The sequence below is a fragment of the Streptomyces sp. NPDC046876 genome, assembly GCF_040645035.1.
In the GTDB taxonomy this organism is placed as follows: domain Bacteria; phylum Actinomycetota; class Actinomycetes; order Streptomycetales; family Streptomycetaceae; genus Streptomyces.
Genome location: NZ_JBEYXK010000029.1, coordinates 1 through 55,255, shown reverse-complemented (window position 1 = coordinate 55,255; position 55,255 = coordinate 1). Strand labels below are relative to the sequence as shown.

Here is a 55,255-nt window from a genome sequence, read left to right as displayed (position 1 = left end):
CTGCCGTGCTCGGCCACGGCCCGCAGTACGCGCAGCCGCTGCACATCGATCATCAGTATCCCTTGACACCCGTTCAACAAGCGGCCCGTTCCATTGGGACGATACAGCGGCAGCGGCGGCCCGACCCGTCAGCCCTTCCCCGTAGGGGTGCCGCCAACGAACGGCGAACCAGCCGACATAGAGCCGCTTCATCGCGTGACGGCGAGGACGAGAGACGCTGCCGCCAGAGCCAGGCAGCCGCCGGGAAAAGCGATGTTGTAGTACACGCGAGCACGGATGTGTGCGGCGACGGCACCGATGAGGACACTCGACTGCTGCGCTACTTCATTGCTGTGGCGGAGGAGGGAACCCTCAGCCGCGCAGCGGAACGACTGTTCGTTTCCCAGCCGGCGCTCACGAAACAGATCAAGCAACTGGAGACCCAGCTCGGAGTGCGACTGTTCACGCGGTCCCGCACCGGCATGACCCTCACGGAACCGGGCTCGACCCTGGCAGAGCGGGTGCCCGCGCTGCTGGCCGACTGGGCCCGGGCGCTGCGGGAGACCAAGGGCACCGCCGGCCGGGCAGCCCGCTTGCTGCGGGTCGGCTTCATCGCCAGTGCCGCCAACGAGGCGACGCCGCGCATCATCGCGGAGTTCTCCCGGCGTCGGCCGGGCTGGCGGGTGGACATGCGGCAGGCCACCTGGTCGAATCCGAGCGCCGGGCTCGTCGGCGGAGACGTCGACGTCGCCCTGGTGCGGCTGCCCTTCCCCGGCCAGGACTCCCTGCGGACGGCGGTACTCTTCACCGAGCCCCGCTGGGTCGCCCTCCCCGAGGGGCACGCTCTCGCAGCACGCGACGTGATCCCGTTCCGCGACCTGTGGGATGAGCCGTTCGTGGCCGCTCCGCCCGAAACGGGCCGGTGGCGAGACCAATGGCTGGCCACCGATGAACGCGGCGGCCACCCGGTCCGCATCGGCGCCGTCACGGACCAGCCGGACGACTGGCTCAGCGCCATGGCCAACGGCTACGGTATCGCCCTCGCCCCGGCATCCGCCGCTCGCTTCTACGCGCGGCCCGGCATCGCCTACCGCCCCGTCAGCGGCGTGAGCCCCAGTGAGGTGGGTGTCGCCTGGGCCGTCACCGACGACGGCAACCCCGTCGTGCAGGACTTCGTCCACTGCTGCCTGGACACACCGTTGCCGGAAGTGACCACCACCACCTGATCACCCGGGCGGTACGGCATCCCCGGCTCGGCGCTCCAACGGTGTTGCTACTGCCGAGTTGCTCACACTGAAGGTGACGCTGCCGGCCCGGTAGCGGTCGTCGGTCCACTCGATCGGCCGCCCGGTGGCGGTGGCCGATACATGCCGCTGGCGCAGCAGCGGGCTGCCGCGCCGGATCTCCAGCAGCCGGGCGTCCTCGCTCCCGGCCGGCAGGGCGTCGATGAGGTGCTCGCCGTAGTGGGCGACGATCCCGGAGCCGTGCGCGAGGCTGTCCATGACCGAGCGGCAGTCCTCCGGCAGGGCCTCGACCGCCGCCGCGACCCAGTCCGCGTACGCCGTCCGCTCCACCATCGTGGGCTCTCCGTCGAGCAGTCGCAGCCGCAGCACCGCGAGGACCTCGGTGCCGGCGGGCAGGGCGAGCCGCTCCGCCTCCTCCGGGGTGGCCGGCCTGCGGGTGCGGGCCAGGAAGCGGCTGGTCACCTCGTGTCCGATGCCCTCGGCCCACTGGGCGAAACTGTTCAACTCGCCGAAGCTGTGCCGCCGCTCGTGGCGCAGGACGATCCTGCGGGCCCCCTGCCGCGAGCCGATCAGGCCCTCGGCGGCGAGGGTGGCGACCGCCTGGCGGACCGTGCCGCGCGAGGCGGACCAGCGGGCGGCGAGGTCGCTCTCGGAGGGCAGTTGGGCCCCCACCTCGTACGCGCCGGACAGGATCGCCGAGCGCAGCGCCTCGGCGATCTCGAGATAGCGGGCCGTGCCCATGCCGTGTCCCCCTTGCCGTCGGTGTGCACCGCCAGCCTAGGCGGGACCCGGTCCAGAAGATCATCTCCGGTCCGTTTGTCACGGCTTCTTTCGGTCATTCTCCGGTCTTCGTCGAGCCGTGCCCCGCGGTCAAGCCGCCGTTCACCGTCCGTACAGTGAGACCGGGCGAACTGGAGCCACTTGTTCAGACAAGTAGACCGCTGAATCCGCCGAACGTCTCCGGGAGAGACCGTGCTCCGTTCCTCCGCCGCCGCCCGCCGCGGCGCCACCGCCCTGCTCGGCGCCGCCGTCCTCACCACGCTGGGCGCGTGCGGCGCCGCCCCCGACCAGTCGGCCGGGGCCCCGGCCGGCGGCAAGGCCGCGGCCCGGCCGGGCGCCGCCGTCTCCGTCGCCGACTTCGGCGGCATGGACGCCCTCGTCGCGGCCGCGCAGAAGGAGGGCAAGCTCAACGTCATCGCGCTGCCGCCGGACTGGGCGAACTACGGCGAGGTCATCAAGGCGTTCGAGGCCAAGTACAAGATCAAGGTCAACAGCGAGAACCCGGACGCCACCAGCTCCGACGAGATCGCCGCCGTGAAGTCCCGCAAGGGCCAGGACCGCGCCCCCGACGTCCTCGACCTCGGCATCGCCTTCGCGCGCAGCGGCGCCGGCGAGAACCTGTTCGCCCCGTACAAGGTCACCGCCTGGGACAAGATCCCCGCCGCCCAGAAGGACGCCGACGGCCGCTGGTACAACGACTACGGCGGCTACATCTCGATCGGCTGCGACGCGACGAAGATCACCACCTGCCCGCAGACCTTCGCCGACCTGCTCAAGCCGGAGTACAAGGGCAAGGTCGCCCTCAACGGCAACCCCACCAAGTCCGGCTCGGCCTTCGGCGGCGTCTACGCGGCAGCCCTCGCCAACAAGGGCTCCTTCGCCGACATCCAGCCCGGCATCGACTTCTTCGGGCAGTTGCGCAAGAGCGGCAACTTCATCCCCGTCGAGTCCACCCCGGCCACCGTCGAGAAGGGCGAGACGCCCATCTCCATCGACTGGGACTACCTCAACGCCGGCTACGCCGAGCAGTTCAAGGACAAGGGCGTCGACTGGAAGGTCGCCGTCCCCGCCGACGGCGTCTACGCCCAGTACTACTCGCAGGCCGTCAACAAGGAGGCCCCGCACCCGGCGGCCGCCCGCCTGTGGATGGAGTTCCTCTACAGCACCGAGGGCCAGAACCTGTGGCTGAAGGGCCACGCCCGGCCGGTGCTGCTGCCCGCCATGACGCAGGACGGCACCGCCGACAAGGACGCCGCCGCCAAGCTGCCGCAGACCCCGGGCACGCCGGCCTTCCCCGCCTCCCCGGAGCTGGACAAGGCCAAGGCCACCCTCGCCGAGAAGTGGGACAAGGCCCTCTCCTGATGTCCACCCCCGCCCTCACCCCCCACGCGGAGGACACCGCCGGCGGCAGGCCCGACCCTGCCGCCGGCGGCGGACCCGGCACCTCCGCCGCGGCGTCCTCCGCCGCCGCCCCCTCGGCCGCCCCCGCCTCCGCCGCCCCCGCCGCGGCCCCCGCCTCCGCCCGCCGGCGCCGCCGGCGCGGCCCGCGCACCTGGCTCGCAGCCCTCCCGCTCCTCGCCTTCACCGGGATCTGCTTCGGCCTCCCGCTCGGCGCCATCGCCTTCGGCGCGGTCACCCGCACCGACCCCGCCGACGGCGCCACCCGCCCCACCGGCGAACACCTCGCGCGCTCCCTCCAGGGCCCGTACCTCACCTCGCTCCTCGGCAGCGTCCAGCTCTCGGCCCTCACCGCGCTGATCGCCACCGTGCTCGGCGTGCTGATCGCCCAGGCCGTCGTCACCTCCCGCTCGACGGCCCTGCGCAACGCCACGCTGACCGCCTCGGGCGTGCTCGCCAACTTCGGCGGCGTGCCCCTCGCGTTCGCGTTCATCGCCACCGTCGGCATCTCCGGCGTGGTCACCCAGCTCGCCGACCTCACCGCCCTCGGCTGGAACCTGTACTCCTTCACCGGCCTCGCCGTGGTCTACCTGTACTTCCTGATCCCGCTGATGGTGCTCGTCACCGTTCCCGCACTGGACGGGCTGCGCCCGCAGTGGCGCGAGGCCGCCCGCAACAACGGGGCCACGGCCTGGCAGTACTGGCGCCTCGTCGGCCTGCCCGTCCTCGCGCCCACCCTCCTCGGCGGCTTCGTGCTGCTCTTCGGGACCGCCTTCGCCGCGCACGCCACGGCCGCCGCACTCGTCGGCGGCTCCGTCCCCCTCGTCACGCTCAAGATCGCCGACGCGCTGTCCGGCAACGTGCTGACCGGCCAGGAGAACGTGGCGCTCGCCCTCGGCCTCGACATGATCCTGATCGCCGGCCTCGTCATGGCGGTCCACCTGCCCCTCCAGCGACGGAGCGCCCGATGGCTGCGATGACACCCCGCCCGTGGCGCGTCGCCGTGCTCGTACCCGCGGCCGCCTACTTCCTCCTCCCGCTCCTCGCGTCCTTCGTCTTCACCGTGCACGTGCCCGGCCAGGGCATCGACTTCGGGGCGTACACCCAGCTGCTCTCCGCCGACGGGTTCGCCCCGAGCCTGCTGCTCTCCCTCGGACTCGCCGCCGCCACCATCGCCCTGTCCCTGCTGCTCACCGTGCCCGCGCTGATCGCCGTACGGCTCGGGGCGCCCCGCCTGCGGCCCGTCGTCGAGGTGGTGTGCACGCTGCCGCTGGTCGTCCCGCCCATCGCCCTGGTGACCGGGATCACCACCGTGCTGCGCTGGGGCCCCGAGCACCTGTCGCGGACCCCGCTCTACCAGACCTTCCTGGCCGTCCAGAACCCCGACTTCCCCGTCGTGCTGGTCCTCGCCTACACGGTGCTGGCGCTGCCCTTCGTCCACCGCTCCCTCGACGCCGGCCTGCGCGCCGTCGACGTGCCCACGCTGGTCGAGGCCGCCCGCAGCTGCGGCGCGAGCTGGGCGTACGTGGTGCTGCGGGTCCTGCTGCCCAATCTGCGGGCCTCCCTCGCCGGCGCCGCCTTCCTCACGCTGGCCCTGGTCCTCGGCGAGTTCACCATCGCTTCGCTGCTGGGCTTCCAGCCGTTCGCCGTGTGGATCGTCTCCATCTCCGGCGCACACGCCCGGATGTCGGTCGCCGTCTCGATCCTCAGCCTCCTCGTCACCTGGCTGCTGCTGCTCGTCCTCTCGCGGGCCGCGACCTTCCCCTCCGCGGTGTCCGCCGCCCCCCGTACGCCCGCCACCTCCCGCAAGGAGTCCTGACCCCCATGCCCACCACCCTTCCCGCGGCCCGGAAGCCCGGCGGCCCCGCGGACCCCGAGGACCTCGCGGACGGCACGAACGGCACGGACGGCGCGGCCACCGCCACGGGCGCGCGGGTCGTCTTCCGCGGCCTGCACCGGGCGTTCGGCTCCACCACCGCCCTCGACGGCCTCGACCTGACCGTCGAACCCGGCGAACTCCTCGCCCTGCTCGGCCCCTCCGGCTGCGGCAAGACCACCGCCCTGCGCATCCTCGCCGGCTTCGAGCAGCCCGACGCCGGCGAGGTCCTGATCGACGGCGAGGACATCACCCGTGTCCCCGCCAACCGCCGCGACATCGGGATGGTCTTCCAGTCGTACAGCCTCTTCCCCCACCTCAACGCCCGCGACAACGTGGCCTTCGGCCTGCGCGTACGGGGCGTCGGCGCCGCGCAGCGCCGCGAACGCGCCGCCGAGCTCCTGGACCTGGTCGGCCTGCCCGACCACGGCGACCGCTTCCCGCACCAGATGTCGGGCGGCCAGCAGCAGCGCGTCGCCCTCGCCCGTGCGCTGGCCCTGCGCCCGCGGGTCCTGCTGCTCGACGAGCCGCTGTCGGCGCTCGACGCCAAGGTACGGGCGAACCTGCGCGAGGAGATCCGCCGGCTCCAGCTCTCCCTGGGCATCACCACCGTGTTCGTCACCCACGACCAGGAGGAGGCGCTGTCGATGGCCGACCGCGTCGCCGTCATCGGCGCCGGCCGGCTCGAGCAGTGCGCGGCCCCGGCCGAGCTGTACGAGCGCCCCGCCACGCCGTTCGTCGCCGAGTTCGTCGGCACCATGAACCGGCTGCCCGGCCGGCTCACCGACGCGGGCCTGGTGGAGGTGGCCGCCGCGGGTGCCCGGCTGCCCGTCGACGGGCCCGTCCCGCAGGGGACGCGGGAGGTGGAGGTGCTGGTGCGCCCCGAGAACGTCACCGCAGCCGCCGACCCGGAGGGCGCGGCCACCGTCCTCACCGCCTCCTTCCTCGGCGCCGTGACCCGGCTCCGGCTCGAGCTGCCCGGGGCGGCCGCCCCCGTCAAGGCCGACGTGCCCTCGCGGGACGCCGCCGACCTGGTGCCGGGGGCGCGGGCCGCCGTCGGCCTGGTCGAGCGGCCCGTGCTCGCCGTGGCCCGGAGCGCCGGATGAGCGCCCTGGCCGCCGTCCTGTTCGACATGGACGGCACCCTCGTCGACACCGAGGTCCTGTGGTGGCAGGCCACCGCCGAGGTCGCCGACGGGCTCGGCCACGCCCTGGGCGGTGCGGACGCCCCCGAGGTCGTCGGCCGGGCCGTGGCCGACACCGCCGCCCACCTGGTGCGGGTCTCGGGCGGGGGAGACCCGCACCGGGTGGCCGAGGAGCTCACCGAGCGGTTCTTCCGGCGGGTGGCCGCCGGCGCCCCGCTGCGGCCCGGCGCCGACCGGCTGCTGGCCGAACTGGCCGCTCAGGACGTCCCCTTCGCCCTGGTCAGCGCCTCGCCCCGGCTGGTCGTGGACACCGTGGCCGGCGGGGCGCTGGCCCACGTCCCGTTCGCGTTCACCCTCTCCGCCGACGACACCCCGCGCACCAAGCCCCACCCGGATCCCTACCGGGCGGCCGCCGAGCGGCTCGGCGCCGCACCGGGGGCCTGCGTGGCCGTCGAGGACTCCCCGGACGGCGCGGCCTCGGCCGAGGCCGCCGGCTGCGCGGTCCTGGTGGTGCCGTCCCTGCTGGAGGTCGCCGCGTCCCCGGCGCGGTCCTTCGCTGCCTCCCTGGAACACGTCGACCTCGCCGGGCTGCGGGGCTGCCTGCGCTGAACCGCCGCCGCCGGGTTCACGGGCCCTGGAACCGGACCTCCGGCCGGGATGTCCCCGGCCGGCAGGCCGAAGTGCCGCTGGAGCACGGGGCGTCGCAGAAGCTGAAGAGGTCGGCCCCCGCCACGGTCAGCCACCGCGTCCAGCCGCCCGGCGCCGGCCAGGTCCGGTCCCGGGTGCGGTCGGTCCCGCCGGGCCGGCGCACCTCGTCGTCGGTGCCGAGCATCAGGAACGGCCGCCCGCCGAGCCCGTCGGCGGGCAGGGCGTCAAGAACGGGCCGTCCCTGTCGACCCCCGCGGAGATCCGGCGGTCCGCGAGCATCGCGGAGGCCGTGGCGGCCCCGCCGATCGAGTGGCCGGCCATGCCGATCCGCGAGCGGTCGACGGCCGCCGCGTTGCACGCCGTGCAGGTGAGGATCCGGCCGTCCGGGAGGGCGGTGCCCGAGGTCTCGTAGGCGTGGTCGACGGAGGCGACGAGGTACCGCGCGAGGCCGGGTCCTCGGCGAGGTGCGTGAGCGTGAACCGCGGCACCCCGAACCCCGGCGACAGCACCACCGGCGGGTGCCGTCCCGGCGCGGGCCGCACGTCCACCCCGCTGTGGGCATCCGGGCCACCTCGCGCACCGAGGCCGGATCCCCGACCCCGACCCCGACGCCGCGCAGCAGCCGCGCCTCCTCCTCCGCGGCGTACGGGGCCGGCCGGCCCGGCGCGTGCGGCGCCGCCGGATGGTGGACGGTCACCATCAGCTCGCGCCCGTCGGCCTCGGGCAGCGTGCGCGCCGGTGGGCGCGAGTCGCATCCCTCAGACGGCCAGGCCGAGGAGCCGCAGGACTCCGTCCACGTACGCGGCCGATACCGAGCCCGGCCGGGCCGCCGCCTCGCGCCGCAGCGAGTCCGCGCCGCGGCGGACGAAGGCCGCGCACCGGCCGTACAGCCCGGCCTCGTACGCGGACCCGTCGTCGTCCGAGCCCAGCAGGGCGACCAGGGCCCACAGCAGGGCCTCCCGGGTCGCCAGCCGGGGCGGTCCCGCCGTCCACACGGCCATCAGCACCCCGCACACCGCCGGGGCGGGCTCCTTGAGCACCCCTGCCTGGAACGCGTGCCCGTTCAGCGCGCGGTAGGCCGCCGGATGGCCCTCGGCCGCGTTCCACAGCGTGTCCACCAGGTGCCCTGCGCTGCGGCCGCATCCGCACACCATGGAATCCCAGTCGTGCCGGGCGATTTCGGCCACGACGGCGTCGGGCACCAGCGGGCTGCTGCGGGGCTTGTCCGTCCCTCTCATGGCAGCAGTATGAGGACCCCCTCGGACAACGAACCAGGGGGCCCGCCCTCCGGCCGAGGGGGCGATTTCAGCCTCGCCGGCGTTTGAGGCGCGGGGTTTGGGGCGGAGCCCCGAGAAACCCGGCTCCGCCGGGCACCGGGCTCCGCCCGGACCCGCGCCTCAATCGCCGGCGGGGCTGGATGTGCCGGACGCGGCTTCGAAGGGGGGGAGGTGGTGACGGATTGGGCGAGCTCCCGGCTCAGGTGCTGGCGGAGTCGGCTGGGCTTCCGGGGCGCTGCCCCAGACCCCGCGCCTCGGTCGCCGACGGGGCTGATTTTGCCGACCTCTCGTCACAGACGTCGGCGGAGTCGGGGTCTGGCAGGGGCGGACCGGCGCGCCGAGGTGACCTCACCCGCCGCGCCGCGTTAGACCCCGTAGCGCACCACCACCGAGCGAGGGAGAGAACGTATGCACGCCGCATCCGCCTGCGCACCACCGACCCGCCGCGCGGTCCTCCGTACGGCCTTCACCGCGGCGGTGCTCGCCGGCACCGCCGCGGCCCTGGCACCCGTGCTCCGCGCCCGCCGCCCCCGCCAGACCGTCACCCCGGCCCCCCTCGCCGAGGAGACCTACCGCGGCCGGCACATCTCCGTCAGCGCGGCCGGCGTACGCATCGACGGCCGCCCGCTGCACGTGATGCAGCGCGCCGACGGCAGCTACCTGAGCGGCATCAACCACTTCCAGTCCTTCGCCACCCCGCTGGAACTCGCCCGCGCCGCCGTCGACGAACTCGGCACCACCCAGCTGGCACTCGCCGCCCCGCACCACGGCTGACGCACGGAACGGGAGGAGCCCCGCGTTGTACACCCGGCAGAACCAGCGGAACCTGACCAGCGCCCAGAAGAGGCGGTTCACGGCAGCGGTGCTGGAGCTCAAGCGCACCGGCGCGTACGACGACCTGGTGCGCACGCACGACAAGTACTTCGTGCCCGACAAGGACACCAAGCTCCGCGTCGGGCACATGTCGCCGTCGTTCTTCCCCTGGCACCGCCGCTACCTGCTGGAGTTCGAACGGCTGCTCCAGGACGTCGCCCCGGGCGTGAGCGTCCCGTACTGGGACTGGACCACGGACAACAGCCCGGCCTCCTCCCTGTGGGCGGAGGACTTCCTCGGCGGCACCGGCCGCGAGGGCGACCGCCAGGTGATGACCGGGCCCTTCGCCCACCGCGAGGGCAACTGGGAGATCACGGTGGGCTTCTCGGAGGCCCGCTTCCTCACCCGCAACCTCGGCCGGCCGCAGAGCCCGGTCGCGCTGCCCACCGCGGCCGAGCTCCAGTGGGCCCTGGACGACCCGGTGTACGACACCGATCCCTGGAACTCCACGGCGCGCGACGGCGGGTTCCGCAACAAGCTGGAGGGCTGGGCCGCGCCGAAGAGCGAGCGCTGGCGCAACCACAACAAGGTCCACCAGTGGATCGGCGGCCACATGACGGGCGGGGCCGCGCCCAACGACCCCGCGTTCTGGCTGCACCACGCGTTCGTGGACCTGCTGTGGGACCGCTGGCAGCGACAGCACCCCGGCTCCGGCTATCTGCCCGCCGCCCCGCTGCCCCTGGGCGACCTCCAGCACAACCGGGTGATCTCCCTGGACGAGCCGATGCCGCCGTGGGGCATCACCCCGCGCGAGATGCTCGGCCACCAGGGCCTGTACCGCTACGAATGAGCGCCAGTCGACAGTCGACAGTCGTGTGAAAGGCCCCCGCCGACGGCGGGGGCCTTTCGTCTTCAGCCCGTCATCGGGGCGTCAGCAGGCTCTTCAGGCGAGCCGGATCAGTCGCCGTAGCCCTCGGTGTGGTGCTTGTCGCCGCCCGACTGGTTGATGCAGACGTTGCCGAACGCGGGGTTCAGCAGCGCGACGATGTTCACGGTGTTGCCGCACACGTTGATCGGGATGTGCACCGGAACCTGGACGACGTTGCCCGACACGACACCGGGCGAGCCGACGGCCGCACCAGTAGCTCCGGCATCGGCGACGGCCAGACCCGCACCGGCGGCCAGAGCGCTACCGGCGGCAGCGGTGACGGCGACTGCCTTCGCGATACGCAACATCAAGATCTCCTCGTGAGATGGGGGGCGCCGCAAGATCTGCGGCGTTTGACATGGCGTACAACGCCGGGGGAGCCCAGGGGTCACGGCCGCTGGGCCGTCGTGGTGAAGTCGAACCGCACGGAGGCGAAACGCGGCGTGATCTGGCCGCCCCCGCCCGGCGGGAGGACCGCGATCGGGCTGCCCTTGCAGCCCGGCTGCGGGTACAGGGTCGCCGTGCCGGTGGTCTGGTTGGCCACGCCCCGGGCGCCGCCGCCCCTGGCCTCCACGCAGCCCCGCGGCGAGCTCAGCACCTGGACCTTGTCGCGCTGGTTGACGTACTGGAAGTCGGCCCCGGAACCGGCCGCCGAGGCGGGTTGCGCCGTGCCGGCGGCGGCCGCGAGCAGGAGCAGGGGGACGGACAGCAGGGGTACGGACAGCAGGGGGCCCGGACCGGCCGGCAGGAGGGAGCGGGCCCGGCGGGGGAGGTCGTACGTGGGAGGTCGCATGCCGGTCCAACCCGGACCCGCCCGGACCGGGTCACGCCTTGTCACCCCTCGCAGGGCTGTGCGACCGTGCCCCCAGAGACGACGCGGCACACGCGGCACACACGGCCCACGGGCCCGCAGCCGCACCGGCAACCGGCGGGAGCACGACACCATGAGCGCAGCGGGCGGCAGCGGCCGGACCCGGGTCAGGACCGGACACGGGGTGGTCGAGGGCCGCACCGGCCCGGGCGGGACCGCCGTCTTCCGGGGCATCCCGTACGCCGCCGCGCCCGTCGGCGCGCTGCGCTTCGCCGCGCCGCAGCCCCCGGCCGCCTGGGACGGCGTGCGCGACGCGGGCGCCTACGGGCCCACCGCGCCCAAGGTGCCCTACCCGCCGGTCTTCGCCGCGCTGCTGCCCGACCCGGAGGTCCCCGGCGAGGACTGCCTCAACCTCAACGTGTGGACCCCGGCCCCCGCCCCCGGCGCCCGGCTGCCCGTCATGGTGTGGCTGCACGGCGGCGCCCTCACCCGCGGCTCCTCGGCCGTCCCCGTCTACGACGGCTCCGCCTTCGCCCGCGACGGCGTCGTGCTCGTCTCGGCCAACTACCGCCTCGGGGTCCTCGGCTACGGGCTCTTCCCCGACGCCCCCGCCAACCGCGGCCTCCTCGACCAGATCGCCGCCCTGGCCTGGGTCCGGGAGAACATCGAGGCCTTCGGCGGGGACCCCGACCGCGTCACGGTCTTCGGTGAGTCCGCCGGCGCCATCAGCACCGGCGCCCTGCTGGCCGCCCCCCGCGCCACCGGCCTGTTCGCGCAGGCCGCCCTGCAGAGCGGCGCCCCCGAGGTGCTGCCCCGCGAGCGGGTGCGCGCCGTGGTCCGGCGGATGGCCTCCCTGCTGAAGGTGCCCGCGACCGCCGGGGCCTTCGCGCAGGTTCCCCTGCCGGACCTGCTCGCCGCACAGGGCGCCGTGCTGCGCCGCTCGAGCCCGCTGGCCGGCGGGCCCGCCTTCGGCCTCGTCGCCGACCCGGACACGCTGCCCGCCGACCCGCTGGAGGCGGCGGCCGCCCGCGACGACGTGCCGCTGCTGCTGGGCTGGACCAGCGAGGAGTACCGGCTCTGGCTCGCCCCCAGCGGCGCGCTGCGGCTGCTGGACCGGTTCGGCCCGCTCACCGTGGCGCTCGCCCGCGCCCGCAGCGGCAAGGACCGGGCCGCGCTACGGGCGCTGCGCGCCGCACTGCCCGGCGCGGGCCCGGCGGAGCTCGCGGGCCAGCTGCTGACCGACCGGCTGCTGCGCGACCCGCTGCGCCGGCTCGCCGGGGCCCGCCGCTCGGCCCCCAGCTTCGTGTACGAGTTCGCGTGGCCTTCCGGAGTGCCGGGCCTGGGCTCCTGCCACGCCCTGGAGCTGGGCTTCGTGTTCGACACCCTCTCCGTACCGGAGTCGGCGTGGCTGGCCGGCCCGGACGCCCCGCAGGAGCTCGCCGACCGGATGCACGCGGCGTGGGTGCGCTTCGCCGTGGCCGGGGACCCGGGCTGGCCCGCCTGGAACGGCGACGGCCCGCCGATGGTGTTCGGCGGGCCGCTGCCGGCTGGTGCTGGTGCTGGTGCTGGTGCTGGCGCTGGTGCTCAGGAGGCGGAGGCGGAGGTCACTCCACCGGTCCTTCCATGACCTTGCTGATGAACTGGATCGGACCCTCGCCCATGTTGGGCACGTAGGTCTTGGCGTTGTGCTGGCCGCCGGGGATGACCCTCATGCTGGTGTGGACCGGGCCCTTGCCGTAGGTGGCGATCCACTTCTGCACGTCGGGCAGGGTCTTCTTGTTGCTCTCGTTGTCGCCGACCTGGAAGGCGAGGTAGACGTCCGGGCCCTTCTTGTCGATGAGGGCCTTCGCCAGCACCTCCGGGTTGTTCTCGGCCTTCTCCTTGTCGAAGCCCTTCCACAGCGAGGAGTCGGGCACGACGTCCGGGCCGGAGCAGATGGCGGCCTTGAACTTGTCCGGGTGCTTCAGGACGGCCTTCAGGCTCGCGAAGCCGCCGGTGGAGGAGCCCATGTAGGCCCAGCCGTCACGGGACTTGATGGTGCGGAAGTTCGCCTTCATCAGGTCCGGGACGTCCTCGGTCAGCCAGGTCCCCATCTTGGGCTGGTTGGGGATGTCGGAGCCGTCCCAGTAGATGCCCTTCTCGTCACCGGACGGGTTGAGCACCGGCATCGCCAGGAGGAAGGGCTTGCTCTTGCCCTCCGCGTACCACTTGCTGATGCTGGTCTGCAGGCCCAGGTCGGTGCCCATCCAGTAGTTGCTGGGGTAGCCGGCGCCGCCCGGCAGGGCGATCATGACCGGGAACCCGCTCTTGGCGAACTTGGGGTCGTTGTACTCCTTGGGCGCCCAGACCCAGACCTTGCCCTTGAAGCCGGACTTCTTGCCGTCCAGCGTGGTGACAGCCACGTGCGTGCCGTCGCTCAGGGTCATCGTGTTCTTGAACTCGGCCGCGGGGCCCGTGGGCATCAGGGCCTTGGAGTTCGGGTTCTGCTTGGGGGCCTCGGCCGCCTTGCCGCCGGCGGGCTTGCCGAAGGAGACGTCCTTGCCCTTGTCGGTGAAGGGGGGTATCTCGAAGTGCCACATCACGCCGGCGGCTATGCCGAGGAGCGCCAGCACGGAGACGATGGCTATCAGCCAGCGCTTGCCGCGGCGGGGGCGGCGCGGTTCGTCCTCGGGCTCGAATCCTTCGTACCGGGGCTGTGGTGGCCCGTACGGGGGCTCGTACTGCTGCTGGGAGTCGTGCGGCTGCGCGTACGAGGTGCCGTAGGGCTGCTGCTGGTACTGCCCTTCGGGCCGGTACGCCTGGCGTTGCTGTCCGTCGGGTGAGTACGACATGTGCGGTTGCTCTCCGGCTGGTGCTGCCCCGTCGGGGGGTGGTCTCTTTTCCGTTTGAAGGATGAGCCTACGCGGTCCGCGGTTCCCTCTTTTCCACCTCTTGGCCAGCTCTGGGGGTGGCCGTTGCCGAACACCCGGAGGCCGACCGGAGTTCCCGAGGTGTTGGCCCGCCGTCCCTGGCCCATGCACATGGCCCGGCGTATGGTGCCTGCGCGCCGCCGCCCAGAACCTGTTTCCCCCTGCCCGGAGGTACCCCCGTGTTTGGCATGACCTCTTCATGGTCCCGCCGCAAGACCGCCCTCGCCACCGCCTTCGGCCTCACCGCCGCCGGCACCGCCCTGTGGGCCGGCCTCGGCAATGCCCAGCCCGCCCACGCGGCCGGACTCCCCGCCCCCGACCACGTCGTCGTCGTGGTCTTCGAGAACCACGCCTACAGCCAGGTCATCGGCAGCTCCAGCGCCCCCTACATCAACTCCCTGAAGGCGGGGGGTGCCAACCTCACCCAGTCCTTCGGCATCACCCACCCCAGCCAGCCGAACTACCTCCAGCTCTTCTCCGGCTCCAACCAGGGCCGCACCGACGACAGCTGTTACACCCCCGGCTTCAGCTCCGCCCCCAACCTCGCCTCCGAGCTCATCGCCGCCGGCAAGACCTGGGGCAGCTACAACGAGGGCCTGCCGAGCCAGGGCTCCACCACGTGCAGCAGCGGCAAGTACGCCCGCAAGCACAACCCCTGGTTCGCGTTCTCCAACGTGCCGACGAGCTCGGCCAAGACCATGGCCCAGTTCCCGACGGACTTCACGACCCTGCCCAAGGTGTCCTTCGTCGTCCCGGACCTGTGCAACGACATGCACGACTGCTCCGTCGGCACCGGCGACACCTGGCTCAAGAACAACCTCAAGGCCTACGCGGACTGGGCCAAGACCCACAACAGCCTCCTCGTCGTCACCTTCGACGAGGACAACCGCCTCTCCGGCAACAAGATCCCGACCGTCCTGTACGGCCAGCCCGTCACCCCCGGCAGCACGTCGGCCACCACCTACAACCACTACGACATGCTGCGGACCCTGGAGGACCTGGCCGGTCTGACCACCCACGCCGGGAACGCCGCCACCGCCAAGGACATCACGGGGATCTGGACGTCCTGACCATGTACGTTGCGGACAGTCGCGGTACCCCCGCGCCCGCCGTGACCCCCGAGCCGCCGGCCGTCGCCCCGGGCACCAGCCCGGGGCGGCGCGCCGCGCTCGCCCCCACGGTGCTCGCCCTCGGCACGGTCAGCCTCATCACCGACGTCTCCTCCGAGATGGTCACGGCCGTGCTCCCGCTCTACCTCGTCGCAGGCCTCGGCCTGTCCCCGCTCGGCTTCGGCCTGCTCGACGGGCTCTACAACGGCATCAGCGCCCTCGTCCGGCTCACCGGCGGCCACCTCGGCGACCGCTTCGGCCGCCACAAGGCCCTCGCCGGCCTGGGCTACGGCCTTTCCGCCGCCTGCAAACCGCTGCTGCTGCTCGCGCACACCCTGCCCGCCATCGGCGCCGTGCTCGCACTCGACCGCACCGGCAAGGGCCTGCGCACCGCCCCCCGCGACGCGCTGATCTCGCTGGCCTCCACCCCGCAGGACCGCGGCCGGGCCTTCGGCGTCCACCGGGCCATGGACACCGCCGGCGCCCTGATCGGCCCGCTCCTGGCCTTCCTGATCCTGCGGGGCGCCGCCGACGGGTACGACGCCGTCTTCACCGTCAGCGCCTGCGTCGCCGCCCTCGGCGTGCTCGTCCTGGTGCTGTTCGTCCCGGGCCGGCGCACCGCGCCCTCCGCCGCCGCCGAACCCGTCTCGCTGCGGGCCGCCCTCGGCCTGCTGGGCCTGCGCGACCTGCGCCGCACCGCCCTGTGCGCCCTGCTGCTCGGGCTGTGCACGGTGAGCGACGCCTTCGTCTTCCTGCTGCTGCAGCGCGCCACCGGGATCGCCGACCGCTGGTTCGCCCTGCTCCCGCTCGGCACGGCCGCCGCCTTCTTCCTGCTCGCCCTGCCGCTCGGCCGGCTCGCCGACCGGATCGGCCGCTGGCGGGTCTTCCTCGGCGGCCACCTCGCGCTGCTCGCCGCGTACGGACTCCTCCTGGCCGGCGGCCGGCACCTGGCTCTGCCGTACGCGGTGCTCCTGTTGCACGGCGGTTTCTACGCCGCCACCGACGGCGTCCTGATGGCCGCGGCCGCCGGAGCCGTGCCCGAGGAGCACCGGGGCGGCGGGCTCGCCCTCGTCCAGACCGGGCAGGCCCTCGCGCGCTTCGCCGCCTCCCTCGGCTTCGGCGCCGCCTGGACCGTATGGGGCGCCCGCCCCGCACTCGCCACCGCCGCAGTCCTGCTGGCCGTGGTCGTCGCCCTCTGCCTGCGGCTGCGCCCGGCGGACGGCGAAGACGCCGAAGACGCCGCGTCCGGCGCCGGCACCTGAGACGCCGGACGCCGAGCCGCGCGGCGTCCGGGCGTCCGAGCGTCCGAGCGTCCGGGCGGCCCGACGTCCGAAGCTCCCCCCATCCCCGAAAGGCCCCCATGACCCTCCAACGCCGCATCCTGATCCTCGTCTGCGCCGTCGTCCTGCTCGCCGCCGTGGGAGTGCTCGCCGTCGTACGGGCCTCCTCCCGGGCCGACGAGAAGAACCAGCCGCAGGCCGGCGGCCCGCAGATCAGCCGCGGCACGGTCTCCCTCGCCCCGGGTGACGGCGGGCGGCGCATCGTCTTCCGCAACATGGCCTGGGGCCCGCATCGCGACGAGCTCGCCACCGTCCCCGCGGACGCACCGGGCGGGCCCCGGACCGCCTCCGGAGTGAGCTGCCTGCGCTTCCACTCCGCGGCCGGCACCGGGATCTGCCTCCAGGCCGACAAGGGCGGGGTCCAGGAGGGCTACCGCGCCGTCGTCCTCGACGCCGGCCTGAAGGAGACCGCCGCCTACCCGCTGGCCGGCATCCCCACCCGGGCCCGGGTCTCGCCCGGCGGGCACCTCGCCGCCTGGACGGTCTTCGTCGGCGGGGACAGCTATGCGGGGACGAACTTCTCCACCCGCACCTCGCTGCTCGACCTGCGCACCGGCCGGCTCGAGGGCTCGCTGGAGGACTTCACGATCCGCAAGGACGGCAAGACCTACCGCAATGCCGACGTGAACTTCTGGGGTGTGACCTTCGCCTCGGACGAGCGGACCTTCTACGCGACGCTCGCCACCGGCGGCCGCACCCACCTGGTCCGGGGCGACCTCGCCGAACGCACGGTGACCACCCTGCGCGAGAACCTCGAATGCCCCTCGCTGTCGCCCGACGGGACCCGGCTGGTGTTCAAGAAGCGGGTGCAGGGCCTGCCGGACGACGCCCCCTGGCGGCTGTACGCCCTGGACCTGGCCTCCCTGCAGGAGACCCCGCTCGCCGAGGAGCGCAGCGTGGACGACCAGGTGGTGTGGACGGACGACCGGAACGTCGTCTACTCCCTGCCCGGGGACTTCGGGGCGGACCTGTACACCGTCCCGGCCGACGGCAGCGGCGCGCCGGCGCGGCTGATGACATCGGCCCTCGCCCCGGCCTTCCTCGGCTGACGCCGCGGGGCCGGCCCGAGGGCCGTGGGCCCGAGTGAGCCCGTTCCGTCGGACCTGCGCAGGACCGTTCCGTCGGACCTGCGCAGGACCGTTACGCCGGGATGAGCGTCTTGCGTCGGCGCTTGCGCGGCGCCCGCGCCGAGAGCCGCAGCTCGATGATCGACCGCACCGCCGGCCACTCCTCGTCCAGGATCGAGTAGAAGGCGGTGCTGCGCACGGCCCCGTCCAGCCCCCGCGAATGGGCCCGGCGGACCCCCTCGGGAGTGAACCCGAGCCGCTCCATCGCGGCCCGCGAGCGCACGTTGCGGGCGTCCGCGCGCAGCGAGATCCGCCGCACGCCCCAGGTCTCGAAGGCATGGCGCAGCATGAGCAGCTTCGCCTCGGTGTTGATGCCGGTGCCCTGGGCGCCCGGGGACAGCCAGGTATTGCCGATCTCGGCGGCATCGGGGATCGCCGTCGCCGGATCGCCGAAGGGGACGCCCGGCACGGCGGGCCACACCAGAGGCCCCTGCCAGTAGTCCAGCTCCAGGAACCGGGTCGAACCGACAACCAGTCCGTCCGCGGCTCTGACCACCGCGAACGGGAGCGATCGACCCGCCGCCTGGTCGGCGAGGGCACGTTCGATGTACTCGTGGGACGCCTGCACCCCATGGGGTACGGGGGTGAAGGCGTAAGTCGTACGATCCTCGGCCCCGGCCGTGGCCAAGGCCTCGACGTGGTGCGGGGCGAGGGGCTCGAGCCGCACGGAGCGGCCGGCGAGAAGTACGGGTACGGGCACGGAGCCTTCGGTCCTTCTGGGCGGTGGGGTGGTTGCACAGTGTGCGCTTCCGAGGTCACCCCCCGCGCAAAACGCGGGTGAAAGGCAACGGGCTGTCAGGTGAAGCGCGAGTGCCTCAATGTAGCCCCTTAATGTCCTCTCTTGAACCCCCTGAATGGCAACGCCGCGGCCATGTTTTCCGACGAGGCCCCGGACGGCGGTCCCGACGGCTTCCGTTTACCTCGCGATCACCTCTGACCTGCGACAATGCGGCCCGACCCGCGTGGGCCCGGACACGCCCCCGCCGGCCGGCCGCGCAGCCGATCCGGTGGTCGGACCCGGGAGCCTTAAGCATCGAACACGCGGGCGCCGGCGGGGCGGCGCCGAAGGGCCGGTTCCGCGGGGAGGCTGCGGCGCCGTCCGGGCCGGTCCGCGACCCGAAGTGGCCCATGCCCGCGAGGGGCGATTGGACCCCTGGAATGGGCCATTCCAGTGATCTGATGAGCGGGTGACGACACGCATCCTGCCCCCGCCCGGAGCGCCCCGCCGCCTGGCCGCGGCCCAGCTGACGAACTCCGTCGGAGACGGCGCCTACTACGTGTGCTCGGCCCTGTACTTCACCGGCGTGGTCGGGCTCTCGCCCGCCCGGATCGGCCTCGGCCTGACCCTCGCCTGGGCCGTCGGGTCGGTCGCCGGCGTGCCGCTCGGAGCCCTGGCCGACCGGCGCGGCCCCCGCGGCACCTCCGTACTGCTGGCGCTGGCCACCGCCGCCTCCGTCGCCTCCTTCCTGGTGATCCGCTCCTACGGGGCCTTCCTGCTCGCCGTCACCGCCTACGCCACCGCCCAGTGCGGGCTGGCCGCCGCCCGGCAGGCCCTGCTCGCCGGGCTCGTGGCCCCCGGGCAGCGCACCGGGGTCCTGGCCCACCTGCAGTCGGTGCTGAACGCGGGCCTCGCGCTCGGCGCGGCGCTCGGCGGGATCGCCCTGGGCGCCGGCACCGAGGGGGCCTACCGGGCCGCCCTCGCCCTGGACGCGGTGGGCTTCCTGGTCTGCGCGGCCGTCCTGCTGTCGCTGCCCGCGGTCGCCCCCGTACCGCGGCGGGCGGCGGGGGAGGCCCGGCTGGCGGTGCTGCGGGACAGGCCGTACGCGCTCGTCACCCTGCTGAACGCGGTCCTGCTGCTGCGGATGCCGCTGCTGAGCCTGGCGATCCCGCTGTGGATCGTGGAGCGGACCAGCGCCCCCGGCTGGCTGGCCTCGGCGCTGTTCGTGCTCAACACCGGCGCCGTGATGCTGTTCCAGGTGCGCATGGCCGGGCCGGTGACCGACCTGGACCGGGCGCGGCGGGCCCTGCGGATCTCCGGGCTGGTCATGGCCGCCTCGTGCGTCGTGTTCGCCCTCTCGGCGCTGCCCGGTGCGGGCTGGGCGGCCGCGGCCCTGCTCGTGGCGGGCGCGCTGCTCCAGGTGGATGCGGAGATGCGGCAGTCCGCCGGGTCCTGGCAGATCGGCTTCGCGCTGGCGCCCGCCGCGCACATGGGCCAGTACCAGGGCTTCTTCGGCACCGGGGTGCCCCTGGCCCGGACCCTGGGGCCGACGGTCCTGACCTCGCTGCTCCTGCTGTGGGGGATCCCCGGCTGGCTGCTGCTCGGCGCGGTGCTGCTGGCCGCCTCGTACGCGATGGGCCCGGCGGTCCGGTGGGCGCAGCCGGGCCGCGGGGGCGCCCGGCCCACGGGGGCCGGCGTACGGGCCGCCGAGCAGGCGGGGCCGGTCGGAGGGGCGGCCTCCGCCTGAGATCATCCTCGGCATGGACATGGACGACGTACTGGGCCGGCTGGCGCAGGTGGGGCCGTTCTTCACCGTGCCGTACGGCAAGGAGCCGCCGGGGGAGGGCTTCCGCCCGCTGGCCGAGCTGTACGGGGAGCTGCTCGGGCCGTACGTCTGCGAGATCGGCCGGCGGATCGGCAGCGGCCCAGGCCGGGTCGCGGCGTCGACCGCGCAGTTCGGGATCGCCTCGCGGCTGTGGTCGCTCGGGCTGGGCTGCGCCGCCCTGTCCGGCCGGGTGCCGGACCTGTCGGCCGAGCGGGTGTGGTGGCGGTTGCCGGAGGCGGGCTCGCTGGAGCTGTGGCTGCCCGACCCCGGTGAAGGGACCCTGCCGGCCTCGGAGCTCGGCGGATGCGTCCTCGGGAACCTCGACGGCCTCGGGGCGGCCCTGCGGGAGCGCTACGGGCTCTCGCCGAAGGTGCTGCGCGGCAACGCGGCCTCCGGGCTGGTCGGGGCGCTGCGCGTGCTGCTCGACCGGGTGCCGGGCGGCGCGGCGGTGGAGCTCGCGGCCGGTCTGCTGGGCGAGGGCGGGGCGCTGGGCGGGACGGGCCGGTTCATCCACGAGGAGGGGCTCGGGGTGGCCTTCGTCCGGCGCAGCTGCTGCCTGTACTACAAGGTGCCGGGCGGCGGGCTGTGCGGGGACTGCGTGCTGCGCACGCGGTAGGACGCGGCGCAGGCCGCCCGGGTGCGGAAGGGTCCGCTCCCGGGCGGCCTGCGCCTCATGCGTGTCCGTGCGCCGGTTCAGCCGGCGTGCGGCTGCGGGTCAGAAGGTGAGGTTCCAGGCGTCGATCTTGCCGGTGTCGCTGCTGGCGTTGTCGTTGACCCGGAGCTTCCAGGTGCCGCCCGCGACCTCGGAGGAGGCGTTGACGGTGTAGGTCTGGAGGATGTTGTCGGCGCTGCCGCCGGCCCGGTTGTGCAGGGTGTAGACGGAGCCGTCGGGGGCGACGAGGTCGACCTTCAGGTCACCGATGTAGGTGTGCTTGATGTCGACGCCGACCTTCAGCGTGGCGGGCGCGTTGCCGGTGACCCCGCTGACGGTGATGGGGCTCTCCACCGTCGTGTTGTCGCTGATGGCGAAGTCGCCGAGGTTCTCGAAGTACTTGCCGGCGGGCGGGTTGGCGGTGCCGACGGCCTTCAGGGCGTCGACCTGGCCCTCGCCGAAGAACGCGTTGTTGGCCGTGGTGCCCGTGCAGCGGCTGTCCGAGGGGCAGGCGATGTCGTTGGCCTGGGTGGCCAGCTTGTCGCGGATCTGCGCCGGGGTGATGCCGGGGTTGGCGCTGGCGATCAGCGCGGCGACGCCCACCACGTGCGGGGTGGCCATCGACGTGCCGCTCTTGGAGCCGTACTTGCCGCCCGGGAGGGTGGAGTAGATGTCGCTGCCGGGTGCGGCGACGTCGATCACGCCCTGGCCGAAGTTGGAGAAGGAGGCCTTGGTGGTGCCGGTGCCGTTGGCCGCGACCGTGACCACGCCGGGGAGCTCGGTCGGGATGTCGAGGCAGGCGTTGGTGATGGTGCGGGTGACCGGCGTCGAGTCGTTCGGGCTCGCGCTGTCGGTCGTCTTGTGGGCGAGGTCGTAGTTCTCGTTGCCCGCCGCGGCGACCTGGAGCGAGCCCTTGCTCTCCGCGTACTCCTGGGCGCGCTTGACGCCCTCGATGATGGCGGCCTGGTCGGCGTTGTCCGGGCAGTTGAACTGCCACGGGTCCGTGTAGTAGCTGTTGTTGGTGACCTTGAAGCCGTGGTCGCCGGCCCACACGAAGCCGCAGATGGTGTTCTCGGCGAAGAAGAACGCGTTGCCCGGCTCGGCGACGCGGACCGCGGAGATCTTCACGCCCGGCGCGACGCCGACGACGCCCTTGCCGTTCTTGGCGGCCGCGATGGTGCCCGCGACGTGGGTGCCGTGGGTGTCCACGTCGCGCCAGGCGCCGGAGCGGGTGTCGGGCTTGCCGTAGGCGCAGGAGACCGAGTCGGCCGCGTTGAAGTTCGGCGCCAGGTCCTGGTGCTGGTCGTCCACGCCGGTGTCGAGGATGCCGACCTTCACCGAGGGGGAGCCGGTCGTGACGGCCCAGGCCTGGTCGGCCTTGATCTGGCTCATGTCGGCGCGGACCGGCTCGCCGGCGGGGGTCGTCGCCTGCGCCGGGTTGGCGGGCAGCGCCGGGTTGTAGGCATCGGCGGGCACGTCCGAGGTGCGGGTGGCGCCGACCTGCTGGACCCCGCTGACGCCGCGCATCGTGTCGGCGAAGCCCGCGGAGGCCGAGTGGGCGACGATCACGCCGATGGCGTCGAAGTTGGAGAAGACGGTGCCGCCGTTGGCGGCGACGGCCGCGCGCACGGCCGAGCTGTCACCGGGAGCGGTGATGACGAGGTAGGCACGGGTGCCGGCAACCCAGGTCGCACTCTGGGAAGCCGACGCCGCGGCCGGGGCCTTGGCCGGGGCCTTGGCGGTGGCCGAGGGGGCGGACGGCACGACCGGCAGGGTGCCGGCGATGGCCGAGGGGGCCCCGAAGGCCAGGGCGGCGCCGAGGGCGGCGCCCAGAACGAGGGTACGGCGAGGTCGGCTGGATATGTGGGGTATCAATGCGTCCTCCGATGACCCGGTGCTGCGGATGGCAGTTACCGGGCCGTACGAAACGAGTGGTGGACGCAAGATGTCAGACGCGTGCCCCGGTGCGGAAGTAAGTTTTACCGCAGGCAAGTTGTCGGTCGAATGGCCGAAAACATTCGGTCGGGTCCGCGGGCAGGGGAAGGCCGGCCGGGCGGGGCACCGTGGGGGCGAGCCCTGCCCGGCCGGCCGTGGGCGGCGTACCGGCAGTAAGCCTCAGGCCGGTACGCCGTCCTTGTCGCCGGCCGACTGGCCGGGAACGGGGAGGCCCACCGTCCCGTGACCGTCGTCGACCAGCGAGGTCTCGTCGAACTCCAGCCGGCCCGCGAGGACCTCGGCGGCCCGCTCGCGGTCGAACTCCTTCGTCCAGGTGCCGATCAGCACCGTCGCCACCGCATTGCCCGCGAAGTTCGTCAGCGCCCTCGCCTCGCTCATGAACCGGTCGATGCCCACGATCAGGCCGACGCCGTCGACGAGTTCGGGCCGGTGCGACTGGAGCCCGCCGGCCAGCGTGGCGAGTCCCGCGCCGGTTACCCCGGCGGCGCCCTTGGAGGCCACGATCATGAACAGCAGCAGCGAGATCTGCTCGCCCAGGGCGAGCGGCTTGCCCATCGCCTCCGCGACGAACAGCGAGGACATCGTCAGGTAGATGGCCGTCCCGTCCAGGTTGAACGAGTAGCCCGTCGGCACCGTGATGCCGACCACCGGCTTGGAGACGCCCAGGTGCTCCATCTTCGCGATCAGCCGAGGCAGGGCCGACTCGGAGGAGGAGGTGGACAGGATCAGCAGGAACTCCCGTCCCAGATAGCGCAGCAGCGCGAAGACGCTCACCCCGGTGCACACCCGCAGCAGCGTGCCGAGGACGAGGAACACGAACAGCAGGCAGGTGGTGTAGAAGCCGATCATGATGACGGCGAGGGACTTCAGCGCATCGATCCCGGTCGCGCCGACCACCGCCGCGATCGCGCCGAACGCGCCCACCGGCGCCGCCCACATGATCATCGCCAGCACCCGGAACACCAGCTTCTGCACGTGCCCGATACCGCGCAGCAGCGGCTCGCCCGCAGTCCCCATCGCCTGCAGCGCGAACCCGCACAGCAGCGCCACCAGCAGCGTCTGGAGCACCTGCCCGCCGGTGAAGGCCGACACCAGCGTGGTCGGGATGATCCCGAGCAGGAACTCGGGCGTGCTCTGCGCCCCGCCCGCCTTGGCCTGCGCCTCACCCGCGTGCTTGACGGCCTCGGTCAGGTGCAGCCCGCTGCCCGGCTCCAGCAGGTTCCCGACGACCAGGCCGATGGCCAGCGCCACCGTGGACATCACCATGAAGTAGCCCAGGGCGAGGCCGCCGACCGCGCCCACCTTGGCGGCCTTGCGCACCGACCCGATGCCCAGCACGATCGTGCAGAAGATCACCGGCGAGATCATCATCTTGATGAGGTTCACGAAGCCGGTGCCCAAGGGCTTGAGCTCCACGGCCGTGCCGGGCGCGGCGAAGCCGACGGCGATGCCGAGCAGCACCGCGGCGATCACCGCGATGTAGAGATAGTGGGTCCGGTCGCGTCCAGCGGGTCCGGCGGGTCTGGCGGGTCTGGCGGCCACGTTCGCCTCCTGGTGGTGAAGTCGTTCCGGGAGACCATCGCTCAGCCCTGTGACCCCGGTCACCCTTGCGTTCATTGAGTTCACGGACCGGTGCACACTGACCGTCATGTTCCGCTTCCCCCGGCCTCCCCGCAGCCTCGCGGGCCAGCTCTTCGCCATGCAGGTGCTGCTGGTCGCCGTGGTCGTCGCCGGCTGCGCGGTCTTCGCGTACGCCACCGCCCGCGGCCAGGCCGAGGAGGCGGCCCGCCGCCAGGCCGGGGCCGTGGCCCGCGCCGTCGCCGATTCACCGTCCGTCCTCGACGCCGTACGGGGCGCGGGGCGCGGCGGCGACCCCTCCGCCGTGCTCCAGCCGTACGCCGAGCGGGTACGCATCGACTCGGGCGTGGACTTCGTGACGATCATGGCCCCGGACGGGAGGCGCTGGACCCACCCCGACCCGCGCCGCATCGGCGAGCCCTTCATGGGCAACACCGCCCGCGCCCTGCGCGGAGACACCTTCAGCGAGACCTACACCGGGACGCTGGGACCCTCCATCCGCGTGGTCACCCCGATCGGGGACGGCGGCCGCGTCGTCGGCATGGTCGCCTCCGGGATCACCGTCCGGGCCATCAGCGCCCGCCTCGCCCGGCAGCTCACCGCCCTCGCCTGGGTGGCGGCCGGGGCGCTCGCCCTCGGCGCGGTGGGCACGTACGTCGTCAACGCCCGGCTGCGCCGGCACACGCACGGCATGAACGCCGCCGAGCTCAGCCGCGTGTACGACTACCACCAGGCCACCCTGCACGCCGTCCGCGAGGGGCTGCTGATGCTCGACGGCCGCCGCCGGATCACCCTGATCAACGACGCCGGGCGCGAACTGCTCGGCCTGGACGGGGACGTCCGCGGCACCGCGGCCGCCGACCTCGGGCTGCCGCCGCCCCTGACCGGGGCCCTGCTCGCCGACCGGCCCCGCGTGGACGAGGTGCACCTGACGGCCGACCGGGTGCTGGTCCTCAACAGCTCGCCCGTGGCCGGCGGCGGCCGCCGCGGCACGGTGGTCACCCTGCGCGACCACACCGAACTCCAGTCGCTGACCGGGGAGCTGGACCACGAGCGGGCCTTCACGCAGGCGCTGCGCGCCCAGGCCCACGAGGCCGCGAACCGGCTGCACACGGTGGTCTCGCTCATCGAACTCGGGCGCGCCGAGGAGGCGGTGGAATTCGCCACCGCCGAACTGGAGCTGGCCCAGGCCCTCACCGACGAGGTGGTCACGGCGGTCGGGGAGCCGGTGCTGGTGGCGCTGCTGCTCGGCAAGGCCGCCCAGGCGCACGAACGGGGCGTGGAGCTGGTCGTCACCCCGGACAGCCGTGCGGTCGGCGCGCCCGCCGCCGACGACGCCGTGGAGGGCGGGGCGGGCGTGCTCCCGGCGCGCGACCTCGTCACCGTGCTCGGCAACCTCGTCGACAACGCCGTGGACGCGCTCACGGGCGTGCCGGGAGCGCGGATCGAGGTCACCGTACGCCCGGAGGCGGACGGGCTGCTGCTGCGCGTCGCCGACAACGGCCCCGGGCTGCCCGAGGGGGCCGGGACGGATGTGTTCCGGCGCGGCTGGTCGGGGAAGGGTGAGGGGCGGGGCCTCGGTCTGGCCCTGGTGCGCCAGGTGGCGCACCGGCACGGGGGCAGTGCGGAAGCCGCCGCAGTGCCCGGCGGGGGAGCGGAGTTCACCGTACGACTGCCCAGGGGAAGGGAGCTGCCGGTATGACCGCGGCCGGAGCGGGCCGGGCGCCCGCGGTGCGGGTGCTCGTCGTGGAGGACGACCCGGTCGCCGCCGCCGCGCATGCGCTGTACGTGGGCCGGGTGCCCGGTTTCACCGCCGTCGGAGCCGTCCACTCGCTGGCCGAGGCCACCCGGGTCCTGGAACGGACCCGCGTGGACCTGCTGCTGCTCGATCTGGGACTGCCCGACGGCCACGGGCTGCGCTTCGCGCGCGGGCTGCGGGCCGCCGGGCATCCGGTCGACGTGATCGTGGTGACCTCGGCGCGCGATCTGGCCGTGGTCCGCGAGAGCGTCTCGCTCGGGGTGGTCCAGTACGTACTGAAGCCCTTCGCCTTCCCGACGCTGCGCGAACGGCTGCTGCGCTACGCAGAGTTCCGCTCGGCGGCCGGGGAGGCGGCGGGGCAGGACGACGTGGACCGGGCGCTCGCCGCCCTGCGCACCCCGCTGCCCGCGCAGCTCCCGAAGGGGCTGAGCGCGCCGACCCTGGACCGGGTCGCCGCGCTGCTGCGGTCGGCGCCCGAGGGGCTGACCGCAGCCGGCGCGGCCGCGGCGGCCGGGATCTCGCGGATCACGGCCCGCCGCTACCTGGAGCACCTGGTGGACACCGGCCGCGCGGACCGGACCCCCCGGTACGGCCAGGTCGGCCGTCCCGAGCTGCACTACCGCTGGCTGGCGGCGGCCGCGGCGGGCTCGGTGTCGAAGGTGTAGAACTTGCGGTGGTCCAGCATGTCGGCCGGGGTGACGTTGTTCCACGGGCGCATGGTGTCGTTCAGGTCCACCACGTTGGCGGTGCCGCCGCCGGGCAGGTAGGCCGACTTCGGGTTGCGTGCCTGCCACTCGGCCCACAGCTTGTCGACGAAGGCGTGGTGCATCCAGAACACCGGGTCGTTGGGCGAAACGCCGGTGGCCATCTGGCCGCCGACCCATACGTGCACCCGGTTGTGCAGGTTGGCGCCGCGCCAGCCCTCGAGGTGGTTGCGGAAGCCGTTGGAGGAGCTGTTCCAGGGCGCCATGTCGTAGACGGGCATGGCGAGGACGGCGTCGACCTCGGCCTTGGTGGGCAGCTCGGCGACGCCCTCGCCGAGCGCGCGCCGCAGGTAGGTGCGGCCGTCCACGCGGACGTTGACGGGGAACTTCCCGGCCGCGTACGCGAAGGGCCCGTCCATGACCTGGCCGTCGCGGGCCCGGCCGGTGCCGCCGAGGAAGTCCGCGGCCCACAGGGAGGAGCGGGAGGTGCGGTCGGCGGTCCAGTCCCAGTACGGGAGCGAGACCTTCGGGTCCACCTTCTGCAGGGCGGCCTCGAACTCCAGCAGAAAGCGGCGGTGCCAGGGCAGGAAGGAGGGCGAGCGGTGGCCGACGCGGTCCCCGGAGTCGGTGTCGCTCATGATGAAGCCGTTGTGGGTCGAGACGAACCGGTCGTAGGCCCCGGTGCGCTTGAGCTCGAGCACCGCATTGGTGAAGGCGCGCTTCTCCTCGGTGGTCAGCGACGCCTGGTTCTTGCGGACGGTCATGCCGTGCCTCCCATGGGCGCGAACGGAGCGAGGACGGCGCCCTGCAGCTCGCGCACGGCGGCGCGGGCGAGGGAAAGCGGGTCGGCGAAGGTCTCGTAGTGGTTGATCAGGCTGATCCAGGTGCCGTCGGCGTTGCGCATCACGTGGAGCTCCCGGCCGTCTATTCGGACGGTCGGCAGGTCGCCGTGCCCGCCTCCGTGGCCGCTTCCGTGGTGGCCTCCGTGCTGGCCGCCGCCGGTGGCGGGGGTGATCTGGATGCGGCGGCCCTGGTACACCTCGTCGACCGTGCCGGAGGGTGTGCCGGCACGGGAGTCGGTGGCGGCTGCGTGCGCGGTGGCGCCGGCGATGCCGAGGGCGGTGAGAGCGCCGGCGGTGGTGCCCAGGGCCTGCCGGCGGGTGATCTTGTTCATGGCCGAAGAGTTATCAGCAGGTCACAGAGCGTTGACCTCTATCCGGACATCAGCGGATAAGTTGCCCATAGAACAAGTTGGCGGAATCTTTCCCTCCCTGGGTGGGCCAGGGGGTCGAAACAGCAAAATATGCGGTGATCTGCTTATTGGGCAGTAATTTCTTCTGCAACATCGGAGCGGCTATGGAGGAGCTCACACGGCAGAGTCGGCCGGAACTCAAAGCCTGATTCATGATGATCCGTCACCTATAGTCCGGATATGGCTCTTCATGAGACGAAGGACAAGCGCGCCGACGATGCCGAAACGGACGTGTTCGCATCCACCCTGAGCGGCCACATCCTCCCCAAGGACCGGATCCCCGAGGAGCATTCGCCCTCCGACGTGGTCTACGAGCTGATCCGCAACGAGCTCCTCCTCGACGGCAACGCGGCCCAGAACCTGGCCACCTTCTGCACGACCTGGTCCGACGACGGCGTGCACCGTCTGATGAACGTGTGCCTCGACAAGAACATGATCGACAAGGACGAGTACCCGCAGACCGCGGAGATCGAGTCCCGCTGCGTCAACATCCTGGCCGACCTGTGGAACGCCCCTCCCGGCGCCGCCGCCACCGGCTGCTCCACCACCGGCTCCAGCGAGGCCGCCATGCTCGGCGGCCTCGCCCTCAAGTGGCGCTGGCGCACCCGCCGCCAGGCCCAGGGCCTGCCCGCGGACCGGCCCAACCTGGTCTGCGGGCCGGTGCAGGTGTGCTGGGAGAAGTTCGCGCGCTACTTCGACGTCGAGCTGCGCCAGGTCCCGCTGGAGGAGGGCGCCACCGGTCTGCTCCCCCACCAGATCGACGCGTACGTCGACGAGAACACCATCGGCGTCGTCGCCATCCTCGGCGTCACCTACACCTGCGACTACGAGCCCGTCGCCGACATCTCCGCCGAGCTCGACCGGATCCAGGCGGCGCGCGGCCTGGACATCCCGATCCACGTGGACGCGGCCAGCGGCGGCTTCGTCGCGCCGTTCCTCCACCCCGACGTGGTCTGGGACTTCCGGCTGCCCCGGGTGGCCTCCGTCAACACCTCCGGGCACAAGTACGGGCTCGCGCCCCTCGGCGTCGGCTGGATCGTCTGGCGCACCGCCGACCTGCTCCCCGCCGAGCTCGTGTTCGACGTCGACTACCTGGGCGGCGACATGCCGACCTTCGCCCTCAACTTCTCCCGCCCCGGCGGCGAGGTCATCGCCCAGTACTACCTCTTCCTGCGCCTGGGGCGGGCCGGCTACCGGCGCGTCCAGCAGGCCTGCGCCGACACCGCCCGCTACCTGGCCGACGAGGTCGCCGCGATGGGCCCCTTCACCCTCCTCTACGACGGGCAGGGGGCCCTGCCCGCCGTCTCCTACCGGCTGACCGACCCGCAAGGGGCCGGATTCACCCTGTACGACCTCTCCGACCGGCTGCGCATGCGGGGGTGGCAGGTGCCCTCGTACCCGCTGCCCCCCGCCCAGGACGGCACCGTCGTCCAGCGCGTCCTGATCCGCCACGGGGTGACCCGCGACCAGATCGCCCTGCTGGCGGAGGACCTGCGCCGGTCGGTGGACCACTTCAAGACGGCGCCCCCGCCGCCCCTGGCGCAGGCCCCCCGCTCGGGCTTCCACCACTAGGACGGGTCCGGCGGCCAGTGCGGTGCTCGTTCAGCCGGGGGTCGGCCAGCGCATGCCGAGGGCGTCCAGGGCGGCGACGCGCTCGGCGGTGAGGGTCGAGGCGCGCGAGCGCTGGTTGGCGATCCAGGCGCCCAGGCGCAGCTCGCGGCCGCCGACGCGCTCCACGTGCGTGCGCGGGACCCGCAAGTGGCGCTCGCGGGCGTGGAACTGCCGGGCCGCGGCCAGGTGCTCCGCCCACTTCTCGGCCTGCGAGCGCCGCGGCGGCGGCCGTTCGGACTCGGCGGCCGGGGCCACGCCGAGGACGTGCTCCAGCAGCCAGCGCTGCGACCAGGCCAGCCGCTCCCACCCCAGCCGCTGGGCACGGACCCACCGGCCGAGGTCCTCGCCCTGGACGACCACCTCGCCCGGGCCGAGCGGGAGCCGGCCGCCCGCGTCCAGATGGACCCGGGTCAGGTGGAAGGCGCGCTGCCAGGAGATCTCCCAGGCCGGGCACCACGAGGCGTCGATGGCCTCCAGCGCCTCCCGGCGCTCCTCCGGCAGCGCCCCGGGCCCCTCCCGGCGGGCCGCGGCCCGCTGGTTCTTCACCCAGATCCCGACCGGCGCCCCGCGCCAGGTGGCGTCCGCCGGCGGCAGCAGGTGACCGTGTTCCTCGGCCCAGCCGCGGGCCGCGGCCAGCCCCTCCTCGAACGCCACGTCGAAGTGGCTCCACACCATGCCGAGTGCGTCGAGCTCCGCCACGCGCTCGTGCCCCAGCAGCCCGCGGCGGTGGTTGCGCCGGGCGTCCGCGATCCACTGGCCCAGCGGGAACCGGGCCAGCCCGGGCGGCCAGCCACCGGCCTCGGCGCGGGCGCCCGAGGGCACCTTGAACGCGAACGGCACCCTCAGGTCCCCGGCCGAGGCCGCGTAGAGGCGGGCGGCCTCCACCCCGCGCCGCCAGTGCTCGTGCTCCGGGTGCAGTACGCGCAGCCGGATGAACGCCGCCAGCAGTGCCGGATCGCGCGGAGTGGAGAAGCTCAGCAGCGACTGCGCACCGCTGCGCAGGCCGGCCCCCGCCACCGACTCCGCCCCCCGGGGCCGGCTCGGCGCCTGCTGCTCGGCCAGCGCTTCCACGAGCCGGGTGTCGTGCGCCCGCAGTGCCTCCAGCAGCCGGGCGAGGTCCCCGTACGAGCGCGACGTCAGCATCGACTCCGGGGTCTCGCCGGGCCCCAGCAGCACCGGCACCACCAGCGAGGCCACCTTGCCCTCCCCGGGGCGGATGCGCAGGGCCCGCCCGACGGCCTGGACCAGGTCGGGCATGGACCCGCGCACGTCCGCCCAGAAGACGGAATCGCACTCCTTGGTGTCCACGCCCTCGCCGAGCACCCGGACGCTGCCGAGGAAGGCCTTGTCGGCCACCCCGTGCGCGGCGAACTCCTCCAGCACGCGCCGCCGGTGCGCCGCCGGGTGCTGGCCGCACAGCCAGTCCGCCCAGACCGTACGGGGATGCTCCGGCTCCGCGGCCGCGTCGGCACCGCCCCCGGCCCGCCCGTCCCGGGGCCCGGCCGCGGCGCGCAGCCGCTGCGCGACCGCCGGCAGCCCCGCCGCGAACGCCTCGGCCTCGCGGGTCAGATGGTGGAAGACCAGGGTCCGCCGGAACCCCTGGCCGGCGGCGGCCGTCAGCAGCGCCGCCTGGAGCGCCGCCAGGCGGACGCCGCGCACCGCGTCGGACCGCCCGTCGGCGCCCACCAGCACGGCCGCCTGGAAGGACGGGTCGCTGACGTCGACGCACACCACCCGGTACGGGGCGCAGATCCCCCGGTCGATGGCCTCGGCGAGCGAGAGGGTGTGGCAGCGCGCCCCGAACGGGCCGTCCGGGTCGTCCTCCATGGACGCGACCAGCGCGCCCCGGCCGCGCTCCCGCCCTTCACCCGCTCCCGCTTCCCCCTCCTCCGGCTCCTCGCTGTCCTGCCACACCCGGGGCGTGGCCGTCATGTACAGCCGCCGGACGGACGGGATGCGGATGTTGTCGTGCACCACGGCCCACGGCTTGCCGATGCGCCCGGAGGTGCGGTGCGCCTCGTCGACCACGATCAGGTCCCAGCCCGGCAGCCCTTCGAGGTGCGCGCGCTCGACGATGCCCAGTCCCAGGGAGGCGTACGTGGCGAACACGGTCAGCCGCTCCGCCGGCCCGGCGCCCCAGCGGGCCAGCCGGGCCGGGTCGGTGGTCGTCGGCAGCCCCGCCTCCTCCTCGCGCAGCGAGCACACCGCGAAGGAGCGCCCCGCCCGGCCCCCGTCCTCCCTCCAGGCCGCGACGGTCTGCACGAGCAGGTCCAGGGAGGGCACCAGCACCAGCACGCGCCGCGCCCGGAGCTCCTCGGCCGAGCGCACTGCGACGAGCGACTTGCCCGAACCCGTCGCCATGATCACCTGGGTGCGCAGCCCGGCTTCCGGGACCCGGTCTCCCGCGGGCAGCTCCAGCGCCCGCACCACGGCGTCGACGGCCTCGCGCTGGTGCGGTCGCAGCTCCCTGCGTGCGGTGCGCGCCACCTCACCCTCCCCTGGTCAGCTCGTTTCGCTCCAGCTCCTATCCTGCACCGCTTTTGAAGCAAACGGGGGAGGAGGGGAGGGAGGCGAGGCGGGCGGCGGGGAGGGAGGGAGGGAGGGAGGGAGCGCCGGACGCGGGGGGCGGCCCCGCCCCCGGCTGCGCCGGTCACATGCGCGCGCCGAAGTTCTGCGTCCACCAGGGGCCGCCCGGGCCCTCGTGGATGCCGACGCCTATGTCCTTGAAGGAGCAGTTGAGGATGTTGGCACGGTGGCCCGAGCTGTTCATCCAGGAGTCCATCACCGACTCCGGCGTCTGCTGGCCGCGGGCGATGTTCTCGCCGTACGTGGACCAGCGGTACCCGGCGGCCGTGGTCCGTTTGCCCGGGTCGGCGCCGTCGGGGTTGGTGTGCGAGAAGAAGTTCCGGGCCGCCATGTCGTCGGAGTGGCCCTGGGCCGCGGCGCGCAGCTGCGAGTCCTCCTTGAGCGGACCGCAGCCGGCCTTCGCCCGCTCGGCGTTGACCAGGGCGATCACCTGGCCCGCGTCTCCCTGCGGGGCGGGCGCCGGAGCCGGGGGCGCGGGGCGCGGTGCCGTCTTCGACGCGGTCGGCGTCGGGCTCGGGCTCGGGCTCTCGGCGGACGGGCTCGGCGAGGCGGAGGCGGAGGGGGACGGGGAGGCGGACGCGGACGGGGAGGCCGAGCCCGACGGCGAGGCGGCCGCGGACTCCGGCGCCGACAGGGCGGTCAGCGGGGCCGCCGGGGCGGCGCTGTCGCCCTTGTCGCCCGAACCGGGGAACCCGCCGAGGTAGGCGAGGCCGCCGCCCGCGACGCACGCGGCGATCACCGCACCGCCGACGGCCCGGCGCCGGCCCTGCCGACGCTTGCGCAGTGCGCTGCGGCCGCCGCCCGACGTGCCGTCAGGCAGACCGCCCTGCGCGGAGACGGTGGGGCTGAGCTGGGTCACCGCATCGCTGAAGCCGGGGTCGCCGTGGCCCGAACCGCCGTGGCCCGTACCACCGTGGCCCGTACCGGCGTGCCCGGCACCGCCGTGGTCCCCGGTCCCGAAGCCCGCGCCGCCCTGCGCCGCGTACGCCGCACCCGCCGGGACCGCCCCGGCCGCGGCTGCCGACCGTACGCCCTCCAGCAGGGCCAGCGAGACCGGAACCAGGGCCAGGCCGGCGAGCAGCCCCTCCGCCGGGAGCAGTCCGCTCCACAGCCCCGCGCACCGCATGCACTCGCGCGCGTGCCGGGCTATTCGCTTGCGCCACAGCGTCGACGGGTGGCCGTCCCAGCCGGCCGTCAGCGCCCGCAGCTCATCGCACGGCGGCTGCGCCTCCAGCGCCCGTTCCACCACGCGCGCCGACTCCAGCTGCGCCTTCATCCGCTGCACCCGGACCGCCGTGTGCTGCGGGGACAGCTCCAGCGCGGACGCGACCTCGGCGCGCGTCAGCTCGCCCGCGCACTCCAGCCACCACAGCGACAGCAGCGCCCGGTCGTCGGGCTCCAGCCAGCGGGTCGCCCGGGCCGTCTCCCGCCGCTGACCCTCCAGCTGGAGCCGTACGACCGTCAGGTCGACGAAGTCGGCGCCCGGGTCGGCCAGCTCCCAGGCGGCCTCCAGACCGCTCTCGCCGGGGGCGGTGCGCCGTGCCTGCCAGTACGCCCGGACCCGGTTCATCGCGATGGCCACGAGCCAGGAGCGGAAGCTGTCGTCGGTGCGCAGGGTGCCCAGCCCGTCGAGCGCCCGCAACATCGTGTCCTGCACCACGTCGTCCACGTCGACGGAGCCGTTCAGCGCACGTCCGACGATGTTGTAGACGAGCGGCAGGTAAGTGCTGACCAGCTCGTCCTGCGCGCGGGGATCGCCCGCGCGAGCGGCCGCGACCAGCTCTGCCGTGTGCTGTGAAGTCATGTGAGGTTCCCTGTCCGTACCGGCGGTCGATGATGCCCGATACCTGGGAGACCGTCGAGCGGAGGCCGGATAACACTTATCCGGAAGAAGATTTCGAGAAAATTTTCGACGGGCCCCGCAGCAGCGGTTCCAGGGCTCGGCTCGCCGCCGGCAGCGCCGGGGCGTACGCCTCCAACTCCTCGGGGGAGGCGGGGCCGTACGCGGCGCCGGCCGCCCAGCGCCTGCTGCCGGTGCTGCGCACCGCCGACGCGGGCACAGCCGTCCGCCGCACCACCGCCCTGGCCGCCCGCCGGTTGCCGGGTCGTCGAGCTGACCACCTCGATCCCCGGCTGGGCCGGAGCCGTGGCCCGGACCGTCCCGCTCGCCGATGCGCACGGCCGGCCGGCCTTCGCCGGCGTGGGCACCGTCACCGTCACCGCCGCCGGCCGGGCCGAGGCGGCCTTCGACGTGGGCGCGGCCTTCCTGGTCTCCCCGTACCCGGCCCCCGAGGTCCGCGAGGTCGCCGCCCGGCGCGGGGCCGTCTTCGCCGAGGGCGGCTTCTGCTTGGGGGAGATCGCCGCCGCCGTCGGTCAGGCGGGAGCCGCCCGCCAAAATCTTCCGCTCCCTCACCGCGGTCCTGCCCGCGGCGGTGCTCATCCCGACCGGCGGCATCCGGCCCGCGGAGGTCGGTGACTGGCTCGCCGCCGGGGCGAGCGCCGTCGGCGTCGCCTTCAGCAGCCCGGTGTACGGGCCCACCCGGGCCGGGAGGCCGCGCGCCCGGGCCCGCCCCGTGAGGAGGAAGCGGTGGTTGGGATCGTACGAGACGTGGCCGCCGCAGCTTTGGACGGTCTCGGCGGCGGCCACCCCGCCTCGCGGCTCCACCCGGCCTTCGCACGGGAGAGCACGGCCCGCCAGGACGGGATGTGCTCGACGGAGAGGGTCACAGCGGCTTCGGGCCGGCACCCTTCGAAGCGGAGGGCCGGCACATTCCAGCCTCGCCGGCGTTTGAGGCGCGGGGTTCGGGGCGGAGCCCCAAGGGACCCGGCTCCGCCGGGCCGACGCCCTCAGGCGGGAAGGGCGTTGTGGTGTGAGCGGCGCCGGGCCGCGCTGAGCAGGGCCTGGATCTGCGCCCCCGACTGCTCGACGTCGTCCAGCGGCAAGGGGAGAGCTGCTGCCCGGCGGACGCCCTCGCCCTGGCCGACACCGCCGACCCGCGGACGGCCGCGGTCCATTACCGCGCGCTCGGCGCCCGCGCGGGCGCCGTCACCGCGGGCCCGGGCCACGCGGTCGGCTACGGCAGCGGCCGCTGCCTCCCTGCCCGTGCCGGGCTGCGGCGGCACCGGCCGCGGCCCCGCCTTCTGCGGAACCCGGCCGCCGGCCGCCGGGGCGGCATAGCACCGGACGTACACCGTCTGCTGGCCTCCACCGCTGTTCGACGGTGTCCATCAACTCCCAGCCCAGCCGCTCGTACAGGGCTGCCGCGGCGGCATCGCGGGACAGCACGTCGAGTACCGGAGGCAGGCGGTGCCGCTGGGCTTCCTCCACCGCCCGTCCGACCAGCAGGGCGCCGAGGGCGTGCCCCCTGGCCCCGGGGGAGACGAACAACCGGGTGACCACGGCGGTCGCCTCCCAGGGTTCACCGGTCCGCCCGCTCCACAGGGCGGGCGCCAGATCGCCCGCGACCGCGTGCGACAGGCCGACGTGCCCGACGGGGCGGCCGTCGAGCTCGGCCACCCAGGAGGCCCTCGGCGACGCTCACTGCGCCTGCTCCGCCACGGCCCGCTGCTCCGCCTCCCACTCGGCGTCCGCCGCTTCTTCCTCGGCCCGCTTCTGCCACTCCTCGTACTCGGGGTACTCGCGCTCCTCGTACGGGAGGGGATCGGTGACCCAGCCCGCCGCGAGCACCAGGCGGGAGGTGCGGTGGACGGCGAGGAAGCCGAAGGGGCGGTCGAAGCAGACCTCGGCCTGCCGGGTGCGGTAGCGGAACCGGGTCGGCGCCGCCGCGCCGGCCGCGGCCGCAACGGCCGTCACGGCCGCGGCCTCGAAGCCCTCGGCGTCGAAGCGGGCCATCGCCGACTGGCGTGCCGAGCCCACTGCCAGGGGGCGGGGGCTGATCCCCGGGAAGTGGCCAGCGGCCGTGTCCGAGGCCGAGGTGAGGCCGAACAGGCCGGGGTGGTCGAGGAGATCGTGCTCGGCCGTCACGTCGAAAGCCGTCGTCTGGATGTGGAGGTACGGCTCCGGATCGGGCGACAGGACCGTCCCGATGCGCAGGCCGGGACCCGGGTTCCCCTCGGGCAGCAGGCTCGCGCCGGTGGCCGGGAGCGCGCGGGTCACCACCCCGACCCCGTCGGACAGGACCCGGCCCGGCGGCGCACCGGGTGCGCCCAGCACCAGGTGGACGTCCACGCCGCCGTCGCCGACCACCTCGAGGACCGTGACCGGACCCGCCGGGGTCTGCGCCACGCGGACCCGGTCCAGGAGGGTGGTGCTGCGGCGCAGCGCGGTGAGGACCCGTCCGGCCCAGGGGCCTTCGTACGGCTCGACGATCCCGGTACGGAACGGCTGGATCCAGCGCAGCCGCTGGGCCAGCGCGGAGGCGAGCACCAGCTGGGTGTGCGCGGGGGGCGGCGGGAAGTCGACCGGCATCCGCTCGACCAGGCCGCCCGTGTGTTCGGCGGCCCACGCGTCGAGGCTCTTGGCGTCGGTGTCGGGGTCGCCGGTCAGCAGCCCGTGGGCGCCGTCCGGGAGCGCCTCCAGCCACTGCTGCTCCAGGGGCAGGTCCTGCAGGGCCCACAGCCCCGTGGCCGTCCGGAGGCCCTGTACGCCGGACAGGCCGGCGAGGAGTTCGCGTGCCGCCGCGGCCGCCGAGTCGGCGGATATGCCGAGGGCTTCGGAGAGTTCCTCGCGGGCCGGGCCGGCCGCGCCGTCGGCGAGGAGGGCGAGCAGGGGCCAGACCCCCACGGCCGTGAGGACGGTGCTGGTGTCACCCGTGCCGCCGGTGCCGCCGGTGTCGCCCGTCTTGCCGGTGACGGCCTGTTCGGCCCAGCGTGCGGTGAGCCGGTTGACCGCACGGATCGTCGTATTGCGCATGGTCCGGAGGGTAAGGGACGAACACCGCCGCGCCGCAGTCGATTTCGGCGGCCGCCGCTAGGACAGGCTCCAGTGGCCGACGTCGTCGGCGAGGCCGCCGTTCAGCGCGAACTGCACGGCGGCGGGACGGGCGTCCTGCGGCAGGCGGAAGGCGACGAAGCCGAGCGCCGAGCCGCCGCCCGGGTGGAGGGTGACGGTCTCCGGGAAGGGCGGGCCCGCGGTCGTCGCGGCGTTGGAACCGGTGAAGCGGTGGCCGTCGGCGTCCAGCAGGTGCGCGGCGGGGGCGGGGGAGTCGCGGTAGACCGCGGTCCCGGTGTTCACCAGCCGGAACCGTACGGCCACGAGCCGATCGGCCGTGGCGGCCGCGGGCACCGCCCCCGCCGGTGCCGTGGGGTCCACGACGCGGGTGAGGGTGACGTCGAGCCGCTCGCCGGGCCCGTTCCCGGCAAGCGAGACGGTCTCCCCGCCGGGCCCGCCCGTACCGCCCGGCCTGACCGGAGCAGCCGTGCCGGCCGGAACGCCCGTTGCAGCCGGGCCGCCCGGAGCCACGGTCCCGGCCGCCGCACCCGGCCGGGACGGGACCGCCAGCACAAGCGCCGCCAGGACGCCCGACAGCAGCAGCCGCCGCACATGCCGCCGCGGCGGTGCGGCTTCCTCCAGCCGGCGCATGGCGGAACCTCCTGCTCGGGCCGCCTCCCCTGCCCACGATCCTCTGAGGCCCCGCCCGCCGCCACCGCGAGTCCGCGGGCAATTGATTGGATCTCCGCGCCGCGACATGGCATGGTTGGTCTCGCCGAAGGGGTGTAGCTCAGCTGGCCAGAGCGTCGGTCTCCAAAACCGAATGCCGCAGGTTCGAATCCTGTCGCCCCTGCTTCCGTGAACGGGTAGTTCGTCACTAAAGGCCCAGGCAGACCGCGTCTGCCTGGGCCTTTGGCGTGCAGCTGTACGTTGGCGGTACGTCACCCCGGCGAAGTCGCTCTGCTCCAGCCGGCGCCGAGGTGGGGCCGCATGGTCAGCCCGTGACCACGCTGCCCAGTCTCAGGATGTCGTCCTGCCCCACGTGCCAGTGGCCTTCGTCCCGCACCCGCGGACTGCCGTGGAGCGTCCCTGCGGCGCCCGGCAGGCGGTGCCACGGAAGGCGGGCCGGCTCACGGACGACGACGAGCTTCGGGCGGTCGGTCCGGCACTCGAGGGCGACGTACAGCCACCAGTCCTCGCGGCAGGTCACCATCGCGCTGTACTGCCGGTCGACGAGGGAGACGCTCGTCCGCCCGCCCCGGCCCTTCACCTCGATGAGACGAGCCAGCGAGCCGTCCGCGTGCCGGGAGAAGAGGTCGCAGGTCTGTCTGCGAACATCCGGGTGGCGTCGGCGAAGCCAGTCTCCGACCTCCCTCCCGTGCAAGCCCCAGCCGCGGCTGACGTCGGTCACCAGCCGACCTTGCCCTTGTTCGTACGCGGCGGCCAGGGCCATGGCGATCTGCTCCACCTCGTTCGCGGTCACGGCACACAGCTTGCCACTTGGCAGGTCTCCGAGGACGGCGTCCGTGAGGCTGCGCCCCTCGGCGGCTGCCTCGTCCCTTCGCCATATGCCACGGCACGCGCTGGGAGTCACGCGTACCCGCGCAGTGCCTTGTGTGCGCCGTGAGCCTCGATGAAGCCCTGGATCGCCTCCGGGTCGCGGGCGAAGCCGGCGGGCCGCCACTTCGTCTTGCTGCCGTCGGGGTAGCGCAGGCCGAACCACATGGAGACGGCGGCCGACGAATCAGAACTGGCCACTTGCAGCTTCATGCCGACCAGATCCTTCTCCGCTCGGAGCCGGATGCACCTCGGGCCGTGACCGCTACTCGGCCGCGTCCTCCTGGTAGCCGTACGGGCGCGTGATGATCTCCAGCGCGTGTCCCGACGGATCCAGGAAGTAGACGCCGCGGCCGCCGTCGTTGTGGTTGATCTCGCCCGGGTGCTTCTGGTATGGGTCCGCCCAGTACGGGATCCCGGCCGCCTCGATCTTCGCGAACGAGGCGTCGAACTCCGCCTCGGAGACCAGGAACGCGTAGTGCTGCACGGTGATGGGTTCACCGGGGGCTGCGCTCGCGAAGTCCAGGGTGACACCGTTGCCGGTTTCCACCGGGACGAACGGCCCCCACTCGGCCCCGACCTCCAGGCCGAGGATGTCCGCGAGGAACGCGGCGGACTCCCGGTTGTTCCGGGAATGGACGATCGTGTGGTTCAGGCTGACTGACATGTGTGAATGCCTCCGCAAGGCACATCACGGGCACCTCCATGCCTCACCCGGTCGGTGACCGACACGCGATGCCGTGATCACGATCCTATGCACGCCTGCGGGACGAGTCCACCCCTTTCGGTCGAAGTGTCCCCCCGGTCAACCCCCGTACACCGTCTTCACGTTGTCCTGCGCCGGGTGCGTCCGCCCGGCCGGGCCCGCCGCGAACACCCGCAGCAGGTTCTCCGTCACCCGGGTGGTCAGGGCCCCCGCCTTCGCGTCCAGGCCGTGGTTGGCGCCGCTGCGCCCGTCGCCCGTCGCGTCCAGGGCCTCCACCCAGCGCATGGTCCCCGTCGCGAAGACCCCGGCGCCGCTGGGCACCGTGTAGTACGCCGTGTCCTGGTGGCTGGGCCGGCCCTCGCACACGACCGGGGAGTGGGCCAGGATCTCGATCGGCCGCGGGGTCGGGAAACCGGTGTTGACCTTGTCGTACTCGACGCCCACCAGGTGCGCGAACCGGTCGCCCGCCTTCACCCCGGTGCCCTCGAACAGCCAGTGCTCAGGGTGGGTCACCACGTACGGGGCGTCCACCGGGTAGCCGTCGTAGATCACGCCGAGCAGCGCGCTCTCCGGGTCGGCGCCCGGGGCCGAGCGGAAGTCGACAGTGGCCGGCTGCCCCCGCTTGAAGCCCGGGTCCTGCTCGTAGGAGCTCTTGTAGCACACGACGGTACGGTCCGGCCCGAGCTCGGAGGGCTCCAGCCGGATCCGGCGGAAGCAGCAGTTGGCGCCCAGGACCGCGATGTTGGTGCCGGCGTCGCGGGCAGCGGTGAAGTGCGCCCGCTGCTCCGGCGACCAGTACTCGTCGTGGCCGAGCGACAGCACCGCCGCGGCCCCCTCCAGCAGCCGCTTCTCCCGTGCCACGTCGGTGGTCGTGGCGTAGGCCAGGGGTACGCCGAGCCGCTCGGCGAGGGCCAGCAGCGGAGCCTCGTACACCAGGAACAGCCCTGCGCCGTCGTCGTAGTCGTACGGGCGGTCGAAGGTCACCGCCAGCGACCGCGTGCCGTACGCGCCGTTCGGTCCGTCGTAGCTGCCGTAGCCGCCCCACCGGTTGTACGCCTGCCAGGTCGCCACCGCGTTGACCACGACGGTGTGTCCCGCGGTGGCCGCCGACCGCACGGTGACCGGCACGAAGCGCTGGCCCTCGCCGCCCTGTGCGTCGAGCCGCAGCAGGTAGCAGCCCTCCGGCCAGCCCTTGGTGTCGACGGTCGCCGTACGCGGCCACCGGGTGCGCACCATCCGGGTCGCGGGGTCCACCGTGTGCTCCGGCTGGCGCACGCCGGGCAGGGCCTCGGAGCGCCACACCAGCCGGGCCCGCGCGCCGCCGTACCAGCCCATCCGGTACGCGGAGACGGTGAACCGGGGTGCGGTGGTGGAGACGTGCAGCCCGAAGGACTCGCCGGGCAGCACGCTCACCTTGTCGGCGAAGCCCTCGATGGCGCGCGCCGGGCCGGCCTTGGACACGTGCCAGTCGGCGTTCCCCGGCTTGGCGTTCTCGGCCTTGACGTCGAACCCGCCCGGGGCGCCCACGGCCGCGGAGGCGCGGGCGCTCGGACCGGTGCCCTGCCCCGCCCGCAGTGCCTGGCCGGCGTCGGCGTCGGCGTCCCCGTCCGCGCAGCCGGCCACGGCCCCGAGCCCGGCGAGGGCGGCCGCCCCCGTCGCGATCGTGAGGAACCGTCGTCTGCCTGCCGCTGCGCCGTGCCCGGGCGCGTGCTCCTGCTCCATGGAGGGCACGTTATGTCACCCTTGGGGGCCGTCCTTCACCGGATCGGGTGTACGGCCCGTGATCCGCGCCACGACCGCTCCACCGGCCGAATCCGGCCCGCCCGTCCGCGGCCACCCACGGGTGAGAGAGGCTGTGCACGTGAAGCGAACCAGCACCCGACTGGCCGACGGCCGCGAGATCCTCTACTACGACACCGATGACGGCGCGGCCCGCGCGGTCCACCTCGACACCCGCCCCCTCGACGCACCCGCCGCCGGCTCCGAGGTGCGCCGCGACCCGCTGCTCGGCGACTTCGTCGTCATCGCCTCCCACCGCCAGGGCCGCACCCACCTGCCGCCCGCCGACGACTGCCCCCTGTGCCCCTCCACCGAAGGCCGCGCGAGCGAGATCCCCGCCCCCGACTACGAGGTGGCCGTCTTCGAGAACCGCTTCCCCTCCCTCGCCGGCGACACCGGCCGCTGCGAGGTCATCTGCTTCACCCCCGACCACCGCACCTCCTTCGCCGAGCTCGACGAGGAGCGCGCCGCGCTGGTCCTCGCCGCCTGGACCGACCGCACCGCCGAACTCTCCGCCCGCGAGGGCGTCCGGCAGGTCTACTGCTTCGAGAACCGGGGCGCCGAGATCGGCGTGACCCTCGGCCACCCGCACGGCCAGATCTACGCCTTCCCCTTCATCACCCCCCGCACCACCCGCATGCTGGCCACCGTCGCCGCGCACCGCGCCCGCACCGGCGGCAACCTCTTCGAGGAGGTCCTCGCCGCCGAACGCGCCGAACCCGCCGAGGGCACCCGGGTCGTCCTCGCCGGGGAGCACTGGACCGCCTTCGTGCCCTACGCCGCCCGCTGGCCGTACGAGGTCCACCTCTACCCGAACCGCCGCACCGCCGACCTGACCACCCTGGACGACGCCGCCCGCGCCGAGTTCCCCCGCGTCTACCTGGAACTGCTGCGCCGCTTCGACCGGCTCTTCGACCGGCCGGAACCCACGCCGTACGTCTCCGCCTGGCACCAGGCGCCGGTGGCGGGCGAGGGGCGCGCCGACTTCGCGCTCCACCTGGAGCTGTTCACGGTCCGGCGCACCGCCGACAAGCTCAAGTACCTGGCCGGCACCGAATCCGGGATGGAGGCCTACATGAACGACGTCCGGCCCGAGGACGCGGCCGCCCGGCTGCGGGAGGTGGCGAGCCGGTGACCGCGACCCCTGCTGCCGACGCGTTCCGCCGTCTGTACGGCTCGGCGCCCGAGGGCGTCTGGGCCGCCCCCGGCCGGGTCAACCTGATCGGGGAGCACACCGACTACAACGACGGCTTCTGCCTGCCCTTCGCCCTGCCGCAGCGCACGCAGGTCGCCGCCTCCCGGCGCACGGACGGGCTCCTCAGGCTCCACTCCGCCGACGTCCCCTCCGGCGTCCTCACCCTCCGCCTCGCCGACCTCGATCCGGCGCGCCCGCCGCAGGGCCCCGACGGCTGGGCCCGCTACCCCGCGGGAGTGCTGTGGGCCCTGCTGGACGCCGGCCTTCCGGTCAGCCCGCTCGGCGGGGCCGACCTGCACATCAGCTCCGACGTCCCGGCCGGAGCGGGCCTGTCCTCCTCCGCCGCCCTGGAGGTGGCCACGGCCCTGGCCCTCACCGACCTGTACGGCATCCCCGTCACCCGGACCGAGCTCGCCGCACTCGCCCGCCGGGCCGAGAACGCGTACGTCGGCGTGCCGTGCGGCGTCATGGACCAGACGGCCTCGGCGTGCGCCACCGCCGGGCACGCCCTGCACCTCGACACCCGCAGCCTCGACCGGCAGCACATCCCCTTCGACTGCGCGGCCGCCGGACTGCGCCTGCTCGTCATCGACACCCGCGTGAAGCACGACCTCGCCGACGGTGCCTACGCCGAGCGCCGTGCCTCCTGCCACGGGGCCGCCGCCTTGCTCGGGCTGCCGGCCCTGCGCGACCTGCCGTACGCGGACCTCGACGCGGCCCTGGCCCGGCTGGGCGATCCGGTGCAGCGCCGGCGCGTCCGGCACGTCGTCACCGAGAACGAACGCGTCGTACGGGTCGAGGAGCTGCTGCGCGCCGGACGGCTGCGCGACGCCGGGCCCCTGCTCACCGAGGGGCACGCCTCCCTGCGCGACGACTACGAGGTGTCGTGCCCGGAACTCGACCTCGCCGTGGCCACCGCCGAAGCGGCGGGCGCGTACGGGGCCCGGATGACCGGCGGCGGCTTCGGCGGCTCCGCCCTGGCCCTGATCGACGCGGACGCCGAGGCGGCGGTCGCCGGGGCCGTCACGCAGGCCTTCGCCCGGGCGGGCCACCGGCCGCCGCGCATCACGGCGGCGGCCCCGGCGGCGGGAGCGCACCGACTGCAATGAGCCGCAGCACGGGCCCGAGCATGCATGCGTCTGCAGTACGGGCCCGAGCCCGAAAGGGACCGAGAGCCTGCACAACGACTCCGTCTAGACTGGCCGTTCGGGCCAGTGACCACGAGCCGGACGAGTGTGGAGGACAACCCGCATGCGCTATCTCCCCCTGGGCAGTTCAGGCCTTCAGGTCTCCGCCGTCGGACTCGGCTGCAACAACTTCGGCGGCTGGCTCGACGCCCGCGCCACCCGCGAGGTCGTCGACGCCGCCCTCGACGCCGGCATCACCCTCCTCGACACCGCCGACATCTACGGCGGGGGCGGCGGCTCCGAGAGCCACCTCGGCAAGGCCCTCAAGGGCCGCCGCGAGCAGGTCGTCCTCGCCACCAAGTTCGGCTTCGCCGGCGTCGACATGGGCTACGGGCCCGCCGCCGGGGCCAAGGGCGGCCGCGCCTACATCCGGCGCGCGGTCGAGGAGTCCCTGCGCCGCCTGGACACCGACCACATCGACCTCTACCAGCTGCACAGCCCCGACCCGGCCACCCCCGTCGCCGAGACGCTGGCCGCGCTCACCGAGCTCGTCGCCGAGGGCAAGGTCCGCTACATCGGCCATTCCAACCTCAGCGGCTGGCAGCTCGCCGAGGCCGCCCACGTCGCCCGCGAGACCGGCGCCGTCCCCTTCGTCTCGGCGCAGAACGAGTGGTCGCTGCTCCAGCGCTCCGTCGAGGCGGAGCTCGTCCCGGCCGCCCGCCACTACGGCCTCGGCGTCCTGCCGTACTTCCCGCTCGCCAACGGGCTGCTGACCGGGAAGATCCGGCGCGGCGCGCCCGTCCCCGCCGGATCCCGGCTGGAGGGGCGCGACGCTTACCTCACCGAGGAGCGACTCGACACCGTCGAGGCGCTGGCCGCCCTCGCCGACAAGCACGGCCGCAGCCTCCTCGACCTGGCCATCGGCTGGCTCTCGGCCCAGCCCGGCTGCGCCTCCGTCATCGCCGGGGCCACCTCCGCCGAGCAGGTGCGCGCCAACGCCGCCGTCGCCGACCGCCCGCTGGAGGCGGAGCTCCTGGCCGGTATCGAGGCGGTCACGGGCACCGCGGGCCCGGTGGCCTGAAGGACGACGCCGGGGCTCAGCTCGGCGCGCCCGACAGGACCTCGACGCGACCCGTGTCCAGCCAGTAGTAGGCGCCGACGACGGCCAGGGAGCCCTTCTTCACCAGGGGCCCCAGGTCGGCGTTGGCCCGCAGGCTGTCCGCCGTGATCCTGATCTGGTTGCGGGTCATGGTGTCGACCGGGTCCTTGCCGGGGCTCTTGGCGGTCTCCTCGTACGCGGGCTGCAGGGCCTTGGCGATGGCCTGGAGGTTGCCGGGCAGGGCCCTGCCCTCCTTCATCGCCTTGTAGGCCGCCTCGATGGCGCCGCAGCGCTGGTGCCCGAGCACCATGACGAGCGGGGTGCCGCCCGTCATCGGGCCGTACTCCACCGAGCCGGTGACCACCGGGCCGACCGCCTGCCCGCCGGTGCGCAGGACGTACAGGTCGCCGAGCCCGGTGTCGAAGATCAGCTCGGGCGCCACGCGGGAGTCGATGCACGACAGCACCACCCCGTACGGGTTCTGTGCCTGGGCCACCAGCTCGCGCCGCTCCGGGTCCCGGTCGGGGTGTTCGAGCTCGCCGCTCACCCAGCGCTCGTTGCCGGCCATCAGGCGGTCGTACGCGGCCTTCGGGGTGGACGGGGGCTCGGGCGGCGCGGCCGTGACGGCCTTGGGGGAGCTCGCGGAGGAGCACCCCGACAGCACCGCGGCCGCGGTCGCGGCGGCGGCCGCGAGTCCGCCGGTCAGCACGGCCCTGCGGGCCGGACGTCCTGCTGGCTCCATCGGTCGTACCCCTCGCTGTCGCGCAGACGTGCCGACCGCGATTGTGAGCAGCGAGGGGAGCGCCGGGGCCTGCGGCACACGCGCGCACGGGCGCCGTTGACGCGAACGGCCCACACCGGCCGGCAGGCCGTCAGGACACGATGTCCTTGCGCGCGAACCCGCGGAACGCGAGCGCGCACAGGACCAGCGCGTACGACACCGACACCGCCGCCCCCTCGACCATGCCGCCCCATTCCGGCTGCGGCTGGAGGGCGTCCGCCCAGGCGAACTGCCAGTGCGCCGGCAGGAAATCCCGCCACGAGCCGAGCGCCGTCACCGCATCCAGCACATTGCCCACGATGGTCAGCCCGACCGCCCCGCCGACCGCGCCCAGCGGCGCGTCCGTCCGCGTCGACAGCCAGAACGCCAGCCCCGCCGTGACCAGCTGCGACACGAAGACGTACGCGGCGACCAGCGCGAGCCGCCAGACCGCGTCCCCCGCCGCCAGGACCCCGCCCGCGGGCAGCTTCAGCGGCCCCCACCCGTACGCGGCCGTGCCCGCCGCCAGCGCCACCACCGGCAGCAGCACGATCGCCGCCAGGCTGAACCCGAGCGCGACCACCAGCTTGCTCCACAGCAGCCGTGCCCGCGGCACCGGCGAGGCCAGCAGGTAGCGCAGCGAGGACCAGCTCGCCTCGGAGGCCACCGTGTCCCCGCAGAACAGGGCCACCGGCACCACCAGCAGGAACCCGGCCGACACGAACAGGCAGGTGGCCGCGAAGTTCGCGCCCGAGGCGGTCGCGGTGTCGATGAACGAGATCCGCCCGTCCCCGCCGCCGCGGCCGCCGTCCTGTCCGCCGCCCACCGCAAACGCGATGATCATGACGAAGGGCAGTGCGGCCAGCACCCCGCCCATCACCAGCGTCCGCCGCCGGCGCCACTGCCGCAGCGCCTCCACCCGCAGCGGCAGCGTCCGGCCCGGCCGGTAGCCGGCCGCGACCTCCGCCATGGCGCTCACGCCGTACCTCCGATCAGGGTCAAGAACGCGTCCTCCAGCCGCCGGTGCGGCCCCACCCCGCTCACCGGCACCTCCAGCCGCACCAGTTCGGCGATCAGACCCGCGGCCGTCGCCCCGTCGAGCCGTACGAGCAGGCCGTCCTCGCAGGCCACCGCGGACTCCACTCCCTCCAGCGCCGCCACCTTCGCGACGGTCACCTCCTCGACCGGCTCCTCCAGCGACACCAGCAGCGTGTTCCCGCCACCGGTGATCTCGCCGACCTCGCCCGCCTGCACCAGCCGCCCGCGGTCCATGACCACCAGGTGGGTGCAGGACTGCTCCACCTCGGACAGCAGATGGCTGGAGACGATCACCGTTCGGCCGCCCGCCGCGTACCGGATCATCACGTCCCGCATCTCCCTGATCTGCGGCGGGTCCAGACCGTTCGTCGGCTCGTCGAGGATCAGCAGGTCCGGCAGACCCAGCATGGCCTGGGCGATCGCCAGCCGCTGCCGCATGCCCTGGGAGTACGTGCGCACGGCGCGCTCCAGCGCATCGCCGAGCCCGGCGATCTCCAGGGCCTCCGCCATGTGCGCGTCCTCGGCGGGCCGGCCGGTGGCCCGCCAGTACAGCTCCAGATTGGCCCGCCCCGACAGGTGCGGCAGGAACCCGGCCCCCTCGACGAAGGCCCCGACCCGCGACAGCACCGGCGCGCCGGGCCGTACCGGATGCCCGAACACCCTGATCCCGCCGGCGTCGGGGGAGATCAGGCCCATCAGCATCCGCAGCGTGGTGGTCTTGCCGGCGCCGTTCGGCCCGAGCAGCCCCAGCACCTGCCCCTTCTCCACCCGGAACGACAGGTCCCGTACCGCATAGCGGTCCTGCGCCTTCGCGTACCGCTTCGTCAGACCCGTGATGTCCAGGGGTACGTCGGCGAGCGCGGGGTCGGGCCGCGCCGTGCCCGGCCCCTCCGCCCCGGCCCGTGCACCGCCGCGGCCGGGCCGGCGCAGGCCGAGCAGTGCCGCGGCCAGCAGGGCGGCACCCAGCGGCAGGGCCCAGGTCCAGGCGGGCAGTCCCGCCGAGGCGGTCCGCACCCCGTCGGCGACCGGGACGGCCAGCGGGCCCTGGAGGGACACCGTGTACGAGGCCGGGGCGGCGGGGGAGGCGTAGCCGAGGTCGGTGGCCGACACCACGAGCCGCAGCCGGTGCCCGGCCTGCACGGCGTGGTCGACGGCCGGCAGCCGCAGCTCCACGGCCCGGCCCCGGCCCCCCGCGTCCGTCACCCGTACGGGGGCGGCCAGCTGGTGCGGCAGTACCGCCTGCCGCCCGTCCGGCCCGACGTCGTACACCTTGCCGAACAGGACGGCCGAGCCGTCGGCGGCGGTCGACCTCACGTTCAGGGTGACGCTCGGCGCCCCGGTGATCCGCAGCTCCCCGGCCAGCGGCTCCGACTCGAACCGGGCGTACTGCCCGGGGAAGTCCGTCGACAGCCCGGCCCCGAAGGCCGCGAGCTGCCCGCCGATTCCCGGTACGGACGACAGCGCCGCGGGGGTCCCGCCCGCCGGGTTGGCGAAGGTCTGCTCCCGCTCCGGGCCGGCCAGCGCGACCTGCGTGCGGTCCGCACCGAGGCCGGGGTAGTGCTCTCCGCTCGCACCGCGCAGCCGCACCGCCCCGTCGGTGGAATCGATGCCGCCGGAGCGCGAGACGCGGAAGGCCGGACCGGTGTCGGCGCCCTCGTCCCCCTTGAGATACCGGTCGAACCAGGCCGCGACCCGGGCCTCGACGCGGCGGGCCTCGCGCATCCCGCCGTCGTGGCCGCCGGCCGCCCAGTCCACCGCCACGGGCGCCCCGTTCGCGGCGATCGCCCGGGCCATCGCATCGGCCTGGTCGAGCGGGAAGAGCGAGTCGTCCTGGCCCTGCACGATCAGCGCCGGCACCCTGATCCGGTCCGCGACCGCCGACGGGCTGCGCCGCTCCAGCAGGTCCCGGGCCTCGGCGTCGGGGGTCCCGGCCGCCGCGACACGCTCGTACATGGCGCACAGCTCCGGCTGGAACCGGCCGCACGCGCCGGCGCCCGCACCGGCTCCGTTCGCCGGGCCGCCCGCACCGGCAGCAGCCGGGGCCTCGCTCGGGGCCGCGGCGGACGGGAGGCCGGGGGCCGTCAGCCCGCCCGCGGAGCCGGTGGTGAAGAACAGCCCCGCCCACAGCTTCTTGAAGACCCCTTGTGGGAACAGGGAGTCCGCGAGGTTCCAGTACGTGATCTGCGGGGCGATCGCGTCGACCCGCCGGTCGTACCCGGCGGCGAGCAGCGACACCGCCCCGCCGTACGAGGCCCCGGCGACCCCGACCCGCGGATCGCCCGCGCCGTCGAGCTGCACCTCGGGCCGCGCCGCGAGCCAGTCGACGAGCCGGGAGACGTCCTTGACCTCGTACGCGGGATCGTTCAGCCCGATCTGCCCGCCGGAGCGGCCGAAGCCGCGCGCCGACCAGGTCAGTACCGCGTAGCCGTCGCGGGCCAGCCGCTCGGCCTGCGCGCGCACGTCGTCCTTGCTGCCCCCGAAGCCGTGGCCCAGGAGCACCGCGGGACGCCGTCCCGGCCCCGCGGGGGTGAACCAGGAGGTGTCGATCGCGGCGCCCGGCATCTGCAGCACCCGGTCCTCGCGGTGCACGGCCGGCTCCCCGCCGGACGCGGCCGCCGTCCAGGTCCCGGCCCCGGCGACGACGGCGAGCGCGGCGGCGCCCGCGAGCAGGCGGCTTCGGCGGCGCCGCAGGAACGGCGGCTTCGGCAGTCGGAGCGTCATACGTCGAACCCTAGACGCCGCCCCCGCCCCGGCTCAGCGCCCCCAGGCGGACCCGCCCACCTCCTTGAGGACTACGCCCGGCACCCCGGCGTACCGCGACCGCGGTAGGCGGCCCGCCGCGACTCCGCCCGACCTGCGCGCTGCGCCCGGCGGCGGGAGGATGTCGGCATGCTGCTCGCCGAGGTCGCGCGCGTCTCCCGGGAGGTCGCCGAGACCTCCGCCCGGTCCCGCAAGACCGCCCTGCTCGCGGAGCTGTTCGCCGCCGCGCCCGCCGCCGAGGCCGCCCTGGTCATCTCGTACCTGGCCGGACGGCTCCCGCAGGGCCGACCCGGTCTCGGCTGGCGCACCCTAGGCCGGGAGGTCGCCCCCGCCGACCACCCCACCCTCGGTGTCGCCGAGGTCGACGCGGCGGTGGCCGAGCTCGCCGTCGTCGCCGGAACGGGGTCCCAGGCCGAGCGCCGCCGGATCCTCGACGCCCTGCTCGGCGCCGCCACCGCACCCGAGCAGCGGTTCCTGCGCAGCCTGCTCTCCGGAGAGGTCCGCCAGGGCGCCCTCGACGCGGTGGCCCTGGAGGGCGTGGCCGCGGCCGCCGGGGTGCCGGCCGCGGAGCTGCGCCGCGCCGTGATGCTGGACGGGTCGCTGCCCCGGGTGGGGGCGGCGGTCCTGGCCGAGGGTGCGGACGCGCTCGGCCGGTTCACCCTGCGCGTGGGGCGGCCCGTCCAGCCGATGCTGGCGGGCACCGCGGCGTCGATCGCCGATGCGCTCGCCGCGCTCGGGCCCTGCGCGGTGGAGGAGAAGCTCGACGGCATCCGGGTGCAGGTGCACCGCGAGGGCGAAGAGATCCACGTCTACACGCGCTCCCTGGACGAGATCACCGGCCGGCTGCCGGAGGTGGTGCGGGCGGCGCGGGCCTTCGCGGGCGACCGGTTCATCCTGGACGGTGAGGTCATCGGGCAGCGCGCCGACGGCCGCCCGGTGCCCTTCCAGGACATCGCGAGCCGGGTCGGCTCCCGCGTCGACGTCGAGACCGCCCGCCGCACCCTGCCCGTCACCCCGTACTTCTTCGACGTGCTCGCCGCCGGGGAGGACGTCCTGCTCGACCGGCCCGTACGCGAGCGGTACGCGGTCCTCGCAGCCCTGGTCCCGCAGGAGCACAGGGTCCGGCGGCTGGCGGTCGAGGACCCGGCGGGGCAGGCGGTCGAGGCCGAGGAGTTCTGGGCGGAGACGCTGCGCCGCGGGCACGAGGGCGTCATGGCCAAGGCCCTGGACTCCGCGTACGCGGCCGGCCGGCGCGGCCGCTACTGGCTCAAGGTCAAACCGGTCCACACCCTGGACCTCGTCGTCCTCGCCGCCGAGTGGGGCCACGGCCGGCGCACCGGGTTCCTGTCCAACCTGCACCTGGGCGCGCGGGCCGCCGACGGCACCTTCGCCATGCTCGGCAAGACCTTCAAGGGCCTCACCGACGAGATGCTGCGCTGGCAGACGGCCCGGCTGCGCGAGCTGGCCGTGCAGGACGACGGGTTCACGGTCCGGGTGCGGCCCGAGCTCGTCGTGGAGATCGCCTACGACGGGCTCCAGCGCTCCCCCCGCTACCCGGCCGGGGTCGCGCTGCGCTTCGCCCGGGTGCTGCGGCACCGCCCGGACAAGAGCGCGGACGAGGCGGACACGGTGGAGGCGGTCCTCGGCGGACCGGGGCCGGCCGCGACGGACGACCGCAGCGGCGATCGGACCGGCGACGGGACCGGCGAAGCGTCCTGAGGCCCGAGCGGGCACTCGCGCGCTTTTGCCTCAGAGGCAAGGCGGATTGCCTACCAGGCAAGGTTCTGGCTCAATCGGAGCATGACACCAGGTCCTCCCGGTCCCGGCGGCCCCGGCGACGCGGCCGCACCCGGCACCGGCACCGCATCCGACAGGCTGCCCGCCGTCGCCCCGCAGCTGCGCGAGCTGCGCCGCCGCGCCGGACTCACCCTGGAGGCGGCCGCCGCACGGGCCAGGCTCTCGCCGGCCCACCTCTCCCGGCTGGAGACCGGGCGGCGCCAGCCCTCGCTGCCGCTGCTGCTCGGACTCGCCCGCACCTACGGTACGACCGTCTCCGAGCTGCTCGGCGAGACCCCCGCCGTGGCCGATCCCATCGTACGCGCGGGCGGTCCGGGTGCCCGGGAGGCCGACGGCTGGACGTACTGGCAGGCAGGCGGCTCCGGCCGCGGCATGCAGGCCCTGCGGGTGCACGTGCCGCACGGCCGCAGCCAGGGCGAGCTGGTCCGCGTACACCCCGGAGAGGAGTGGCTGTACGTCCTGAAGGGGCGGCTGCGGCTGCACCTGGCGGAAGCCGAGTACCTGCTGGAGCCGGGGGACAGCGCGCACTTCGACTCGCTCACCCCGCACCGGATCGCGGCGGCCGGCTCCGGCGGCGCCGACCTGCTGTTCGTCCACACCCTGCTGCAGAGCAGCCTCGCCGGGCTGTGCCTCGGCGGCGGCCCCGGCGCCGCGACCACCCACCACCGCCCCTGAGGGCCGAGAGCCCCGGGCCCGTGACCAAGGAGCCCCACCCCATGCGCCTGCAAGGCAAGTTCCCGCGCGGACTGCTGATACGGCTGATCGCCTACCTGTTCGTCGGCCACCTCTTCGCCTTCTTCGTCTACCTCCTCTTCCTGCTGGGCGGTCAGAACCAGTGACCGGCCGGGCAGTTTTCCCCTCACGGCACTAGGAACCTGCAGGTCCTGTCGCTACCCTCCGCGCATGATTCCCACGGTTGTCTGGGGCACCGGCAACGTCGGCCGGTTGGCCATCCGTGCCGTGGCGGCCCATCCGGCACTGGAACTGGCCGCCGTCATCGTCCACCATCCCGACAAGGTCGGCCTCGACGCGGGCCGGCTCGGCGAACTCGGCCACGACACCGGCGTCGTGGCCACCGACGACGTCGAAGCGGTCCTCGCCGCCCGGCCGCGGGCCGTCGTCTACGCGGCGACCGGCGACATCCGGCCCGACGGGGCGCTCGCCGACATCACCCGGGCCGTGCGCGCGGGGGCGGTCGTCGTCAGCCCGGCCCTCTACCCGCTCTACGACCACCGCAGCGCCCCGCCGGAGTTCCGCGATCCGGTCGCGGCCGCCGTCGCGGAGGGCGGCGGCTCCCTGTTCGCCTCCGGAGTCGACCCCGGCTGGGGCAACGACGTGCTCCCGCTCCTGCTCAGCGGACTCGGCACCCGTATCGATGCCATCCGCTGCCAGGAGATCTTCGACTACTCCACCTACGACCAGCCCGACTCGGTCCGCGACCTCGTCGGCATGGGGCAGCCGCTGGACCGGCTGCCGATGATGCTCGCCCCGTCCGTCCCCACCCTCGTGTGGGGCGGGCAGATCCGCATGATGGCCCGGGCCCTCGGCGTCGAACTCGACGAGATCCGCGAGACCGTCGACCGCCGCCCCCTCGAACGGACCGTCACCACCCGCACCATGGGCGTCTTCGAGGCCGGCACCCAGGGCGCCGTCCGCTTCGAGGTCCAGGGCATCGTCGACGGCGAACCCCGCCTCGTCATCGAACACGTCACCCGCATCCACGGCTCCTGCGCCCCCGACTGGCCCGTGCCGCCGGACGGCGGCGACGGCGCCCACCGGGTGATCATCGAGGGCCGCCCGCACATCGAGGTCACCGTCGAGGCGGCCGACGAGGGCGGCAACCGCTCCGCAGGGGGGAACGCCACGGCCGTCGGCCGTCTGGTCGGCGCCATCGACTGGCTGGTGGAGGCACCGCCGGGCCTCTACGACGCCCTCGACGTCCCGCTGCGCCCCGCCGTCGGCAGACTCGCAAGGACCGGAAGGAAACAGCCATGACCGGCATGAGGATCGACATACCCGAAGGGCAGCACCCGATCGAGTACGTCTGGGGCGACATGGTCCCCGGGATCGGCGCGGCCGCCGCGAACTTCTCGCTGTCCGTGTACGCCCACACCACCCTGGGGCTCCGCGAGTTCGAGGCCGCGCGGCTGCGCGTCGCCCAGATCAACGGCTGCGTCTTCTGCCTGGACTGGCGCACCGAGCGGGACGGGCAGAAGGTCGAGGAGGAGTTCGCCGACGCGGTCGCCGCATGGCGCACCACCGACCGCTTCGACGAGCGGACCCGGCTGGCCGCGGAGTACGCCGAGCGCTACACCCTCGACCACCACCACCTCGACGACGCCTTCTGGGAGCGGATGACCACCCACTACAGCCAGCTCGAGATCGTGGAGCTGACGATGAGCATCGGATCCTGGCTGGCGTTCGGCCGCCTCAACCACGTGCTGGGCCTCGACAGCGTGTGCGTGCTGCCGGGTCACTGAGGCAGGGGCCCGGGAACCGGGCGCACGCCGGCAGCGGTGCGGGGCCGGCCGGTGCGCCCGGCGGCCCCGGGCTGCCCGCGCGGCGGGGGGCCGCGCCGTGCCCTACAGGTCGGTGGCGATGATCTTCTCGATGTTGCGCTCGGCGAGGGCCGTGATGGTGACGAACGGGTTGACGCTCGTGTTGCCGGGGATCAGCGCGCCGTCGATCACGTACAGGCCCGGATGGCCGTGCAGACGGCCGTAGTTGTCGGTGGCCCGGTCCAGCACCGCACCGCCGAGCGGGTGGTAGGTGAGGTGGTCGCCCCACACCTTGTTCGTGCCGAAGAGGTCGCTCCGGTAGATCGTGCCCTCCTTGGCGTTGATCCGGTCGAAGATGGTCCTGGCCATGTCGATGGACGGCTGCTTCCACGCCGTCTGCCAGTTCAGCCGGACCGTGCCGGAGGCCGCGTCGTACGTGAACTCGGCGCGGTTCGGGTTCTTCGTGATCGACAGGTAGAAGGAGGCGTACGTCTCGATCCCGGTCGGCAGCGGTGCCACCTCGGCGAAGGCGCCGCCCGCGTCCCAGTTGTCGATGCCGCCGCAGGGGATCGAGGCCTGGACCTTGCCGGTGGGGTCCCAGAGGTGGTTGGCGCGGCCGCACATGACGTTGCCGTTGTCGCCCCAGCCCTTGCCGATCTCGCCGTTGAGGCCGGGCAGGGCACCGGTCGCCTTCAGCCGGACGAGCAGCTTGCTCGTGCCGACGCTGCCCGCCGCGAAGAAGACCCGGTCGGCGGTGACGGTCTTGGTGGCGGTGGTGTCGCCGGAGGTGTTGATCTGGTCGATGACGACGCTGTAGCCGCCGCCGGCCGCGGGGGAGACCGAAGTGACCTCGTGCAGCGGGGAGACGGTGACCCGGCCCGTGGCCCGGGCCTCGGCGAGGTAGGTCTTCTGGAGCGACTTCTTGCCGTGGTTGTTGCCGTAGAGGATCTCCCCGGCCACCGCCGACTTCGGGACGGTGCCGGCCGCCTCCTGCTTCATGTAGTCCCAGTCGTAGACGTCGGGGACGAAGACGAACGGGAACCCGGAGCGCTGGGCGTGCTTGCGGCCGACGCGGGCGAACTGGTAGCAGTCGACCGTGTCGAACCAGGCCGGGTCCACCAGGCCCACGCCGAGCCCCGCATTGGCCCGCGGGTAGTACGTGCCGTACATCTCGTCGGCGTTCACCGACGGCAGGATCGCGCCGAAGTTGGAGCGCTTCGGGGTGACCGCCATGCCGCCGTTGACGAGCGAGCCGCCGCCGACGCCGCGGCCCTGGTAGACGATGATCCCGCCCATCTCCTCGGCGTCGAGGATGCCGGTGTAGCGCGGGATCTCCCTGTCGATGGGGAAGCCGAGGAAGTTGCTCAGCGGCTGTTTGGTCTTGGTGCGCAGCCAGTACGAGCGCTGGTCGGGGCTGGTGGTGTTGCAGAAGACGTTCCCGTCCGGGCCGGGGGTGTCCCAGGCCATCCCCATCTCGACCATGTGGACGTCGACGCCGGCCTGGGCGAGGCGCAGCGCGGCGACCGAGCCGCCGTAGCCGGTGCCGATCACCAGGACCGGCACGCGCGCTCCGGATTCGATGGGGCCGGCCGTAGCGGCGGCCGCGGCGGCTGCGGGGCCGCGGGTGAGGGCGTGGGCGGCGGTGGTCTGCCCGGCGAGGACGGCCGCCCCGACAAGAGAACCCGTTCCAGTGATGAACCCGCGGCGCGATATCCCGTGCGGGCCGTTGCCGCACTGGCCTTTGTCGCTCATGTGACGTTCCTCACTCTCGAAGGAATGGGAACGAGTTCTACTGCTGCCCGCGCATGAAGTCACTACATACGTCTAGGTAACTTCCGGCCCTTCACGGGCCTCGCGGACCGGATCCGGGGCGTCCCGCCCGCCCCGGACCAGCAGCGGGGACGCCGCGGCGGGGGCGCACCGGGCGGCGGCGGATTCCGGCCGCCGCGGCGCTGAGCAGGCCGGCGCCCCCGCCGCCGGCGCGCGCCGAGGGGCCGCCGCCGCCGGCCCCCCGCGGGCGGGAG

At 74.1% G+C, this 55,255-nt stretch carries 51 protein-coding genes, 1 tRNA gene and 2 pseudogenes (1 of these 54 cut by a window edge); 27 read left to right on the top strand and 27 right to left on the bottom strand.

Features of this window, described 5'->3' with window-relative positions; genetic code table 11:
* Positions 1–53, bottom strand: partial view of a LysR family transcriptional regulator gene (locus ABZ924_RS18070; protein WP_361910182.1) — the start only. Its footprint begins 937 nt before the window's first position; the window shows 53 of its 990 coding nt (coding positions 1–53); its start codon is at positions 51–53; the stop codon falls past the left edge of the window.
* Between the two features lie 135 nt (positions 54–188).
* Positions 189–296 (bottom strand): annotated as a pseudogene (locus ABZ924_RS18065) (DoxX family protein); the annotation flags it as partial.
* Between ABZ924_RS18065 and ABZ924_RS18060 the strand changes: the two are divergent.
* A complete protein-coding gene (locus ABZ924_RS18060) occupies positions 279–1,205 on the top strand; it encodes a LysR family transcriptional regulator (protein ID WP_361910179.1) in 927 nt (308 codons plus the stop codon). The pseudogene ABZ924_RS18065 and the gene ABZ924_RS18060 sit on opposite strands and share 18 nt — an antisense overlap.
* Here ABZ924_RS18060 and ABZ924_RS18055 read toward each other — a convergent pair whose 3' ends face one another.
* Positions 1,206–1,964: a GntR family transcriptional regulator gene (locus ABZ924_RS18055; protein ID WP_361910176.1), complete on the bottom strand. Its 759-nt coding sequence runs from the start codon at positions 1,962–1,964 to the stop codon at positions 1,206–1,208. It abuts the gene before it with no gap.
* Positions 1,965–2,237: 273 nt separating this feature from the next.
* Between ABZ924_RS18055 and ABZ924_RS18050 the strand changes: the two genes are divergently transcribed.
* Genes ABZ924_RS18050 through ABZ924_RS18030 form a run of 5 tightly spaced genes read left to right on the top strand, consistent with a single transcriptional unit; the run spans position 2,238 to position 7,030 of the window.
* Complete coding sequence (locus ABZ924_RS18050; protein ID WP_361910229.1) at positions 2,238–3,365, top strand: extracellular solute-binding protein; 1,128 nt, start codon at positions 2,238–2,240, stop codon at positions 3,363–3,365.
* Positions 3,365–4,381, top strand: a complete 1,017-nt coding sequence (locus ABZ924_RS18045; RefSeq protein WP_361910173.1) for an ABC transporter permease subunit — start codon at positions 3,365–3,367, stop codon at positions 4,379–4,381. The genes ABZ924_RS18050 and ABZ924_RS18045 overlap by 1 nt, the downstream gene beginning before the upstream one ends.
* Positions 4,369–5,220, top strand: a complete 852-nt coding sequence (locus tag ABZ924_RS18040) for an ABC transporter permease subunit (RefSeq protein ID WP_361910170.1) — start codon at positions 4,369–4,371, stop codon at positions 5,218–5,220. Before ABZ924_RS18045 ends, ABZ924_RS18040 begins: the two co-directional genes overlap by 13 nt.
* A gap of 5 nt (positions 5,221–5,225) precedes the next feature.
* Complete coding sequence (locus ABZ924_RS18035) at positions 5,226–6,383, top strand: ABC transporter ATP-binding protein (protein ID WP_361910167.1); 1,158 nt, start codon at positions 5,226–5,228, stop codon at positions 6,381–6,383.
* Complete coding sequence (locus tag ABZ924_RS18030; protein WP_361910164.1) at positions 6,380–7,030, top strand: HAD family phosphatase; 651 nt, start codon at positions 6,380–6,382, stop codon at positions 7,028–7,030. The genes ABZ924_RS18035 and ABZ924_RS18030 overlap by 4 nt, the downstream gene beginning before the upstream one ends.
* Before the next feature lie 16 nt (positions 7,031–7,046).
* On the opposite strand, the gene ABZ924_RS18025 is transcribed toward ABZ924_RS18030, so the two are convergent.
* Together ABZ924_RS18025 and ABZ924_RS18020 are read right to left on the bottom strand one after the other, a co-directional pair.
* Entirely contained in the window at positions 7,047–7,253 is a 207-nt protein-coding gene (locus ABZ924_RS18025; RefSeq protein WP_361910161.1) for a hypothetical protein, read from the bottom strand.
* A gap of 574 nt (positions 7,254–7,827) precedes the next feature.
* Positions 7,828–8,307, bottom strand: coding sequence for a hypothetical protein (locus ABZ924_RS18020; protein ID WP_361910158.1), 480 nt, complete (start codon positions 8,305–8,307; stop codon positions 7,828–7,830).
* A gap of 447 nt (positions 8,308–8,754) precedes the next feature.
* On the opposite strand from ABZ924_RS18020, the gene ABZ924_RS18015 reads away from it, so the two are divergent.
* Entirely contained in the window at positions 8,755–9,120 is a 366-nt protein-coding gene (locus ABZ924_RS18015) for a tyrosinase family oxidase copper chaperone (protein WP_361910155.1), read from the top strand.
* A gap of 25 nt (positions 9,121–9,145) precedes the next feature.
* A complete protein-coding gene (locus ABZ924_RS18010; protein ID WP_361910153.1) occupies positions 9,146–10,009 on the top strand; it encodes a tyrosinase family protein in 864 nt (287 codons plus the stop codon).
* A gap of 107 nt (positions 10,010–10,116) precedes the next feature.
* On the opposite strand, the gene ABZ924_RS18005 is transcribed toward ABZ924_RS18010, so the two are convergent.
* Together ABZ924_RS18005 and ABZ924_RS18000 are read right to left on the bottom strand one after the other, a co-directional pair.
* The gene (locus ABZ924_RS18005) at positions 10,117–10,395 is read right to left on the bottom strand and encodes a chaplin (protein WP_361910150.1); all 279 of its coding nucleotides are present in this window, start codon (positions 10,393–10,395) and stop codon (positions 10,117–10,119) included.
* An 80-nt stretch (positions 10,396–10,475) separates the two neighbouring features.
* Positions 10,476–10,880, bottom strand: coding sequence for a hypothetical protein (locus ABZ924_RS18000; protein WP_361910147.1), 405 nt, complete (start codon positions 10,878–10,880; stop codon positions 10,476–10,478).
* 151 nt (positions 10,881–11,031) lie between these two features.
* On the opposite strand from ABZ924_RS18000, the gene ABZ924_RS17995 reads away from it, so the two are divergent.
* Entirely contained in the window at positions 11,032–12,525 is a 1,494-nt protein-coding gene (locus ABZ924_RS17995) for a carboxylesterase family protein (protein WP_361910144.1), read from the top strand.
* On the opposite strand, the gene ABZ924_RS17990 is transcribed toward ABZ924_RS17995, so the two are convergent.
* Positions 12,503–13,729 carry an alpha/beta hydrolase-fold protein gene (locus ABZ924_RS17990; protein ID WP_361910141.1) on the bottom strand — a complete coding sequence of 409 codons (1,227 nt, stop codon included), beginning with the start codon at positions 13,727–13,729 and terminating at the stop codon, positions 12,503–12,505. The two genes, ABZ924_RS17995 and ABZ924_RS17990, sit on opposite strands and share 23 nt — an antisense overlap.
* 266 nt (positions 13,730–13,995) lie before the next feature.
* On the opposite strand from ABZ924_RS17990, the gene ABZ924_RS17985 reads away from it, so the two are divergent.
* The 3 genes from ABZ924_RS17985 (at position 13,996) to ABZ924_RS17975 (ending at position 17,305) form a co-directional block, all read left to right on the top strand.
* Positions 13,996–14,877: an alkaline phosphatase family protein gene (locus ABZ924_RS17985; RefSeq protein WP_361910138.1), complete on the top strand. Its 882-nt coding sequence runs from the start codon at positions 13,996–13,998 to the stop codon at positions 14,875–14,877.
* A gap of 2 nt (positions 14,878–14,879) precedes the next feature.
* Positions 14,880–16,178, top strand: a complete 1,299-nt coding sequence (locus ABZ924_RS17980) for an MFS transporter (RefSeq protein ID WP_361910135.1) — start codon at positions 14,880–14,882, stop codon at positions 16,176–16,178.
* Between the two features lie 98 nt (positions 16,179–16,276).
* Positions 16,277–17,305, top strand: coding sequence for a hypothetical protein (locus tag ABZ924_RS17975; RefSeq protein WP_361910132.1), 1,029 nt, complete (start codon positions 16,277–16,279; stop codon positions 17,303–17,305).
* Between the two features lie 91 nt (positions 17,306–17,396).
* On the opposite strand, the gene ABZ924_RS17970 is transcribed toward ABZ924_RS17975, so the two are convergent.
* Complete coding sequence (locus ABZ924_RS17970) at positions 17,397–18,083, bottom strand: GNAT family protein (protein ID WP_361910129.1); 687 nt, start codon at positions 18,081–18,083, stop codon at positions 17,397–17,399.
* Positions 18,084–18,570: 487 nt separating this feature from the next.
* Here ABZ924_RS17970 and ABZ924_RS17965 point away from each other — a divergent pair, with 487 nt between their 5' ends.
* Both ABZ924_RS17965 and ABZ924_RS17960 read left to right on the top strand, forming a co-directional pair.
* The gene (locus ABZ924_RS17965; protein ID WP_361910127.1) at positions 18,571–19,848 is read left to right on the top strand and encodes an MFS transporter; all 1,278 of its coding nucleotides are present in this window, start codon (positions 18,571–18,573) and stop codon (positions 19,846–19,848) included.
* Positions 19,849–19,861: 13 nt separating this feature from the next.
* The gene (locus tag ABZ924_RS17960) at positions 19,862–20,542 is read left to right on the top strand and encodes a (2Fe-2S)-binding protein (protein ID WP_361910124.1); all 681 of its coding nucleotides are present in this window, start codon (positions 19,862–19,864) and stop codon (positions 20,540–20,542) included.
* 99 nt (positions 20,543–20,641) lie between these two features.
* Here the strand turns inward: ABZ924_RS17960 and ABZ924_RS17955 are convergent, their stop codons facing one another.
* Together ABZ924_RS17955 and ABZ924_RS17950 are read right to left on the bottom strand one after the other, a co-directional pair.
* Entirely contained in the window at positions 20,642–22,453 is a 1,812-nt protein-coding gene (locus ABZ924_RS17955) for a S8 family serine peptidase (protein WP_361910121.1), read from the bottom strand.
* A gap of 240 nt (positions 22,454–22,693) precedes the next feature.
* Positions 22,694–24,076 (bottom strand): cation:dicarboxylase symporter family transporter, encoded by a 1,383-nt coding sequence (locus ABZ924_RS17950; protein ID WP_361910118.1) that lies wholly within the window; start codon positions 24,074–24,076, stop codon positions 22,694–22,696.
* A 106-nt stretch (positions 24,077–24,182) separates the two neighbouring features.
* Between ABZ924_RS17950 and ABZ924_RS17945 the strand changes: the two genes are divergently transcribed.
* Positions 24,183–25,814, top strand: a complete 1,632-nt coding sequence (locus ABZ924_RS17945; RefSeq protein WP_361910115.1) for a sensor histidine kinase — start codon at positions 24,183–24,185, stop codon at positions 25,812–25,814.
* Entirely contained in the window at positions 25,811–26,536 is a 726-nt protein-coding gene (locus tag ABZ924_RS17940) for a response regulator (RefSeq protein WP_361910112.1), read from the top strand. The genes ABZ924_RS17945 and ABZ924_RS17940 overlap by 4 nt, the downstream gene beginning before the upstream one ends.
* Here the strand turns inward: ABZ924_RS17940 and ABZ924_RS17935 are convergent.
* Together ABZ924_RS17935 and ABZ924_RS17930 are read right to left on the bottom strand one after the other, a co-directional pair.
* Positions 26,488–27,339 (bottom strand): tyrosinase family protein, encoded by an 852-nt coding sequence (locus ABZ924_RS17935; RefSeq protein ID WP_361910109.1) that lies wholly within the window; start codon positions 27,337–27,339, stop codon positions 26,488–26,490. The genes ABZ924_RS17940 and ABZ924_RS17935 overlap by 49 nt on opposite strands.
* Positions 27,336–27,749, bottom strand: a complete 414-nt coding sequence (locus ABZ924_RS17930) for a tyrosinase family oxidase copper chaperone (protein WP_361910106.1) — start codon at positions 27,747–27,749, stop codon at positions 27,336–27,338. Before ABZ924_RS17930 ends, ABZ924_RS17935 begins: the two co-directional genes overlap by 4 nt.
* A 258-nt stretch (positions 27,750–28,007) precedes the next feature.
* Between ABZ924_RS17930 and ABZ924_RS17925 the strand changes: the two genes are divergently transcribed.
* Positions 28,008–29,399, top strand: a complete 1,392-nt coding sequence (locus ABZ924_RS17925) for a glutamate decarboxylase (protein ID WP_361910103.1) — start codon at positions 28,008–28,010, stop codon at positions 29,397–29,399.
* Between the two features lie 30 nt (positions 29,400–29,429).
* On the opposite strand, the gene ABZ924_RS17920 is transcribed toward ABZ924_RS17925, so the two are convergent.
* Complete coding sequence (locus tag ABZ924_RS17920) at positions 29,430–31,925, bottom strand: Helicase associated domain protein (RefSeq protein ID WP_361910100.1); 2,496 nt, start codon at positions 31,923–31,925, stop codon at positions 29,430–29,432.
* 163 nt (positions 31,926–32,088) lie between these two features.
* Complete coding sequence (locus ABZ924_RS17915) at positions 32,089–33,828, bottom strand: sigma-70 family RNA polymerase sigma factor (RefSeq protein WP_361910097.1); 1,740 nt, start codon at positions 33,826–33,828, stop codon at positions 32,089–32,091.
* A gap of 342 nt (positions 33,829–34,170) precedes the next feature.
* Between ABZ924_RS17915 and ABZ924_RS17910 the strand changes: the two genes are divergently transcribed.
* The gene (locus tag ABZ924_RS17910) at positions 34,171–34,500 is read left to right on the top strand and encodes a hypothetical protein (RefSeq protein ID WP_361910094.1); all 330 of its coding nucleotides are present in this window, start codon (positions 34,171–34,173) and stop codon (positions 34,498–34,500) included.
* A gap of 371 nt (positions 34,501–34,871) precedes the next feature.
* Here the strand turns inward: ABZ924_RS17910 and ABZ924_RS17905 are convergent, their stop codons facing one another.
* From ABZ924_RS17905 to ABZ924_RS17890, 4 genes and pseudogenes are all read right to left on the bottom strand, one after another.
* A complete protein-coding gene (locus ABZ924_RS17905; protein WP_361910237.1) occupies positions 34,872–35,039 on the bottom strand; it encodes a hypothetical protein in 168 nt (55 codons plus the stop codon).
* A 147-nt stretch (positions 35,040–35,186) separates the two neighbouring features.
* Positions 35,187–35,547 (bottom strand): annotated as a pseudogene (locus tag ABZ924_RS17900) (GNAT family N-acetyltransferase); the annotation flags it as partial.
* Between the two features lie 15 nt (positions 35,548–35,562).
* On the bottom strand, positions 35,563–36,897 hold the full coding sequence (locus tag ABZ924_RS17895; RefSeq protein ID WP_361910091.1) for a serpin family protein: 1,335 nt from the start codon (positions 36,895–36,897) through the stop codon (positions 35,563–35,565).
* Positions 36,898–36,954: 57 nt separating this feature from the next.
* Entirely contained in the window at positions 36,955–37,566 is a 612-nt protein-coding gene (locus ABZ924_RS17890; protein ID WP_361910088.1) for a hypothetical protein, read from the bottom strand.
* A 128-nt stretch (positions 37,567–37,694) separates the two neighbouring features.
* Between ABZ924_RS17890 and ABZ924_RS17885 the strand changes: the two genes are divergently transcribed.
* Positions 37,695–37,768, top strand: a tRNA-Trp gene (locus tag ABZ924_RS17885).
* 141 nt (positions 37,769–37,909) lie between these two features.
* Here ABZ924_RS17885 and ABZ924_RS17880 read toward each other — a convergent pair.
* From ABZ924_RS17880 to ABZ924_RS17865, 4 genes are all read right to left on the bottom strand, one after another.
* Complete coding sequence (locus ABZ924_RS17880; protein WP_361910086.1) at positions 37,910–38,398, bottom strand: DUF3883 domain-containing protein; 489 nt, start codon at positions 38,396–38,398, stop codon at positions 37,910–37,912.
* Between the two features lie 107 nt (positions 38,399–38,505).
* Positions 38,506–38,685 carry a hypothetical protein gene (locus ABZ924_RS17875; protein WP_361910083.1) on the bottom strand — a complete coding sequence of 60 codons (180 nt, stop codon included), beginning with the start codon at positions 38,683–38,685 and terminating at the stop codon, positions 38,506–38,508.
* Between the two features lie 52 nt (positions 38,686–38,737).
* Positions 38,738–39,139, bottom strand: coding sequence for a VOC family protein (locus ABZ924_RS17870; RefSeq protein WP_361910080.1), 402 nt, complete (start codon positions 39,137–39,139; stop codon positions 38,738–38,740).
* A 138-nt stretch (positions 39,140–39,277) separates the two neighbouring features.
* Positions 39,278–40,900, bottom strand: a complete 1,623-nt coding sequence (locus tag ABZ924_RS17865; protein ID WP_361910078.1) for a N,N-dimethylformamidase beta subunit family domain-containing protein — start codon at positions 40,898–40,900, stop codon at positions 39,278–39,280.
* A gap of 139 nt (positions 40,901–41,039) precedes the next feature.
* Here ABZ924_RS17865 and galT point away from each other — a divergent pair, with 139 nt between their 5' ends.
* From galT to ABZ924_RS17850, 3 genes are all read left to right on the top strand, one after another.
* Positions 41,040–42,092: a galactose-1-phosphate uridylyltransferase gene (galT, locus tag ABZ924_RS17860; RefSeq protein ID WP_361910075.1), complete on the top strand. Its 1,053-nt coding sequence runs from the start codon at positions 41,040–41,042 to the stop codon at positions 42,090–42,092.
* A complete protein-coding gene (galK, locus tag ABZ924_RS17855) occupies positions 42,089–43,261 on the top strand; it encodes a galactokinase (protein ID WP_361910072.1) in 1,173 nt (390 codons plus the stop codon). The genes galT and galK overlap by 4 nt, the downstream gene beginning before the upstream one ends.
* A 142-nt stretch (positions 43,262–43,403) precedes the next feature.
* Positions 43,404–44,360 (top strand): aldo/keto reductase, encoded by a 957-nt coding sequence (locus ABZ924_RS17850; protein ID WP_361910069.1) that lies wholly within the window; start codon positions 43,404–43,406, stop codon positions 44,358–44,360.
* Between the two features lie 16 nt (positions 44,361–44,376).
* Here the strand turns inward: ABZ924_RS17850 and ABZ924_RS17845 are convergent, their stop codons facing one another.
* The 3 genes from ABZ924_RS17845 to ABZ924_RS17835 form a co-directional block, all read right to left on the bottom strand.
* Positions 44,377–45,120 (bottom strand): carbonic anhydrase, encoded by a 744-nt coding sequence (locus tag ABZ924_RS17845; protein WP_361910066.1) that lies wholly within the window; start codon positions 45,118–45,120, stop codon positions 44,377–44,379.
* Positions 45,121–45,250: 130 nt separating this feature from the next.
* Entirely contained in the window at positions 45,251–46,108 is an 858-nt protein-coding gene (locus ABZ924_RS17840) for an ABC transporter permease (protein WP_361910226.1), read from the bottom strand.
* A 5-nt stretch (positions 46,109–46,113) separates the two neighbouring features.
* Complete coding sequence (locus ABZ924_RS17835; RefSeq protein ID WP_361910063.1) at positions 46,114–48,897, bottom strand: alpha/beta fold hydrolase; 2,784 nt, start codon at positions 48,895–48,897, stop codon at positions 46,114–46,116.
* Between the two features lie 168 nt (positions 48,898–49,065).
* Here ABZ924_RS17835 and ABZ924_RS17830 point away from each other — a divergent pair, with 168 nt between their 5' ends.
* The 5 genes from ABZ924_RS17830 to ABZ924_RS17810 all read left to right on the top strand — a co-directional run bounded on the left by ABZ924_RS17830 (position 49,066) and on the right by ABZ924_RS17810 (position 53,213).
* On the top strand, positions 49,066–50,655 hold the full coding sequence (locus tag ABZ924_RS17830; protein WP_361910060.1) for an ATP-dependent DNA ligase: 1,590 nt from the start codon (positions 49,066–49,068) through the stop codon (positions 50,653–50,655).
* 81 nt (positions 50,656–50,736) lie between these two features.
* Positions 50,737–51,408 (top strand): XRE family transcriptional regulator, encoded by a 672-nt coding sequence (locus ABZ924_RS17825; RefSeq protein ID WP_361910057.1) that lies wholly within the window; start codon positions 50,737–50,739, stop codon positions 51,406–51,408.
* A 41-nt stretch (positions 51,409–51,449) separates the two neighbouring features.
* Positions 51,450–51,572, top strand: coding sequence for a DUF6126 family protein (locus ABZ924_RS17820; protein ID WP_361910054.1), 123 nt, complete (start codon positions 51,450–51,452; stop codon positions 51,570–51,572).
* 64 nt (positions 51,573–51,636) lie between these two features.
* Positions 51,637–52,728 (top strand): dihydrodipicolinate reductase, encoded by a 1,092-nt coding sequence (locus ABZ924_RS17815; RefSeq protein ID WP_361910052.1) that lies wholly within the window; start codon positions 51,637–51,639, stop codon positions 52,726–52,728.
* A gap of 5 nt (positions 52,729–52,733) precedes the next feature.
* Positions 52,734–53,213, top strand: a complete 480-nt coding sequence (locus ABZ924_RS17810) for a carboxymuconolactone decarboxylase family protein (protein ID WP_361910223.1) — start codon at positions 52,734–52,736, stop codon at positions 53,211–53,213.
* A gap of 102 nt (positions 53,214–53,315) precedes the next feature.
* Here the strand turns inward: ABZ924_RS17810 and ABZ924_RS17805 are convergent, their stop codons facing one another.
* Positions 53,316–54,983 (bottom strand): GMC oxidoreductase, encoded by a 1,668-nt coding sequence (locus tag ABZ924_RS17805; RefSeq protein ID WP_361910049.1) that lies wholly within the window; start codon positions 54,981–54,983, stop codon positions 53,316–53,318.
* Positions 54,984–55,255: the final 272 nt, after the last annotated feature.

Bases quoted from the DNA above. Each gene is read 5' to 3' on its own strand.
- ABZ924_RS17930 (WP_361910106.1), bottom strand. From the start codon at position 27,749: ATGAACAAGATCACCCGCCGGCAGGCCCTGGGCACCACCGCCGGCGCT.
- ABZ924_RS18055 (WP_361910176.1), bottom strand. From the start codon at position 1,964: ATGGGCACGGCCCGCTATCTCGAGATCGCCGAGGCGCTGCGCTCGGCG.
- ABZ924_RS17990 (WP_361910141.1), bottom strand. From the start codon at position 13,729: ATGTCGTACTCACCCGACGGACAGCAACGCCAGGCGTACCGGCCCGAA.
- ABZ924_RS17940 (WP_361910112.1), top strand. From the start codon at position 25,811: ATGACCGCGGCCGGAGCGGGCCGGGCGCCCGCGGTGCGGGTGCTCGTC.
- ABZ924_RS17805 (WP_361910049.1), bottom strand. From the start codon at position 54,983: ATGAGCGACAAAGGCCAGTGCGGCAACGGCCCGCACGGGATATCGCGC.
- ABZ924_RS18020 (WP_361910158.1), bottom strand. From the start codon at position 8,307: ATGAGAGGGACGGACAAGCCCCGCAGCAGCCCGCTGGTGCCCGACGCC.
- ABZ924_RS17995 (WP_361910144.1), top strand. From the start codon at position 11,032: ATGAGCGCAGCGGGCGGCAGCGGCCGGACCCGGGTCAGGACCGGACAC.
- ABZ924_RS17825 (WP_361910057.1), top strand. From the start codon at position 50,737: ATGACACCAGGTCCTCCCGGTCCCGGCGGCCCCGGCGACGCGGCCGCA.
- ABZ924_RS17875 (WP_361910083.1), bottom strand. From the start codon at position 38,685: ATGAAGCTGCAAGTGGCCAGTTCTGATTCGTCGGCCGCCGTCTCCATG.
- ABZ924_RS17960 (WP_361910124.1), top strand. From the start codon at position 19,862: ATGGACATGGACGACGTACTGGGCCGGCTGGCGCAGGTGGGGCCGTTC.
- ABZ924_RS18005 (WP_361910150.1), bottom strand. From the start codon at position 10,395: ATGTTGCGTATCGCGAAGGCAGTCGCCGTCACCGCTGCCGCCGGTAGC.
- ABZ924_RS18030 (WP_361910164.1), top strand. From the start codon at position 6,380: ATGAGCGCCCTGGCCGCCGTCCTGTTCGACATGGACGGCACCCTCGTC.
- ABZ924_RS18045 (WP_361910173.1), top strand. From the start codon at position 3,365: ATGTCCACCCCCGCCCTCACCCCCCACGCGGAGGACACCGCCGGCGGC.
- ABZ924_RS17945 (WP_361910115.1), top strand. From the start codon at position 24,183: ATGTTCCGCTTCCCCCGGCCTCCCCGCAGCCTCGCGGGCCAGCTCTTC.
- ABZ924_RS18035 (WP_361910167.1), top strand. From the start codon at position 5,226: ATGCCCACCACCCTTCCCGCGGCCCGGAAGCCCGGCGGCCCCGCGGAC.
- ABZ924_RS17890 (WP_361910088.1), bottom strand. From the start codon at position 37,566: ATGCGCCGGCTGGAGGAAGCCGCACCGCCGCGGCGGCATGTGCGGCGG.
- ABZ924_RS18040 (WP_361910170.1), top strand. From the start codon at position 4,369: ATGGCTGCGATGACACCCCGCCCGTGGCGCGTCGCCGTGCTCGTACCC.
- ABZ924_RS17835 (WP_361910063.1), bottom strand. From the start codon at position 48,897: ATGACGCTCCGACTGCCGAAGCCGCCGTTCCTGCGGCGCCGCCGAAGC.
- ABZ924_RS17870 (WP_361910080.1), bottom strand. From the start codon at position 39,139: ATGTCAGTCAGCCTGAACCACACGATCGTCCATTCCCGGAACAACCGG.
- ABZ924_RS18015 (WP_361910155.1), top strand. From the start codon at position 8,755: ATGCACGCCGCATCCGCCTGCGCACCACCGACCCGCCGCGCGGTCCTC.
- ABZ924_RS17815 (WP_361910052.1), top strand. From the start codon at position 51,637: ATGATTCCCACGGTTGTCTGGGGCACCGGCAACGTCGGCCGGTTGGCC.
- ABZ924_RS17810 (WP_361910223.1), top strand. From the start codon at position 52,734: ATGAGGATCGACATACCCGAAGGGCAGCACCCGATCGAGTACGTCTGG.
- ABZ924_RS17935 (WP_361910109.1), bottom strand. From the start codon at position 27,339: ATGACCGTCCGCAAGAACCAGGCGTCGCTGACCACCGAGGAGAAGCGC.
- ABZ924_RS17830 (WP_361910060.1), top strand. From the start codon at position 49,066: ATGCTGCTCGCCGAGGTCGCGCGCGTCTCCCGGGAGGTCGCCGAGACC.
- ABZ924_RS17820 (WP_361910054.1), top strand. From the start codon at position 51,450: ATGCGCCTGCAAGGCAAGTTCCCGCGCGGACTGCTGATACGGCTGATC.
- ABZ924_RS17985 (WP_361910138.1), top strand. From the start codon at position 13,996: ATGACCTCTTCATGGTCCCGCCGCAAGACCGCCCTCGCCACCGCCTTC.
- ABZ924_RS17865 (WP_361910078.1), bottom strand. From the start codon at position 40,900: ATGGAGCAGGAGCACGCGCCCGGGCACGGCGCAGCGGCAGGCAGACGA.
- ABZ924_RS17850 (WP_361910069.1), top strand. From the start codon at position 43,404: ATGCGCTATCTCCCCCTGGGCAGTTCAGGCCTTCAGGTCTCCGCCGTC.
- ABZ924_RS17975 (WP_361910132.1), top strand. From the start codon at position 16,277: ATGACCCTCCAACGCCGCATCCTGATCCTCGTCTGCGCCGTCGTCCTG.
- ABZ924_RS17895 (WP_361910091.1), bottom strand. From the start codon at position 36,897: ATGCGCAATACGACGATCCGTGCGGTCAACCGGCTCACCGCACGCTGG.
- ABZ924_RS17980 (WP_361910135.1), top strand. From the start codon at position 14,880: ATGTACGTTGCGGACAGTCGCGGTACCCCCGCGCCCGCCGTGACCCCC.
- ABZ924_RS18025 (WP_361910161.1), bottom strand. From the start codon at position 7,253: ATGCTCGGCACCGACGACGAGGTGCGCCGGCCCGGCGGGACCGACCGC.
- ABZ924_RS17905 (WP_361910237.1), bottom strand. From the start codon at position 35,039: ATGGACCGCGGCCGTCCGCGGGTCGGCGGTGTCGGCCAGGGCGAGGGC.
- ABZ924_RS17925 (WP_361910103.1), top strand. From the start codon at position 28,008: ATGGCTCTTCATGAGACGAAGGACAAGCGCGCCGACGATGCCGAAACG.
- ABZ924_RS17840 (WP_361910226.1), bottom strand. From the start codon at position 46,108: ATGGCGGAGGTCGCGGCCGGCTACCGGCCGGGCCGGACGCTGCCGCTG.
- ABZ924_RS18000 (WP_361910147.1), bottom strand. From the start codon at position 10,880: ATGCGACCTCCCACGTACGACCTCCCCCGCCGGGCCCGCTCCCTCCTG.
- ABZ924_RS17915 (WP_361910097.1), bottom strand. From the start codon at position 33,828: ATGACTTCACAGCACACGGCAGAGCTGGTCGCGGCCGCTCGCGCGGGC.
- ABZ924_RS17845 (WP_361910066.1), bottom strand. From the start codon at position 45,120: ATGGAGCCAGCAGGACGTCCGGCCCGCAGGGCCGTGCTGACCGGCGGA.